This is a genomic window from Enterococcus sp. E5-37 (genome assembly GCF_035726925.1).
In the GTDB taxonomy this organism is placed as follows: domain Bacteria; phylum Bacillota; class Bacilli; order Lactobacillales; family Enterococcaceae; genus Enterococcus_B; species Enterococcus_B faecium.
Genome location: NZ_JAPMLG010000014.1, coordinates 1 through 49,401, shown reverse-complemented (window position 1 = coordinate 49,401; position 49,401 = coordinate 1). Strand labels below are relative to the sequence as shown.

The following is a 49,401-nucleotide window of genomic DNA, read 5'->3' as shown; positions in this document are numbered from 1 at the left end:
AACACCACAGTGTGGTGGCGATAGCGAGAAGGATACACCTGTAACCATGCCGAACACAGAAGTTAAGCTTCTTAGCGCCGATTGTAGTGAGGGGTTGCCCCTTGTGAGAGTAGGACGTCGCCACGCTGATGTTATTCCGGCATAGCTCAGTTGGTAGTAGCGCATGACTGTTAATCATGATGTCGTAGGTTCGAGTCCTACTGCCGGAGTAAAAGTAGATGTAAGAAATATCATAAGATATTTCTTACATCTTTTTGTTTTGAGCAGGACTTTAGATAATTTTATTAATATATGCTAGCATGCTTTTGTAAGAAAAAGAAAGAGGGCGTATTAGTTATGTATCTTAAAATTACGGAACAAGCACAAGAAAGATTACAAAAATATATTGATGAAGGCGCAACAGTTATATTGGATTTAGATGATGGCGTTGGGGAATATTCTAAAATGGGTGTTTGCTCTTTAGATACTAGTTTTCGTTTACTTCTTCTTGATAAAGAACAGAGAAAAAATGATTATAAACTCCAATTAGATAGTGATATTGGGGATGTTTATATAAAAGATTATTCAAAAATGTACATGGATGAACATATGACCCTTTCTTTAGATCCACGTCTAGGTGTATTTACTCTTGAAAGCCCAAGTGGTTCTTTAGACAGTCATGTTCAATTAGTAGATCTACGACCAGAAAAATTCTCTGGCATGAAACAATAATTTTCTCTTCATTGATCCATGATCCATAAAACTAGTCTCAATCAAGCTGTATTGAAAAAACAAGACAACATTCTTACCATGGTAAATAAAAAAGACGACACATTTTGTCGTCTTTTTTTAAATTAACTATTTTCGATAAATACTAACATATATTGTACTATTGTCTCTGGTTTTTCTTTATTCAATTCATGTTTTCCGTTTTTAATAAAGAGTAGCCGGCTATTCGTTGAAAGTTTATATAAACGTTTTGCTGCTGGTTTATTCGCATGATCTTTGGTACCACATAAAATCAATTTAGGAAGTCGTGATGTACGAATCTGTTTTTTGCAGTCTAATGTTTCAAGTGAACGAAGTAGGGTAAGGGTTTGTTTTTTAGATAGACCTAATTTTTCAAATATCTTAGAAGGTATGCAGTAAAAATAAATATTCTGGAAAGTAAGCAATAAGCGATTAGGAGACTCAAATTGTGGAGCGACTAAAACAACCTTTTTTAAATATGGAGAAGGAGTTGCAAGATAGTTTAAAGCAATAACAGCGCCTAAAGATAATCCACATAAAATAAAAGGTTCCTTTATCTGATTCAATTGTACTTCGATGTACTTGGTTAAGTCGTCTAAAGTAGCAGTGTCTGTGCTGTTTAAATGATTGAACAATGAAAGACTTTTGCAAGAATAACTATTGGGTAGATAAGAGATTACATCTTTCCATGATTGTTCGTCTTGGCCTAGACCATGCAAAAAAACAATTTTCATATTGCTCTCCTTTTTATAGTTATCATATAGACTTTCTTTGTACTATTAAAATATAAACATTCATTTCTTATGTCATAAAATAAAAAAACAGCGCAGACACATTGTTAAACCAACATGCTGCACTGTTTAAGGAAGCCACTTGCCGGGCTTGAACCGGCGACCTCTTCCTTACCATGGAAGCGCTCTACCAGCTGAGCTAAAGCGGCATTATCATTAATACAAATAATAGGATAACGAATATTAATGTATTTGTCAACAGAATTTTTTCGAAAAAATGTGTTTCTCTAATAGGAAAACAGATTTTAGAAAAAATAAAAATAACAAAAAATGCGAACGGTTTCTTTGATAATATAATAAAAAAATTCAAAAAAAGTATTGCGTTATTTAGAAGAAATTGATATTATATTCATGTACTTGATTCCGGCATAGCTCAGTTGGTAGTAGCGCATGACTGTTAATCATGATGTCGTAGGTTCGAGTCCTACTGCCGGAGTAAATAAAGCTTATGCAAAGAAAAAGAAATCCAATCACTTGGATTTCTTTTTCTTTTATTATTATGATGAATCAAGCTTTCTGTTTTTGTCACGTATGTTGTAATCTTTACGAAAGAGTAGAGTTGGCTACTCATAATCAACCATACTTCCCATCATCGCTAAATACGAAATAAATCAGCATTCCTACACCAATCAAAGCACAAGCTGCACCAAGAAAAGGGATGACATTCTCAAAGTTATCTGTATTCATAAGTATGCCACCACCCACAAACAAAAAGCCGCCAGCAATCAGGTTTTTCATTTTATTCATCTCCTTTCTTACGTTATAGTATTTCCTTCTTTCAATGAGTATTTTGAAAGCTATCTTATTGTATGATGTTCTTCTAGGCCTCTTCTTTATTATACAGGCCATTTTCGTTATCTCATAGAAATATTCCTTTTTATCTGAAAACTATTGTATACCGTATGACATTTTTCTTCATGAAGTTGTAAGTATATTCTCATTCAAGTGAAATTTTCATCATAGAAGAGATTGTATTTCTAAATTCTTAAGAGTAAAATACGAAGTATAACTTGGATTTGGAAGGATGATTGGATGAAAGCTATTACGCCTGATATGACAACAAAATTTAACAAACAGTTTCAAGCAAATATCAAACAGCAGGCATTGCAGCGGGCAGTTGTGAAGAACGGAATTACCGCTTCTGCTGAAAATGTTTCAGCACATGTGGAGAATACACCGGTATTTTCTATAGATTTGGCTACGGGGAAAGTGGCTAATCAAATGCAATCGGGGCGTTGCTGGATGTTTGCTGCACTGAACACATTCCGTCATAAGATGCTGAATCAATTCCATTTAAAAGAGTTTGAATTATCACAAAATTACACTTTTTTCTGGGATAAATATGAAAAGGCAAATTATTTCTATGAAAACATCATTGCAACAGGAAAAGAGGCAATCGATAGCCGGAAAGTAGCTTTCTTACTCGCTACTCCTCAACAAGATGGCGGCCAATGGGATATGATCGTTTCATTATTCCAAAAATATGGCGTTGTGCCTAAATCGGTGATGCCGGAAAGTGCGAATAGTTCAAATTCTCGAGATTTGAATAACTATTTGAACAAATTACTGCGTAAAGATGCAGTAGTGTTACGGAAAATGGTTGCTCAAGGAGAAACATTAGACGCTATTGAAGAAAAGAAAGAAGAAATGCTAGAAAGCATTTATAACTTCTTATCTATCTCATTAGGAACACCTCCAAAAGAATTCGATTTTGAGTACCGCGATGAAGAAAAGAACTATCATCTTGACCGAGGACTGACACCACAAATTTTTTATGATAAATACATCGGTGTAAAATTAGATGATTATGTTAGCGTGATCAATGCACCAACAAAAGACAAACCATTCAATCGTTCTTATACAGTAGAGATGCTAGGAAATGTCGTTGGCGGGAAAGAAGTCAAATATCTGAATGTTGATATGGAAACTTTCAAAAAATTAGCGATTGCTCAGCTTGAAGAAGGAGAATCTGTTTGGTTTGGTTGTGATGTAGGTCAATCTTCTACTAGAACTAGTGGCATCATGGCCTTAGATGCTTATTCAATGGATGATCTATTTGATACGGATTTTACAATGACTAAAGCTGAACGTTTAGATTTTGGAGAAAGTCTGATGACCCATGCGATGGTATTGACCGGTGTTGACTTAGTAGACGGGCAATCAACAAAATGGAAAGTCGAAAATAGCTGGGGCGAAAAAGTTGGAAAGAATGGCTTCTTCGTTATGAGTGATGCCTGGATGGACGAATATACGTACCAAATCGTTGTAAGAAAAGATTTATTGACGAAAGAGCAATTAAATGCGTTCAATGAAGAACCAATTGTTCTATCTCCGTGGGATCCAATGGGCGCTTTAGCATAGACGAGTATTTCAATGAAGAGTATGTAGTAAAGATAAAAAGAGCTGGCTTAAGCCAGCTCTTTTTATCTTTAAAGTCCATTCCCTGTTTTTTATGGTCCCTGTGCTATAATTCTAAATAAAGGATAAGGATTGGAAATAATCTTTTTATCATTAAAAAATATGATGACGAAGTAGAATAAAATTGGGAGTAGGGGGGAAAGTCATGGATATCCAAACTGTTTTATCTGATCTGAAATTAAATGGTAAAGTGATTCCAGTTGTTGGTGGCGATGTTAATCAGACCTATCGTATAAAAACCGAACATCGTGCTTATTTTTTAAAAATCCATCCGAATGTAAAAAAAGGATTTTTTGAAGCAGAAGTAGACGGATTAAAAGAACTGTCAGCATTCGTACGTGTACCGGATACGTATATGCTAGGTGAAACAAGTGAAGGCGCTTATTTGTTAATGGAATGGATCGAGCCGGGAAAAGGGGATCAACGAGATCTTGCTGCAGCTTTAGCTAATCTCCATCAGCAAACAGCGCCACAATTTGGTTTTCGTAAAGATAACTATTTGGGTACACTTGTTCAGAAAAATTCTTTTGAAGAAGATTGGTGGACTTTTTTCTTTAAAGATCGGCTTGAATCCCAGATTTCTTTGGCAGAAGAAACGAATCGATGGAATGTACAGCGTCAAGAAAAGTATCTGCGATTTAAAGAACGTGTATTGAAATCGGTTGAACCAAAAAAGATCACTCCACGCCTCTTGCACGGAGACCTGTGGAGTGGTAATGTGTTCTTTGACCAGCAAGGGCATCCAGTTTTTGTCGACCCAGCTGTTTCTTATGGGAATCGGGAACAAGATATTGCAATGAGCCAGTTATTCGGTGGTTTCCGACCGGAATTTTTAGATGCTTATCAAACTATATTTCCATTAGAAAAGGGATGGAAAGACCGACTGCCGATTTACCAGTTATATTATCTTTTGGCACATTTGAATATGTTTGGAGAAAGTTACGGTTCCCAAGTAGATCAATTACTAGAAAATTTTTAAGAGGAGGGCGTGTTTTTGGCAAAAAAATATACCAAAAAGCATGAAGTTTCATATTATGAGTGTGACATCAACCAAACGATGACATTTCCTTCGATGTTAGGAGTAGTTATCAAAACGTCTGAAGATCAAAGCGACCAGTTGGGAAGAGGCAGTGAATTCGTCAATAGCTTTGGACTTACTTGGGTCATCACGAATTATTCCATGGAGATTAATCGTCTCCCTAGAGTCGGTGAAGTAATCTCAGTAACGACTCAAGCCATGGAGTACAATAAGTTTTTCTGTTATCGGAACTTCTGGATCCATGATGAAGATGGGAAAGAATTAGTCAAAATAGAATCTGTTTTCGTATTGATGGATTTTGTGAATCGAAAAATGAGCAGTGTTAATGAAGAGATCATTGCTCCTTTTGAGAGTGAGAAGATCAAGAAAATCAAGCGTCAGGAAAAAATTGAAAAGATTGATTCGGGCTTCATGTTGCCATATCGTGTTCGTTTTTATGATATCGATAGTAATCAGCATGTTAATAATGCGATGTATTTTAATTGGATCATTGACGTATTAGGATATGACTTTTTGACTACGCATGTTCCAGAAAAAGTAATTATTCGATTTGATAAAGAAGTAGAGTACGGGAATGAGATCGAAAGCCATTTTGAACAAATCCCTATCGAAAATGGTGTCAAAACAAAACATGAAATCCGAATGCAGGAACAGCTGTATTGTGAAGCAAATATTATATGGAAAAATAAATAAAAAAGAGGTTGTGACAGAAGGGGTCAGCTTCAAGAAATAAGAAGAAATTTACGAAAATTGTTTCTCAAATTTTTGTAAATTTTCGACTTAGTTTTCGAAGAAGCTATTTTTGTCACAGCCTCTCTTTTTAAGTTTAGCTATTAGATATTGTTTAGTTTTGGATAAACGAAATCAATTCTTCACCCGACAAACCATAGTTTACAGCAATCAATAGTTTTAAACGTGCTTTTTGACTATTAATACTGTTACAGAAAATAATCCCCATTTTTTCTAGTTCTTTTCCCCCGCCTTCATAATCATAAACAGGCTCAGCTATTCCATTGAAACAACGAGAAACAAGTACTACAGGGATTTTTTGGACAAGAAGCTTTTCCAAAGCAGCTAAGGCTTGTGGAGGGAGATTCCCCGCACCTAAAGCTTCGATTACCAAACCGTCTACTTTCGTATGGGCGATGGCTTCCAATAAGTCCCCTTGCATCCCAGCATATGCTTTAACGATCGGGATAGTCCCATCTACAGCGGAAATGTCCAGTCGCTTTGTTTCTAAAAGTTCCTGCAAGAATAAAATTCGATTCTTAGTTACTAAGCCGATGGGACCCAATGTAGGTGTTCGGAAAGTAGCAACATTTGTGGTATGGGTCTTTGTCACGTAGCGTGCAGAATGGATCTCATCGTTCATGACCACCAAAACCCCCTTATCTAGCGCTTCTTCACAACTTGCGACACGAATCGCACTTTCAAAATTATAAAGGCCGTCACTTCCAAGTTCATTACTTGAACGCATTGCCCCAGTCAAAACAATTGGTAATTTGTCGCCAATCGTTGTATCAAGAAAAAAAGCAGTTTCTTCTAATGTATCTGTACCGTGTGTGATCACCACTCCGGATATACCTGATGCATAAGCGGATAAGATACGTTCTTTTAATACCAACATGTGAGAAGGCATGATGTGTGGTGAGGGAAGATTGAAGATATCTTCAACTAATAATTCTACATGCTTGGGGATTGTGATTTCTGCATCTAATAATGGGTTTGCCACATCAGGACTAACACCGCCCGTGAGCATGTTTTCTTTCATGGCGATCGTTCCGCCGGTGTGTAGTACAAGTATTTTTTTCATTTTACAGACTTCCTTACGAATAATTTTGCATAGCCGTTAAATCTTATTGTATACTATATAAAAGAGTTTTGCTATCAGTGAAGAATAACGAATAGCCTAACTTATCATAAAAAAGCTGACCTTATTAAAATGGAAAAGACTCAACCTTGACCTCCTAATACAATGGAGTATCTGGTTGAGTTTCTTTTACAAGAAAGCAGCCAAGGAAATCAATCACGAAGGTGGCCGGAAATGATCAGAATCGGATTAACATCGTTTAAAGAACATGACAAATTAACTGGTAAAAAGAATAACACTCTTTATGAATATGCAGGGTTTCTACCCTTAGTGGAATTAGATACTGCCTATTATGGAATTCCCCGAAAGTCCTCAGTTGAGAATTGGATAAGTGAAGTACCTAAATCATTTCGCTTTGTAGTCAAAGTCTATCAAGGAATCAGCGGTCAAGGAGACTGGAAGCCTTATTATCAGACCGAAGAAGAGATGATTGCGCATTTTTTAGATGTTATGTCGCCAATGGTAGATGCTGGAAAGATGTTTTGCTTTTTAGTCCAATTCCCCTCATCATTCAAATGTACGAAAGAAAATGTCCAGTACTTGCGCAAACTTAGAAAGTGGTTTGAGGGTTATCCTGTTTCTATAGAATTGCGGGATTATTCTTGGTACAGCGATGAATTTCTTGAACGTACAAGAAACTTTATGTCTAAAGCCGCTTTTTCTTTAGCCATCATCGATGAGCCACAGTTGCTGAATACAACGATTCCTTTTGATCCATTTGTCACCAATCCGAACTTTGCTCTTTTTCGATTCCATGGTAGGAATGCGCAAGGATGGCAAGCAAATGATAAAGAGTGGCGTAAAAAAAGAACGTTATATCGTTATTCAGAAAAAGAACTGCAAGAACTAGCACATGAAGTCAAAGTAGTTGATTCTAAGACAAAAGAGGTAGGTGTGATTTTTAATAACAATTCTGGTGGTGATGCGGCTGAAAATGCATTAGCACTGCAAAAAATATTAAATATCAAGCCAGATGGACTCAATCCAACCCAAATGGATCTGTTTTAAGGGCTTATTTTATTCAAGAAAGGGGCGAAGTCTATGATCAAAGCTATTTTTTTTGATATTGACGGAACATTGGTCACCAATCGTTCAAAAGCGTTGGAATCAACAAAACAAGCAATTGAATATGCTCGGAAAAACGGCATTTTATGCGGTGTAGCAACGGGGCGCAGCCCAGTAAAAATCAAAGAAATCATTGATGAATTGGAATTAGATATGTATGTCGTGTATAATGGTCAACTGGTTTTTACTGCAGATCGCACGATTATCGACCACCCTTTTGAACAAAAAGTATTGGAACATATTGTTGAATTTGCAGATGAGAACCATCGACAAATCGTTTTTGGTGCGAGAAATCGGTTAGATGGATCAACGACGATGCTATTAGGACAATCGATTTTTATCAAGCGACTAGTCAGCTTTTTACCGCGTAAATTCCCGGTACGTCTGATGAAAAAAATCCTCCAGGTTTTTAGCCCTCACCGACAAAAGGATCGTTATGAAACGTTAGAGATATTAAAAGAACCAATTTATCAATGTATATTGCTCAGTCCGGAGTCAGAACAGAAAAAGTTAGAACATCGCTTTCCCGAGTGTACGTTTCAGCGTTCAAATACGTATACTGTAGATATCATCCCAAAAGGTGGTTCAAAATTACTAGGCATCCAAGCTTTCGCAAATGCTGTCGGAATTGAAATGGAAGAAATTATGGCATTTGGCGATCATTACAATGATATCGAGATGCTGAAAGGTGTAGGAATTGGAGTGGCCATGGGGAATGCTCAGATCGAAGTAAAACATGCTGCAGACTTTGTGACTCAATCAAATGAAGAAGATGGGATATACGAAGGACTGAAACACTTCGGTCTGATTTATTAGTCAATGAAAGAAGGAAAAAATCAGTATGGAAGCAGAGACACCTTTTCAAAAAGTAGAAACATTCCACAAAACTTTTGATCCAAGAAGACCAGAGATACCCACGGCTTTTACAGAAAATGAAACTCATACACGTGCTGCGTTCAAAATAGAAGAACTTGTTGAATTTGTTGCAGCTACTTCACCTAATAAAGAACAACTGCATGAAGCTGTTATGCTGCTGCACGAAGCATTAGATAAAGCAGAAGAAAAAATACTTGGTAAAACACAGTGGGGAAGTGATCCGCTGATTGAACAAGTAGATGCACTGACAGATATCCTTTACTTTACTTATGGTTCTTTTTCATTACTAGGAATAGTGCCTGATCGAATATTCGAAATCGTCCATCAGGCAAATATGGGGAAATTATTTCCAGATGGAAAACCTCATTATGACCCTGTAACAAATAAAGTGTTGAAACCTGAAAACTGGCAGATGGAATATGCTCCAGAACCTAAAATCGCGGCAGAAATCCAACGTCAGATTCAAGAAGCGATTGCTAAGAAAAAATCCGCTGATATAGGCATGTGCACAAATGAAAAAGAGTGATCAGAGTTTCACTATTTTTGTTATCTTTATACGATGGAAAAACAAAAGATTTTCGTTTAAGTTAGTGAATGCATGAAAATAGTATGCTATAATCTAGAATAGATGTCTTTTGCACGAGAGACGTATTATTTGGATTTATGCCAAGCAGAACGCCATCTGTTGCATAAAAGATGCATACTGAAAACGGAGGAACCATAAATGGGAAATAATGTTATCATCGGAATCGTCATTGCAATCATTATAGTCGCCATTGTCGTCTTTTTGGTTAGTTACTTGATGAAGAAAAAAAACCAAGATCGATTGGATGCCTTAGAAAAACGCAAGGAAGAATTATTTGACTTGCCAGTGATTGAAGAAGTCGATGATGTTAAAAAAATGCATCTGGTTGGGCAAAGCCAAAATACCTTTCGTGAATGGAGTCAAAAATGGAATGACATATCTACTTCCTCGTTCGCTGAACTAGAAAGTCAAATTTTCGAAGTGGAAAACCTCAATGAAAGTTTTCGGTTCTTAAAAGGAAAAAAAGCAGTTGTTGAAGCAGAAGCTACAATGGACCAAATGGAGAAACAAGTGACGGAAATCCGTGAAGGTCTAAAGGAATTGCGGGAAACGGAAGAACGCAACTCACTAGCTGTTCAGCAGGCACTTGACGTCTATGAAGAACTGAAAGAAAAAGTCAGAGAAGACGAGCATGAATACGGACCAGCTCTTTTTGAATTGCAAAAACAGATCAAAGTGATCGAAAAAGAATTTACGCAGTTTGTGACTTTAAACACTTCTGGAGACCCTGTTGAAGCCCGCGAGGTTTTGGATAAAGCAGAAAAACATACGTATGAAGTGGAAGCTCTGATGAAAAAAATTCCACCGCTGTATGAGGAGCTCCATACCACTTTCCCTGAACAACTTGAAGAAATCAGTGATACTTACGAGAAATTGATGGAAGAACAATATGTATTCCCAGAAGAAGATCTTGCTGAAGATATCGCAAAAGTAAGTCGAAGAATTGAAAATTCATTAGCCAATCTTGAAAAAACAGAAGTTGAAACGGTCGAATTTGAAAACCGTGAAACAGCTGATTTGATTGATTCGTTATATGATATCTTAGAACGGGAAATGGAAGCTCAGAGATATGTAAAAACTAACCAATCAACGATTGCAGAGTATATCAAACATACAACAAAGAATAACCGTCAATTATTGATTGAGCTGGATCACACATCTCAAAGCTATACATTGAACCACAATGAAATTGGCCGTGTACGAGGTTTCCAAACCGAAGTGGAAGAAATGGAACGTCAAAATGAACAGATGATTCCACAGATCCGTCAACACGAAATTCCTTATTCAGAAGTGCGCACGTTCTATAAAACAGTCTTCAAAGTCTTAGAAGATATCGAAAAGCAACAAGTAGAGATCGACGACTCATTACATGAATTGAGAAAAGGCGAAAAAGAAGCGCAAGAAAAGATCGATACATTCGAATTCAAATTGCGCAGTTTGAAACGTTTTGTAGAAAAACAACGTTTGCCTGGCTTGCCGAATGATTACCTAGAATTCTTTTTTGTTGCTACTGACCGTATTGAAGAACTAAGTGTTGTCTTGAATAAAATTCGAGTAAACATGGAAGAGGTCAATCGTTTAGTTGCTCTATGTGAAGAAGATCTAGAATTATTAGATAAGAAGACACATGATTTAGTAGATGCAGCAGCATTAACGGAGCAAATGCTCCAATATGCAAATCGTTATCGTCATACACACGAAGAAGTGAGAGAAGCAATTGATAAAAGCTACTATTTATTCAATAAAGAATATCACTATCAAGAAGCATTAGACGAAATCGGTACAGCATTAGAGCGAGTAGAACCAGGTGCTTTCAAACGCATCGAAGATTTTTATTTTAATCATCCAGACTTAGTATAAAGCAAAAAAAGTTAGTAAACCAGCAAGAGCAAGACGGATTATTGTCTTGTTCTTGTCTTTTTTTGTATATTTGAAAATTGAAACAAGTGAAAATTTCACCTGCTCTTGAAAGCACCTTGGACAACCGTTATAATAGAAAAGAATTTCAAAAAAGAGGGGTTTCTTATGATATATTTTGATAACAGTGCAACAACCCCAATCTTTCCGCAAAGCTTAGATGCATATGTAAAAACCAGTCAGCGGATTATTGGGAATCCATCAAGCTTGCATGATTTAGGCAATCAAGCTAACCGGTTGTTGCAGCAAGCAAGAAAGCAGATCGCTGATTTGATCCATGTAGAACCAGAAGAAATCTATTTTACTTCAGGCGGAACAGAAGGAGATAACTGGGTATTAAAAGGAACGATGATCGAAAAAAGAGAATATGGGAATCATATGATCATTTCAGGAGTCGAACATCCGGCCGTCAGCGAGACAGCAGAACAATTAAAAGAATTAGGAATCGAAGTAAGTATCGCCCCAGTGGATAAACGCGGATTTGTACGTGTCGACGAATTGAAAGAATTAATAAGAAAAGAGACAGTATTAGTCTCTGTTATGGCTGTGAATAATGAAGTAGGATCGATTCAGCCCATCCAGGAAATCAGTGATCTTTTGGATGATTTTCCTAAAATTCATTTCCATGTAGATGCTGTTCAGGCGATTGGAAAAGTACCATTCTCGCAATGGTTGACAGAAAGAGTTGATTTTGCAACATTTTCAGCTCACAAATTCCATGGCCCACGGGGAACTGGTTTCATTTATTGGAAAAAGGGTCGTCGTTTAGCACCATTACTGACAGGTGGAGGACAGGAAAGGAATCAGCGAAGTGGGACAGAAAATGTTCCAGGGATTGTGGCTATGGCTAAAGCTTTACGTTTATCATTAGAGATAAAGGAACAAAAACCTGAGCAGACACAACGCTTAAAAGTAGCTCTAATCAATGCGTTGAAGACGTATGAGAAAGTGACGATTTTTTCAGAAGGAACTGACTATGCACCGCATATTTTATGTTTTGCTCTAAAAGGAATTCGCGGCGAAGTTCTCGTCCATGCCTTAGAAGAAAAACAAATATTTGTTTCTACTACTAGTGCCTGCTCCTCACGTAAACATATGGCAAGCAGTACATTGCACGCAATGCATGTACCAAATGATCTGGCTACATCTGCTGTTCGAATCAGCTTAGATGAAAACAATTCGCTTGCAGAAGTCGAGCAATTTATGATTATTTTCAAGCAGCTTTATAAGAAATTTTCTGCAATCAATTAAAAGAGGAGTGTTCTTGTGAAATACAGTGAAATTATGGTCCGTTATGGGGAACTTTCGACAAAAGGAAAGAATCGAAAAAGCTTTATCATGCAACTAGCACAAAATGTCAGACAAGCTTTGAAAGACTTTCCAGAAATCAAAATCCATGCTGATCGGGACCGGATGCATCTTTTATTGAATGGCGCAGACGGGCAGCTAGTTATTCCAAAACTAGCAAAAATATTTGGGATCCAAAATTTTTCTCCAAGTATTCGTGTAGAAAAAGATGTCGAAGTTTTAAAACAAGCTGTTCAAGACATCATGAAAGAAATTTATACTGGGAAAGAAACATTTAAAATTATCGCTAAAAGAAGCGATCACCAATTTGAATTGACAAGTAATGAATTGAATCAAACATTAGGTAATGCTGTTTTTGATATTTTCCCGCATATCCAAGTTCAAATGCGTCAACCAGATATTCCATTACGTGTAGAGATTCGGCGTGATGGCGCTTATCTATCGTATGAAACGATCAAGGGAGCTGGAGGATTGCCCGTAGGAACAAGCGGAAAAGGAATGCTTATGCTTTCTGGGGGGATTGATTCTCCTGTAGCAGGGTACTTTGCCATGAAGCGGGGAGTGGAAATTGAAGCTGTTCATTTTGCTAGTCCGCCGTATACAAGTGAACAAGCACTGCAAAAAGCAAAAGATCTAACAGCCAAACTAGCACCTTATGTGGGAACGATCCATTTTATCGAAGTGCCATTTACCGAGATTCAAGAAGAAATCAAAAAGTCAGTGCCACAAGGATATTGGATGACAATTACTCGTCGAATGATGTTGCGTTTGACCGATGAAATTCGCCGTATTCGTCATGGTTTAGTCATTTTGAATGGTGAATCATTAGGTCAAGTGGCTTCGCAAACTTTGCAAAGTATGGTAGCTATCAATGAAGTAACGAATACGCCAATCATTCGGCCTGTAGCGACAATGGATAAACTTGAAATCATTGAAGTAGCAGAACAGATCGATACATTTAATCTTTCTATCCAGCCTTTTGAAGACTGCTGTACGATTTTTGCTCCTCCACAGCCAAAAACACGCCCTCAACTGGAAAAGGTCCATCAATATGAAGAGCGTTTAGCAATAGATGAAATGATCCAACGAGCACTAGCTGGCTTGAAGATGGAAGAGATACAAGCAGAATCGTCTAATGAAAAAACTGAAGAATTTTCAGAATTGCTATAAGAGGTTATGAAAATAGTGTTTTGACCAGAGTATTAGAGAAACAAAACGAAAAAATAGCTCCATGTATTTTACCGTTTTTGAACTAATGTCAAAGATTAGCTGATTGAATACCATTTATCAAGAAGTTATGGAAAAGCCGGTTCTTTTTTACTAACTGAAAAATAAAATTTTATTTAGAGATCAAGCTACAGTTGATAAATGATATAAAAAAGAGAATTTCCCATGAAATAGCGAGGTTGTGAGAGAAGTGGGTAGCTTCAAGAAATAAGAAGGAATTTACGAAAATTGCTTTTCAAATTTTTGTGAAATTTCGGCTTATTTCCGAAGAAGTTACTTCTGGAACACCGTGTATCAGAGGTTGTGAAAAAGCTGCCCTGCATCAAGTAATAAGAACAGCCAAACAAAAATAGTTCCTCATATTTTACGTTTGGTTGAGCTTATTACCGCAGATGCAAGCTTTTGAACACCGTTTTATTTGTCTCACACCCTTTTCCTTCCTACTTGTAACCTTGCTCCCGGGTTAGAAACATGTTACACTAAATATGTGAAATTATTAACAAGGAGCGTCGTTATGCGAGAAAAAACAGATACACTGCCAAAAGCAACTGCGAAAAGATTACCTTTATATTTACGCTACTTGAAGATGCTGGATGACTCAGGCATAAGTAGAATCAAATCAAATGAGTTTAGCGAAATCACCCAAATTCCTTCTGCAACGATCCGCAGAGACTTCTCGCAATTAGGCGAGCTAGGCAGAAGCGGATATGGCTATGATGTCCCTTTCCTTATCGATGTATTCAATAATATCCTTAATACTAAAGAAGAAAAACGAATCGCATTAGTAGGATATGGAAATCTTGGCAAAGCATTGAAACACAACAATTTTAGAAGAAATGAAAATCTAAATATCGTGTGCGTCTTTGATAATGATCCAGCACTGATCAATCGAGTAATTGATGGAGAAATGATCTATCCGATTGATCGTTTCGCGGAGATAGCCAAAGCAAAAAATGTGACAGTAGCAATCTCTACGGTACCAAGTAAATATTCACAATCTGCTATTGATGAAATTGTCAAAGGAAATGTAACCGCTATACTTAATTTTGCGCCTGACAGAGTAACTGTCCCAGCTTATGTCAATGTTCAATACATTGATTTGACAACCGAGTTGCAGACGCTTATTTACTTTGATGAGAATTACTCAGAAGTTTTTTCTTAGGAAAATTTGAGTAGGCTTATTGATCTTGCGAGAACTCGTCGTAATTCTTTCAAAAATTTTTTAGTACTAAATGAAGTGGTTTTTCACGACCACTTGTTGACTAAAAAAAAAAACCATTGTAGAATGAAGCATAACGCTGAACAAGAGGAGTAACTGGCACATTCATTCTTAGAGAGAGAACTATCTGCTGAAAGGTTCTCAATGACAACCAGTGAAGGTAGCTTGGGAGTTTCTGTCTTGAATGGAGTAGAGATAGACGAGTCGTGATCGTTAACTCACTTGAGAGGCAATAATGATTGATTATTGCAATTTAGGTGGTACCGCGTAAATCATACGTCCTAGAATACGAAAGTATTTTAGGACGTTTTTTAGTTTAAAGGAGGAAAACAGCATGACGGAAGAAAATAACCTATCAACAAAATATAATCCGCAAGAAGTTGAAGCTGGACGTTATCAGCATTGGTTAGAACAAGATTTGTTTAAACCGAGCGGAAATAAAAAAGCAAAACCTTATTCAATCGTGATCCCGCCCCCAAATGTTACTGGAAAACTTCATTTAGGGCATGCTTGGGATACGACCTTGCAAGATATGCTGATTCGTCAAAAGAGAATGCAAGGATATGATACTTTATGGCTGCCTGGTATGGACCATGCAGGAATCGCGACACAAGCAAAAGTAGAAGCGAAGCTTAGAGAGCAAGGGATTTCTCGTTATGATCTAGGTCGTGAAAAGTTCATCGATCAAGTGTGGGAATGGAAAGAAGAGTATGCGAGCCACATCCGCGAACAGTGGGCTAAAATGGGCTTATCTTTAGATTACAGTAGGGAACGTTTTACATTAGATGATGGATTATCTGAAGCAGTACGTAAAGTTTTTGTTACCTTATACGAAAAAGGTTTGATTTATCGTGGTGAATATATCATCAACTGGGATCCTCAAGCACGAACAGCTCTATCTGATATCGAAGTTATTCATAAAGATATCGAAGGCGCCTTTTATCATATGAGCTATGAACTAGCAGATGGATCAGGCGTAGTAGAAATTGCGACAACCCGTCCAGAAACGATGTTGGGAGATACGGCGATTGCTGTTCATCCAGAAGACGAGCGTTATCAAGCGCTCATCGGCAAAAAAGTGATTCTACCTTTAGTCAATAAAGAAATCCCAATCATTGCAGATGAATATGTAGATATGGAATTCGGGACAGGTGTAGTAAAAATCACTCCAGCACATGATCCAAACGACTTTGAGGTAGGTAATCGTCATGATCTTCCACGCGTAAATGTTATGGATGATGATGGTACGATGAATGAACTAGCAGGAAAATATGCTGGAATGGATCGTTTTGCTGCTCGTAAAGCAATCGTGCAAGATCTGAAAGAAATCGGTCGATTGATTAAAATCGATACGATGATCCACAGTGTGGGTCATTCCGAGCGGACAGGTGTCGTTGTTGAACCTCGGCTGTCTACTCAATGGTTTGTAAAAATGGCGCCGTTAGCGAAAAAAGCCATTGATAACCAAGAAACAGATCAAGCAGTGGAATTCTTCCCTCCAAGATTCAATCAAACGTTTTTACGTTGGATGGAAAATGTCCATGATTGGGTAATCTCACGACAATTATGGTGGGGACATCAAATTCCTGCATGGTATCACAAAGAAACAGGTGAAATGTATGTAGGGATGGAAGCACCAGCGGATAGTGAAAACTGGGTACAAGATCCTGATGTTTTAGACACTTGGTTTAGTTCAGCTTTGTGGCCTTTCTCAACAATGGGCTGGCCAGATACGGAAAGCGAAGATTATAAGCGATACTTCCCTACTAGCACTTTAGTAACCGGTTATGACATCATTTTCTTCTGGGTAAGCAGAATGATTTTCCAAAGCTTGGAATTTACTGGCGAACGTCCATTTGAGAATGTCTTGATTCATGGATTGATTCGTGACGAACAAGGGCGGAAGATGAGTAAATCATTAGGTAATGGAATCGATCCGATGGAAGTAATCGAAAAGTATGGAGCAGATGCTCTCCGCTGGTTCTTATCGAATGGTTCTGCACCAGGACAAGATGTCCGCTTCAGCTATGAAAAAATGGATGCTTCTTGGAACTTTATCAACAAAATCTGGAATGCTTCACGTTTCGTTATCATGAATATCGAAGGAATGACCGTAGAAGAGATCGATTTATCTGGAGAAAAATCAGTGGCTGACCGGTGGATCCTTACTCGTTTGAATGAAACGATCGAACGAGTAACTGAGCTATTTGATCGTTTTGAATTTGGTGAAGCAGGTCGACAACTGTATAACTTTATCTGGGATGATTTTTGTGACTGGTACATCGAAATGAGTAAAGAAGTACTTTATGGAGATGATGCTGTTTCAAAACAAACCACCCGTAGCATCTTAGTCCATACACTTGATCAGATCCTACGTTTATTGCATCCAATCATGCCATTCGTTACAGAAGAAATATGGGAACATATTCCTCATCAGGGAAATTCTCTAGTAGTGGCAGAATATCCTGTTGTACGTCCAGAGTTTGATGATGAAACAGCTTCTAAAGGGATGGAAGTATTGAAAGAATTGATTCGAGCCGTTCGAAATATTCGTTCAGAAGTGAATACACCATTGTCTAAACCAATTACGTTGCTAATTAAAACAAACGATGCTAAAATCGATCAATTTTTAGTTGAAAATACAAGCTATATCGAACGCTTCTGTAATCCCGAAGAGTTGACGATATCAAGTGAGATCACTGCGCCAGATCTAGCGATGTCAGCTGTTCTGACAGGTGCAGAAATCTTCTTGCCGTTAGCAGGATTGATCAATATTGAAGAAGAAATCAAACGATTAGAAAAAGAACTGGAAAAGTGGACAAGCGAAGTAAAACGTGTCCAAGGAAAACTTTCTAATGAACGTTTTGTTTCTAACGCGCCGGAAGAAGTAGTAGAGGCAGAGCGTGCAAAAGAAAAAGATTATTTAGAGAAGCAAACGGCTGTCAAAGAACGAATCGAAAGTTTGCGTACTATTCAATAAGAATAGAAAAAGAGAGTGTTCAATCAGCTAGCTATTACTAAAAGCTAGCTGATTGAACATCGTTACAGGAAAGAGTTTGAGCCTCACTCTTAGCTTCGATTCATAAGGAGATGTGACATAAATTTTGTCACATCTCTTTTTTAGTCTACTCTTATTATGTAGGAGAAGGAGGGAGATGGATCATGTATCAAGAGTCAATAAAGTAGTTGATAAAATCGTTCCTCTCTCTGTTTCTTTTCTCTTTGTCATACTTTTATTTTTCTTATGTGTTCTATTTGTTATAATAAAAGAGAAATGGGGGAATTGTTGATGACGATTGAAGAAGCAATAGAATGGATCCATAGTCGATTACCATTTGGTTCACGTCCTGGCCTTGACCGAGTCGAAGCTTTATTAGAAGTGGTAGGGCATCCAGAGAGAAAAGTAAAAACGATCCATATCGCTGGAACAAACGGAAAAGGTTCTACTGTAGCTTATTTGAGAAGCCTATTAGAAGAGGCTGGGCTGACAGTAGGTACATTTACTTCACCTTATATCGAAACGTTCAATGAACGGATCGCAATCAATGGCAAAAGCATCCCAGACAATGATTTGATCCAGCTTGTAAAAAAATATCAGCCACTGATCAAACAACTTGATCAATTTGAAGCAGTAGCTGGTATTACTGAATTCGAGACATTAACAGCAATGGCATTTGATTATTTTTTGATGAAGAAAGTGGACGTAGCGATTATCGAAGTTGGCTTAGGCGGCTTATTGGATTCTACCAATGTAGCTGTACCAATGCTGACGGGAATAACAACGATTGGACTTGATCATACCGAAATACTTGGAGATACAATTGAAGAAATCGCTGCACAAAAAGCTGGAATCATCAAACAAGGCGTTCCAGTAGTAACAGGAAATATTGCCCCAGAAGCTTTTACTGTCATCCAACAAACAGCTAAAGCAAAAAATGCACCGCTTTATGTATACGGGGAAAATTATAAAATAAACTATCTGCATCCTGATGAGATGTGGGGAGAAGTATTTGAATTTTTTAATGAAATAGGAAAGATCCCTCAATTAACCACTCCGCTTTTAGGGCAACATCAAGTTGAAAATGCAGGAGTAGCCATCGAATTGTATTTTGTTTACTGTCAATTGGAAAAGCTGCCTTTCCGAGAAAAAGATGTTTTGAAGGGATTGAAGAAATCTCGATGGCCAGGAAGAATGGAGCGTTTGAGTAACGAGCCATTAGTTGTTTTAGATGGTGCCCATAATACGCATGCAATGAACCGGCTTGTTGAGAATTTGAAAAAAGAATTCAAAGGATATCAAATCAACATTTTGTTTTCCGCCTTACGAACTAAAAATGTTAGAGAAATGCTAGAACGATTGCAGCAAGTACCAAATGTCCATATTTATTTGACGACCTTTGAACATCCAAAAGCCATCGAATTAAGTGAAGTATCAGATTTAGCAAGTGAGAGAGTATCAATCGTTTCATTGTGGCAATTCGGATTAGCAGATATATTGGAAAAGATGACAAATGAAGACGTATTAGTTGTGACCGGTTCACTTTATTTCATTTCAGAAGTTCGCCATTTATTAATACAATTAGGAGGAGATCATGAAGTATAATGCAGTGATTTTTGACATGGATGGTTTGCTGTTCGACACAGAGTTAGTGTATTACGAAGCCACACAAGTAGTAGCAGACAAGATGGGTTTTCCTTATGATAAAGACCTGTATTTAAAATTCTTAGGTGTTTCAGATGAAGAAGTATGGGCGAATTATCATATGATTTTCTCGGAATTTGGCAAAACAAGTGTACAAAGATTCATAGATGATTCATACCAGGAAACGCTTGAACGTTTTTCGCAAGGAGCGGTACAAATGAAGCCCGGTGTGTTGGAACTCCTCTCTTTTTTAGAAGAACATCAGATTCCCAAAGTTGTCGCTTCCAGTAACCAACGAGCAGTCATTGAACTTTTATTGAAGAAGAACAATCTGTTTGAACGATTTGAGGCGATTGTTTCTGCAGAAAATGTTCAACGAGCAAAACCAGACCCAGAAATTTTCTTGTTAGCTAATCAGAAGCTAGGTACAGCGAAGAAAGAAACATTGATTTTAGAAGATTCACAAAATGGTATTTTAGCAGCTTCTGCGGCTGAGATCCCGGTAGTCATGGTACCAGATCTGCTTCCACCATCCCAAGAATTGATCAAAAAAACAGCTGGGGTTGTTTCTTCTTTACATGAAATCCCTGCATTGTTAAAATAAAAATCCATCTCTTTTCGTATCTTATTTTAGATAAGATAGAAAGGAGATGTTTTTTTGGGAAAACGATTGATCAAAGAAGTACCTACTAGCTCTTTACCAAGGGAACGTATGGAAATTTATGGCGCTGAAGCTTTATCGGATCAGGAGCTTTTGGCAATCTTACTGCGTACCGGTCAACACCCTTATAGTGTGATGTCGATTGCTGGAAATCTGTTAAAAACGTTTGGAGGACTGGCCTCTTTACGACAGGCTACTTTGCATGAGTTAGAAGAGATTCGAGGGATAGGACGCGTGAAAGCAATCGAAATCAAAGCCTTGATCGAATTAGGTCGACGAATTCAGACGGATCATGAAAGAGCGGCTCCACCGGTTCGTACCAGCTACGAATTGGCCCAGCAATTGATTCTGGAAATGAAAGATCACAAACAAGAACATTTGGTTTGTATTTATTTGGACACGAAGAATCAAGTGATCTTAAAAAAAACAGTGTTCATCGGTTCGCTGAATCAGTCAGTCGCTCATCCTAGAGAAATTTTCCATTATGCTGTACGTTATTGTGCAGCAAGGATCGTTTTAGCGCATAATCATCCTTCTGGTAATGTTATTCCATCGCAGCAGGATATGAATTTTACCAAAAGGATACAAAAGTGTGGAGAAATGATGGGGATCACTGTACTGGACCACTTGATCATCGGACGCAAACGATATTTTAGTTTGAGAGAAGAAGGAATGATGGAAGAGAAGTAAGTTGCTTTCTTGCAAAAAAAATGAAGCAAGTGTACAATTATATTGTAATTTTGTTTGGGAATAGAAGTTGAAACATCTGTTGCACCTCTATCGTACACGAGCAATGTTACAATTTAAATTAGTGCTTTTGGCACGAGGAGGATATTATTATGGAAAACGGAACAGTAAAATGGTTCAACGCTGAAAAAGGATTTGGATTTATCTCACGTGAAGATGGAAGCGACGTATTCGTTCACTTCTCAGCTATCCAAGGTGACGGATTCAAAACATTAGAAGAAGGTCAAGCAGTGACTTTCGACGTTGAAGAATCAGACCGCGGCCCACAAGCTGCAAACGTTGTAAAAGCTTAATTTTATCTGTAAATCAAATTGATGGTAGACATCAATTTTTACGAGAGAACAAAGCGAGTAACAAAAATACCTGCCACAAGAGACAATTTCTCTTGTGGCAGGTATTTTTTTGTATGAAAAAGTAAATAAATTTAAGAGGCTATGAAAGAGCCACCTTGTATCAAGGAATAAGAACAAACAAAAATGGCTTCTCATGTTTTTCATTTGTTTTCTCTCATATTCAGGACAAGGTGCTGATTTCATAACCTCTTATTTATTCTTCATCTGGTGTCATTACCATTGGCAAAATCATTGGATGTCTTTCTGTACGTTCGAATAAGAAAGGCTGAAGCGCGCCAGTCATCGCTTCTTTCAATTTATATTCTGAACAGTCAGGTCCATTCAAACATTCTCTTAAAGCGTGGAATAAGATTCGCTGAGCTTCATTGATCATTTCTCCTGATTCTCGCATGTAGACAAATCCACGAGAGAGAATATCTGGACCAGCCAAGATTTCTTTTTTCTTGATATCCACTGTCGCGACAGCTAATACAAGACCTTCTTCTGAAAGAAGGTGACGGTCACGTAAAACGACATTACCAATATCACCAATCCCGCTACCATCGATATACACATCTCCAGCCACAAAATGCCCAGCAGGACGCGCAGAATCGCTAGTTAACGCTAAAACATCGCCATTTTCCATGATGAAGCAGTTTTCTGCAGGAACACCTACATCTTGTGCTAGAGAAGCATGTACTTTCAACATGCGGAATTCTCCGTGGACAGGAATAAAATATTTTGGCTTCATCAAACGAAGCATTAATTTTTGTTCTTCTTGTCCACCGTGACCGGAAGTATGGATGTTATTGATTTTTCCGTGAATCACTTCTGCACCAGCTTCAGACAGCAAATTGATCAAATGATTGACACTTGTTGTATTACCAGGAATAGGTGAACTTGAAAAGATCACTGTATCGTCTGGCTGGATTTGGATTTGACGGTGAGTACCATTCGCGATGCGGCTCAACGCGGCCATCGCTTCTCCTTGAGAACCTGTACATAGGATCATCGTTTCATTGGCAGGCAAGCGATTGATTTCGTGTGCATCTACAAATGTGCCGTCTGGAACTTTGATATATCCTAAACGTTGACCGTTGACGATGGCATTTTCCATGCTTCGTCCGAAAACAGCGATTTTACGACCAGTTGCCACAGCGGCATCTGCTGCTTGCTGCAAACGGAAGATGTTAGAAGCAAAGCTGGCAAAAATGATACGTCCTTCGATTTTTGAAAAGATCTTCAAAATAGAATGCCCAATCGTTTTTTCTGATTTAGTAAATGTTGGAATCTCAGCATTTGTACTATCAGATAAAAGGCACAAGACTCCTTCTTCCCCGATACGAGCCATTTTATGCAAGTTTGCTGGTTCGCCAACAGGAGTGAAATCGAATTTGAAGTCTCCAGTCGCTACGATATTTCCAGAAGGTGTTTTCACCACGATCCCTAATGCATCTGGGATACTATGGGTCGTTCTGAAAAAGCTGACAGAAGTCTTTCTAAAACGGATGATCGTATCTTCATTGATCTCATGGAGCTCTGCATCTCGAAGCAAGCCATGCTCATCTAATTTGTTTGTGATCAACGCTAATGCGAGAGGACCAGCATAGATAGGAATATTTGCTTGTTTCAGCAAGTAGGGTATTCCGCCGATGTGGTCTTCGTGCCCGTGAGTAATCACCAAGGCTTTTACTTTGTGTAAGTTTTGTATGATGTAGCTGTAGTCGGGAATGACATAGTCAATTCCAAGTAAATCGTCTTCCGGGAATTTGATCCCGGCATCAATCAAAATGATTTCATCTTGGAATTGTACCCCATACGTATTTTTCCCGATTTCACCTAATCCACCAATAGCAAAGACGCCTGTCTCGTTATTTTTGATGGAAAGTTTCATATTAAAACTCCACTAATGAGAAATCAGCATTTTCTTTTTCGTACTCTAGATGACTTCCTTCTAGAAGTTGAACGAATTCAATATTGTATGGGGTATTTTCTTCCACACGTTGGCGAGCGTCTACATCGCTTTTTGCCTCAATGTAAAGAGATTTTGTTTCTTCCCGTTTAGGGTTGCGTACTTTTGTTTCTTGATAATAAACTTTATAGATCATTGTTTTGTCTCCTTTATCTGCGTAAAGCAGTGATTTAGCTAGTTGATTTTTTTAGACAACACAAAACGAGGGGACAAGCCACCTGGTTTTTCATATACTTTGACTAGAATACTGGATTCGAGTCAAAGAGACAAGCCTCGTTTTTGCTTATCTGTTCGGATATTTTTTCAACCGTACCTTCTGTATAAAAAATATACAACAATTAATTGTTATTCTAGCATAAAACAGCAAATAAGTATAGAAATCAACTAGATTGAAAGAAAAAATCAATGTTTATCATCCCGCTATAATCATAATGACTTTTTTATGAGAGAAGTGTTCTATTAATAGGCTCGTTGTGCTATCATTTTTAGTAATGAAAATGTAACAAAAGATTAAAAGGAGATGAGAAAGTGAAACTAATGTGGCATTATACCATGCGTCATAAGAAATTCTTGTTTTTCAATTTCATATGCGTATTTGGTTTTATTTTGATTGAATTAGGACTTCCTACGATTTTAGCACGTATGATCGATGTAGGAATCCGCAATGATGATTTTGATTATGTGAAGCAACAAGGGATATTTATGATCGTTATTACTGTAATCGGTATTATTTTGAATATCTTGTTAGGTTATTTTGGTTCGAGGATTACGACTAATATCGTAGCAGATATTCGAGATGATTTGTTCGAAAAGATCCAAAGTTATTCGCATCAGGAATACGAAAATCTAGGCGTATCTTCATTGATCACTCGTACAACAAACGATGCTTATCAGATCATGTTGTTCCTGCAAAATATTTTACGTATCGGTTTTATGGCACCAATGATGTTCATTGTCAGTTTGTACATGGTCATGCGTACAAGTGTGACACTCAGTTTGTATGTAGTAGGTGCATTACCTTTACTATTATTGGCAGTCGTAGCGATTGCTAAGGTGTCTGAACCGTTATCTAAAAAGCAACAAAAAAACTTAGATAAAATCAACAGTATCTTGCGGGAAAATCTTTCAGGATTGCGTGTGATTCGTGCATTCGTCAATGAAAAGTTTGAAGAAAAACGTTTTGCTGTAGTCAATGAGAATTATGCTTCTAGTTCAAAAAGCTTATTCCGTTTGATGGCTGTTGCACAACCGGGTTTTTATTTCTTATTTAATATCGTAATGGTATTGATCATCTGGAGCGGGGCAGTGCAAATCGATGCAGGCGAGCTTCGTGTAGGAGATTTGATTGCGTTTATCGAGTATATATTCCATGCCTTGTTCTCATTCATGTTATTTGCCAGTGTGTTCATGATGTATCCAAGAGCAGCTGTTTCAGCTGGACGTATCCAAGAAGCCCTAGATGCCAAACCTTCGATTGTAGAAGATCCAAAGGGTATATCTGATACAAAAACTAAAGGGTATATCGAATTTCAAAATGTAACATTTGCTTATCCAGGCCATTCGCAAGAACCAGTGATTCGAAATGTCAGTTTTACAGCCTCTCCAGGAGAAACCGTTGCTTTTATTGGAAGTACCGGTAGCGGAAAATCTACGTTGATCCAATTGATTCCTCGCTTTTATGATGTGAGTGAAGGAAAGATCTTGATCGATGGAGTAGACGTGAGAGATTATCGGCTAAGCAAGTTGCGAGATAAGATTGGGTTTATTCCGCAAAAAGCGTTGCTATTTACTGGAACGATTGCAGATAATTTGCGATACGGGAAAGAAGATGCTACGCAAGAAGAAATGGAACGTGCAGCTGAGATTGCTCAAGCTTCAGAATTCATTTCTCGAAAACCAGATGGATTTAATGAACATTTATCAGAAGGTGGTTCCAATTTTTCAGGTGGGCAAAAACAACGATTGGCAATAGCCAGAGCCATCATACGCCGTCCGGAAATCTATATTTTTGATGACAGCTTTTCTGCATTAGATTATCAAACGGATGCGAAGTTACGTGCTCGTCTGAAAAAAGAAACGACAGAATCTACTGTGTTGATCGTAGCACAACGTGTGGGAACGATCATGCATGCAGATAAGATCATCGTATTAAATGAAGGAGAAGTCGTCGGTATGGGGACGCATCGGGAGTTGTTGGAAAAATGCCCGATTTATTATGATATTGCCGCTTCTCAATTATCAAAGGAGGAATTAGCATGAAAAAAACCTTTTCTTCCTTAAAACGTTTAGCTCGATATATCAGACCGTATCGTGGGACTTTTCTTTTAGTGATCCTATTTACAGTTCTGACAGTGGCTTTCAACGTGGCTTTGCCATATGTTACAGGACTTCCTACTACAGAAATCAGCCGTAATATTGCCAATAGCGAATCAATCAATTTTTCTTATATATTCAAATGTCTCATTTGGATCACAGTTGTTGGAATAGGGTATTGTATTTCGCAATTACTTTCTGGTGTTTTGATGACAAATGTCGTTCAAAGTGCCATGCATGATTTGAGAAGAGACATAGAAGAAAAAATCAATCGTCTTCCGGTTTCATATTTCGATAAAAACCAGCAAGGAAATATTTTGTCTCGTGTGACGAATGATGTAGATGCAGTCAGCGGTGCTTTACAACAAGCTTTTATTGGTATCGTAAATGCGATATTGGGAATTACGTTGGCTGCAGCAATGATGTTTTATATCCAGCCGATGATGGCGTTGATCTCTATGATCATGATTCCAACATCGATCTGGATCTCAAAACGAGTGATCAATGCTTCGCAGAAATATTTTCAAAGCATGCAGAATTCTCTTGGTGAGCTAAACGGCTACGTCCAAGAAAATATGACAGGTTTTAGTGTATTGAAAGTATATGGACGCGAAAAAGAAACATTGGAAGGATTCAAAAAAGTTAATCACAGCTTGAAATACTTTGGGTTTCGTGCAGCATTCATTTCTGGCTTGATGATGCCTCTAGTTCAATTAACTGCCTATGCTACTTATATTGGTATGGCTGTTCTAGGAAGCTTTTATGTTATTACTGGGGCGATCGTTGTCGGTCAACTACAAGCATTCATCCAATATATTTGGCAAATCAGTCAGCCAATGGGGAACGTGACACAATTGTCTTCAGTTTTGCAAAGTGCATCAGCGGCAACGAAACGTGTATTCGAGATTTTAGATGAGCCAGAAGAAAAAGAAAACAAAGTAGATGCTTCACTGCCAGAAACGATTTTAGGAGATGTGACATTCGATCATGTCGATTTTGCATATGATCCGAAGAAACCATTAATCCAAGATTTGAATTTTGAAGTGAAAGCTGGTCAAACCGTAGCTGTGGTCGGTCCGACCGGTGCCGGCAAGACGACATTGATCAATCTATTGATGCGTTTTTATGACGTAGACAAAGGAGCAATAAGGATTGATGGAATTGACACCAAATCAATGAGTCGCAGTGATGTGCGTTCGCTATTTGGTATGGTCTTGCAAGATGCATGGCTTTATCAAGGAACGATTGCAGATAATATCCGCTTCGGAAAGCTTGATGCGACAGATTATGAAGTAGTTGATGCTGCGAAAACAGCAAACGTAGATCATTTTATCCGAACAATGCCAGATGGATATGATATGGCCATCAATTCTGAGGGAGACAATGTGTCTTTAGGACAAAAACAGTTGCTGACGATTGCCCGAGCAGTGGTCTCCGATCCTAAAATCTTGATTTTAGATGAAGCAACAAGTTCAGTAGACACCCGTTTAGAAGCGTTGATTCAAAAAGCAATGGATCGCGTGATGGAGGGACGGACAAGTTTCGTCATCGCTCACCGTTTATCGACAATCCGTGATGCAGATCTGATTCTAGTGATGGATCAAGGTCAGATCATTGAAAAAGGAACGCATGAGAGTTTATTGGCACAAGGTGGATTTTATGAAAAACTGTATAACAGCCAATTTGCTGAGGAAGCAGAATAAGTCATATAAGAATAAAACAGTTTAAAACTTATTTTTTGTTCTCTATTCTTGATAATGGTAAAGTAAAGTTATCAAGAAAAGTGAGGACACGGAGATGGAACAGTTTTTAAATGAAAAAATTACTGAAGCCAAAAGAGAAGTTGATCGTTTAACGCACGTCTGTCAGACGAAGCCTTTTGATTCAGCTGATTTTTTTGAAAATGAGTTTCAAATCGAACGCTTGGCAGCACAAATAGAAGTGTACGAATTAATTTTAAAAAAAGTAATAGAAGAAAATATAGATGTACAATAAAAACAGGTAAAACGTCAGTTACCAGATACTGTAAATAGACATCTGGCCTGAGCAGGTTTTACCTGTTTTTTTCTTATGAAATAAATATATGCTATGATACCTTTATTCAATAGGATTAGTTTCTACAAAAAATGAAAGGAGAAAAATAAATATGGAACGGTTTATAGCATCAAATGCCACAGTGATTGGTGACGTGACATTGTCAGAAGATGTGACGATCTGGTATCAAGCTGTTTTACGTGGGGACAGTAATTGGATAAAAGTAGGACAAAGAACGAATATCCAAGATGGTACAATCATCCATGTCGATCATGATGCACCTGTAGATATTGCGGAGAATGTGACGGTAGGACATCAGTGCATGCTACATGGCTGTACAATCGAAAAAGGGGCGCTGATCGGGATGGGGACCACGATATTGAATCATGCGGTTATTGGTGAGAATAGTTTGATTGGTGCTGGATCATTAGTAACAGAAGGAAAAGTTATTCCTCCTAATGTCTTGGCTTTTGGTCGCCCAGCTAAAGTGATCCGTCCTTTGACAAAAGAAGAAATACAAAAAAACAAAGAAAACATCCAGCATTATGTCGAGATAGGTCGGATGCATGCGCAAGGAAAATTCAAGGAGCAAAGATAGGCAGTAGCATCCATAAAATAAAAAAGGATGGTCAGTTTGAGTTGACCATCCTTTTTTATTTGGTTTAGATAAGAGAGCTTAAAAAAGCTTCCTTTGAAACAGATTAATTTAATGAAGAACTGTTTTCCATGACTTCATCGATCAATCCATATGCTTTTGCTTGTTCAGCTGTCATATAGTTGTCACGATCTGTATCTTTTTCAATCACTTCAAGCGGTTGTCCAGTGCGTTCAGCTAAAATTTTGTTTAAGCGTTCGCGTGTTTGCAAAATATGGCGTGCCGCAATTTCGATTTCAGTTGCTTGCCCTTGAGCGCCGCCAAGAGGTTGATGGATCATGATCTCAGCATTTGGTAAAGCAAATCGTTTACCTTTTGTACCAGCTGTCAGCAAGAAGCTTCCCATTGAAGCAGCCATACCCATAACAATTGTTTGGACATCTGCTTTGACAAAGTTCATTGTGTCGTAAATAGCCATACCTGCTGTAACTGAACCACCAGGAGAATTGATATAAAGATAGATATCTTTTTCAGAATCTTGAGCGTCTAAGAAAAGCAATTGGGCGATGATCGAATTAGCAAGATCATCTGTTACTTGGCCGCTTAACATGATGATACGGTCTTTCAATAAACGTGAGTAGATATCGTAAGCTCTTTCACCTCGTGAAGATTGTTCAATGACTGTAGGAATTAAATTCATAATAGAGTTCCTCCTTGATTTCGTTTAGAAATAGTGTACCATAATTTAGTTTCTAATACCTAAAATGTAGTATACATTTTTGGTCAAAAAAGGTCAAATAAAAAACTTAGGCAAATTAGTCGCATAAACCCGCTTTATGGTATGATAAGCAGAGAAACAAAACAAGGAGGAACAACAGATTGATAGTTGGTATTACTGGTCTTATCGGAGTGCTGACAGGTGCTGTAGTTGTCTATATCGGCATGATACTGCAAATGCGTCACTTGGAAAATAAAGAACAGCGTAGACGTGAATTGGAATTGAAAGTCAAAGAAATCGAGACGCTGAATCAATTAAATAAAAAGATCAACGAGATCTTGCAAAAACGGACAACGCTGATGGAAGAATATGTCAGCTTTGATGCATTTGATGATTGTTATATCACGATTGACGATTTTGCGTATCTCCAATCATTTTCAGCGCAAAATAGTTTTTATCTGCCAAATTATATTTTAGACGAGCTATTTAAGAATATCTCCCATCGAAAAGTGATTTTATCTCCAGATGAAACAATGAAGATTGGTGGATATGCTTATAAAGGCGGACGCGTGATTTTAGAGAATTTTACGGATAGTCTGACTGAAATGATCAATGAAAAAAAAGCTCAGTTGAAGACTATGACGCGCCAGCCGATTGGTTTCTTCTCGAAAGATGATGTTTGGAGCTGATATTTTGAAGCATTGCCGTTGCACATGAGAGCGTGGTAATGCTTTCTTTTTTTCTTAATGATACAATAGAACTGAACGGAGTGAAGAAAGATGTTACAAATCTATGCCCATCGCGGAAGCAGTGGCACCCACCCAGAAAATACGCTTCCTGCATTTGCAGAAGCTGTACGAGTAGGTGCAGATGGTATCGAACTAGATGTCCATCTAAGCAAAGATGGTTATTTGATCGTTATGCACGACGAAGAAGTGGACCGGACGACTAACGGTAAAGGGCTGATTCGAGAAAAAACATTGGAAGAACTCAAAAAATTGAATGCAGGAGGAAAATTCAGCAAAGAATTTCCAGCAGCTAAAGTTCCTGAATTGAGAGAAGTGTTAGGACTGCTTCTCCAAAAAAATTACCGAGGGATGCTAATGATTGAAATTAAAACTGATCAGTATGAATATCCCGGTATCGAAGAAAAATTAGCCGAAACATTAAAAAGTAGAGATTGGCCTTTTCAACATGCATATTGCAGCTTTCATTTGGATTCTTTGGAAAAAATCGCATTACTGGAACCGGAGATACAGCTGGACTTATTGATGAGTACTTCTGATAAAAAGGTCCAACTAGCAGCAGAAACCCCTTATATAGAAGGAGTACATCCAAAAAATACTTGGTTGTTCGAACATCCAGTCCAGGCAGCTGATTTTCCAAAAGCAATTCGTGCATGGACGATTAACGATGAAGAAGAAATGGCCAAATGTCAAGAACTCAAAATAGATGGAATAATAACTGATTTTCCGGAGAAAGCTCTTCGGTGGAAACAATCAACGAAAAGTAGGTAAAATATGGAAAAAGTATTAGTGATCGTCGGTCCGACAGCAGTCGGTAAAACAGCGCTAAGTGTGGAACTCGCACAACTATTTGGAGGAGAGATCATCAGCGGTGATTCATTGCAAATCTATAAAAATCTGGATATCGGTACAGCAAAAATCAAAGAAGAAGAGATGAATAATGTTCCGCATCATTTGATTGATGTGATCGAACCTACTCAACGTTACTCAGCCGCTGATTTTCAGCATTCAGGTCGACAATTGATTACCGAGATTGCGAACCGAGAGCATCTACCTATCATCGCTGGTGGCACGGGTCTGTATATCCAATCCCTTCTATACGATTACCAGTTAGGGGCGACAGAAGAAGCGAATCCTGAGATTAGAAAAAAATACGAAACGTTAGCTGAAACAATTGGTTCCCAAGCATTATGGAATCAGTTGAAAGAAAAAGACCCGGCAGCTGCTGAGAAAATCCACTGGAACAATCAACGAAAGGTGATAAGAGCTCTGGAAGTTTTAGAGACGACAGGACATAGTATCACGGCACCTAAAGAAGAGCCAAAGCAATTGTATGATTACCTCATGATTGGATTAGATACGAAGCGTAGTATTCTTTATGAACGAATCAATCAAAGAGTCGATTTGATGCTAGCAGAAGGTTTAGTAGCAGAAGCGCGTAAGGTGTATGAGCTTGGAGAAGTCCAGGCCAGTCAAGGTATTGGATATAAAGAATTTTTCCCTTATTTTGAAGGGAAAGAAACATTGGAAGAAGCAACAGAACAAGTCAAACTACATTCGAGAAGATACGCGAAACGTCAGTTGACGTGGTTTCGTAACCGTTTGGATGCACAGTGGTTTGATCTTATAAGTGAGCCAAATCAAAAAAGTCAGATTGAGCAAACAATCAAAAAATGGCTGGAGGCGGAATAAAATGGAAGAAAAAGTGATCATCGTAGGGGTAGAAACCGAAGCAAACCAGCGTTACTTTTCAGAGTCAATGGAAGAGCTAGTTCAGCTGACGAATACCGCATCAGGAGAAGTCGTATTCACAATTACACAAAAGAGACCACAAGTGGATCGGCAAACGATTATCGGTAAAGGGAAATTACAAGAATTAGTTCAACAAGCGGATGCGCATGAAGCGGATTTGATCATCTTTAATCATGAGCTAACTCCGAGACAGAGCCAACTGATTACCGATGCTGTTGGTCTTCCGGTAATTGATCGCGTGCAGCTGATCTTAGATATTTTTGCGATGCGTGCTCGTTCGAAAGAAGGGAAGCTGCAGGTTGAACTTGCTCAGTTAGAATACCTGCTGCCTCGTTTAGTAGGGCAAGGGAAAACATTATCTCGTCTTGGCGGTGGGATCGGAACAAGAGGGCCAGGTGAAACAAAGTTAGAAACAGACCGCCGACATATACGGAATAAAATTTTTGCTGTTAAGAAAGAATTGAAAGAAGTAGAAGCTCATCGAGAGCGCAATCGCCAAAAAAGAAAAAATAGCGAGATTTTTCAGATTGGACTTATTGGCTACACGAATGCCGGGAAGTCAACTATCTTGAATCTATTGACACAAGCGGATACTTATTCGAAAGATCAATTGTTTGCAACGTTAGATCCATTGACTAAGAGATGGCGTTTTGCTGAAGGATTTGAGATTACTGTAACGGATACCGTCGGGTTCATCCAAGACCTGCCTACGCAACTGATCGATGCTTTCCATTCTACATTAGAAGAAAGTCAAAATATGGATCTTTTGCTACATGTAGTCGATGCTAGTTCTCCAGATCGTATTTTACAGGAGCAGACTGTCTTAAAATTGATGGATGAACTGAATATGAAAGAAATGCCGATACTGACTGTTTACAATAAGGCAGACCAGATCGACCCAGCAATGTTCACGCCTACGCTATTCCCAAATGTATTGATTTCTACTCAGACGAAAGAAGGTAAGATGGCGTTGATCGAAGCAATCAAACGTCAGCTGATGGAACTAATGACCCCTTATACACTTTCTGTGCCAAGCAACGAAGGACAGAAATTAAGCGAGTTGAGAAGACAAACAATGGTTTTGGACGAAGCGTACATGGAAGAAACAAACGAATATGAAGTTAAAGGGTTTGCAAAAACCAATTCAAAATGGTTAAGAAAAAACCAATAAAATTTTGTTTTTTTAACAATAAAAACACTAATAAAGGATAGTACAGTATAATAAAAAAATAAAAGGTATCTGGTACGAAAATCAACTAGATACCTTTTTTGTTTTCTTATTTTTTGTTATTTTATAAAAAAATAGAGATCTCATGTTAGAAAACCTAACATATGAAGTTGACAATATTTTTTTTAATTGGTACACTTTAGCCAACTTATAAAACGAAAGGGGACGTCTGATGGGAGAAAAGGAATTGCGCCGATCTATGTCCGTATTTCCAATTGGTACAGTTATGAAGCTGACTGATTTGTCTGCTCGGCAAATTCGCTATTATGAAGAACAAGATTTAGTTCATCCGGAACGAAGCGAAGGAAACCGACGTATGTATTCGCTGAATGATATTGATATGCTGCTTGAGATTAAAGACTATCTTTCAGATGGATTGAATATGGCTGGGATCAAACGTGTATACGAAATGGCACAGGCGAAAAAACAAGAAGCAAAAAACAAGAAGCCGTTGACAGATCATGACGTTCGACAAATTTTTCGTGATGAGATTTTGGCGCAAGGTGGGTTAAGCAAAACAGGTCATTATCAGTCGCAAGGATTGCAAAGACAATTCTTTGACTGAATAAATTAAAAAAGGAAGAGGGATACCATGGTAAAGAAACAGATAACAGGTGAAGAAATCAAACGAATCATTGAGGAAGAAAACGTACGATTTTTACGATTGATGTTCACAGACATCTTAGGTACGATCAAAAATGTAGAAGTTCCAGTGAGCCAGATCGACAAAGTATTAGAAAACAAAATGATGTTTGACGGTTCTTCGATTGAAGGATTTGTTCGAATTGAAGAAAGCGATATGTATTTGTATCCAGATCTCTCCACTTGGATGATCTTCCCATGGGAAAGTGCTCATGGAAAAGTTGCTCGTTTAATTTGTGATATCTATAATCCGGATGGGACACCATTTGCCGGCGATCCTCGCGGGAATTTGAAACGAGCATTGAAAGATATGCGCGACCTTGGTTTTACCTCTTTCAATTTAGGACCTGAACCAGAATTCTTCTTATTTAAATTAGACGAAGACGGTGGGATCACAACGACCTTGAATGATAAAGGTGGTTATTTTGATTTTGCGCCAACAGATTTAGGTGAAAATTGCCGCCGTGACATCGTGTTGGAATTAGAAAGTCTAGGCTTTGAAGTGGAAGCTTCACATCATGAAGTAGCGCCAGGACAGCATGAAATTGACTTTAAATATGCAGATGTGGTAGATGCTTGTGATAATATCCAAACCTTCAAGCTCGTTGTCAAAACGATTGCACGCAAGCATGGACTTCACGCGACTTTCATGCCGAAACCGTTATTTGGGATCAATGGTTCTGGTATGCATTGCAATATGTCTTTGTTCAATGATGAAGGAAATGTTTTCTATGATAAAGACGGTGAATTGGAACTAAGTGAAACAGCTTATCATTTCTTAGGTGGTTTGCTGAAACATGCTCGTGCCTACACAGCCGTTTGCAATCCAACAGTCAATTCTTATAAACGTCTCGTTCCAGGTTATGAAGCGCCTGTTTATGTCGCATGGAGTGGCCGTAATCGTTCGCCATTAGTACGTGTACCAGAATCTCGCGGTTTATCCACACGTTTGGAATTGCGGTCAGTTGATCCATCTGCAAACCCATACTTGGCAATGGCAGTATTGTTGCAAGCAGGACTAGACGGTATCCGTAATCAGATCACACCGCCAGCAGCTGTTGACCGTAACATTTATGTAATGGATGAGGAAGAAAGAGAAGCTGCACATATCCAGGACTTACCTTCAACTATCCATAATGCTATCAAAGAATTGCGTAAGGATAATGTAATGATTGACGCATTAGGACAACATATCTTCTCAAATTTTGTTGAAGCAAAACGTCTCGAATGGGCGGCATTCAGACAAACTGTTTCCGAGTGGGAAAGAGAACAATATCTAGAACTTTATTAAAACAGGAATAACGTGAATTAGAGGCTGTGAAATCAGCGTTTTGACCTGAGTATTAGAGAAACAAACGGCAAAATAGTTCCTCATATTTTGCCGTTTTTTGAGCTAATACCGAGGGTCAGCTGATTGAACACCGTTTAGTGGAGAGGTTGTGAAAAAGCTGCCCTACAACAAGTAATAAGAATAGCCAAGCAAAAACAGCTTTTCTTATTTTTGAATTGGCTGAACTTATTACCGCAGATGCAAGCTTTTGAACACCGTTTACCAAGAGGTTTTGAAAAAGACGTTTAGTTTCGAGTATTAAGAAAAATTTTGTGAAAATGGCTTTCTACATTTTTGCATAAATTTGGCTTAATACCGAGAAACTGGCTTTTGAACACCGTTTATCAAGAGGTCGTAAGCCTGTCGTTTAACTCTGAGTCACAAGGAGCAATTTCAAAAACAGCGTCTCATGTTTGATGGATATTGTGACTTGTGACCGAGGAGTTGGCAGGAGAACACCGTTTATTTAGAAATAAGGAGGCACGACTTTTGTCGCATCTCCTTATTTTTTTATCTATTGTTTCACTTAAAATTTTTCAGTAACGATTTTCTGATTTGCTTAGGTTTAACGTTAGCTATGTTTATATCAAGCTTATTATGTGGGTTAAATTTTTTTTGCACTCATAAAGGACTTAAGAAATAATTTCTCAAAGGATATCGAAAAAGAAAAAATTGTAAGCGGATAGTATTCATTTGAGTACTTGACTTTCCCTTAGTCAGCTTGTATTATACACCTTGGGCACCCTTTTAGAGGGTCAGAAGTTTACAGAAATTTCGGCTCCCTATTCTTATTGAAGAATAGGGAGCTTTGTTTATTTTCTGAGACTTTTCCTGCACATAAATTAAAAAGGAGTTTTTGAACTTATGACAAAATATATTTTTGTGACCGGCGGTGTCGTTTCATCAATCGGAAAAGGGATTGTTGCAGCTTCTTTAGGACGCTTATTGAAAAACCGCGGCTTAAAAGTAACTATCCAAAAATTTGATCCATACATCAACGTGGATCCGGGGACGATGAGCCCATATCAGCACGGAGAAGTATTCGTAACAGATGATGGTGCTGAAACAGATTTGGATCTGGGCCACTACGAACGTTTTATTGACATCAATTTGAACAAATACTCCAACGTGACGACAGGAAAAATCTATTCTGAAGTTTTGCGTAAAGAACGTAAGGGCGAATACTTGGGAGCAACTGTTCAAGTTATTCCTCATATTACAAATGAGATCAAAGAAAAAATCATGCGAGCAGCTAAAATGACTGATTCAGATGTGATCATTACAGAAGTAGGGGGAACAGTAGGGGATATAGAATCTTTGCCATTCCTTGAAGCACTTCGTCAAATGAAAGCAGATGTCGGTACAGATAATGTTATGTATATCCATACAACATTGATTCCTTACTTGAAAGCTGCTGGAGAAATGAAAACTAAACCAACGCAGCACAGTGTAAAAGAGCTACGTGGTTTAGGTATCCAACCGAATATTTTGGTGGTACGTACAGAGCAACCTGTTTCTCAAAGCGTGAAAAATAAATTGGCACAATTTTGTGATGTCGAACCAGAAGCAGTTATCGAGTCGCCAGATGTAGATACACTTTACTCCATCCCATTAGTTTTACAAGCACAAGGAATGGATCAAATTGTTTGCGACCATTTAAAACTAGATACACCAGAAGCAGACATGACAGAATGGAAAGAATTAGAAGAACGTGTCTTGAACTTGAAGAAAAAAGTACGGATTGCGCTTGTCGGTAAATATGTCGAGTTACCAGATGCATATATCTCAGTAGTTGAAGCATTGAAACATTCTGGTTTCGCCTATAATTCAGACATCGAGATCGATTGGATCAAAGCACAAGAATTAACGAGAGAAAATATAGAAGAACGTTTGAAAGACGCAGATGGAATCTTGGTTCCTGGTGGATTTGGTGATCGCGGAGTAGAAGGGAAAATCGAAGCGATTCGTTATGCTCGCGAAAATGACGTTCCGTTTTTAGGTATTTGTCTTGGTATGCAGATGGCTTGTGTCGAATTTGCACGTAACGTCGTTGGATTAGAAGATGCGTCATCAGCTGAAACGAATCCAGATACAGCAAACAATATTATTGATTTAATGGCTGATCAGGAAAACATCGAGAATTTGGGTGGAACTTTACGCCTTGGATTATACCCATGTAAAATCAAAAAAGGAACGAAGACGGCTGAAGCATATGATGGAGCCGATGTTGTGCAAGAACGTCACCGTCACCGCTATGAGTTCAACAACAAATATCGTCAATTGTTTGAAGAACAAGGGCTAGTCTTTTCAGGTGTCTCACCAGATAACCGTTTAGTAGAAATCGTAGAGCTGCCAGAGAAAAAATTCTTTGTGGGATGCCAATTCCACCCAGAATTGATTTCTCGTCCAAATCGCCCGCAAAAATTAATCAAAGCATTTGTCGAAGCATCATTAGCAGATCACGAAACAAAATAATTTTTGAACTTGATAGAAAGAGAAAAGTAGCAAGAGAAGGGGATAAGCAATTTTCTTGTCACTTTTCTCTTTTTCTGATTTGTTATTATTTGTAGGAAAAAAGATAGAAAGCAAAAGACTTTTTTCGATTAAAGCGCTATTGGATATTTTATTTTTTGCAAAAAACTTCTTGAAAATTTTCATTTTCATTGATTTTAGTAGAAAACTACCGAAATGTTTGGTAAAATAGGGTCGTTGGTTAAGAATTGTCTTAACAAATTTAGTTTTACAAAACTTAGGAGGAATTTTATTATGCCAGTAGTATCAGGAGCTGAATTTTTAAAAGCTGCTCGTAAAGGCGGTTACGCTGTCGGCGGATTCAACACAAACAACTTGGAATGGACTCAAGCAATCCTTGAAGCGGCTGAAGCAAAACAAGCACCAGTACTTATCCAAACATCAATGGGTGCAGCTAAATACATGGGTGGTTACAAAATCTGTAAAGATTTAATCACTGATTTAGTTGAAGCAATGAACATCACTGTTCCAGTTGCTATCCACTTAGACCATGGTGATTACGAAGCTGCTTTGGAATGTATCGAATTAGGCTATACTTCAGTAATGTTCGATGGTTCACATCTACCATTTGAAGAAAACTTGAAATTAGCTAAAGACGTTGTTGAAAAAGCACATGCAAAAGGTATCTCAGTTGAATGTGAAGTTGGTTCAATCGGCGGAGAAGAAGACGGAATCATCGGTAACGGCGAATTAGCTGATATTGAAGAATGCAAACAAATGGTTGCTACAGGTATCGACTACTTAGCTTGCGGTATCGGTAACATCCATGGTCAATATCCAGAAAACTGGAAAGGATTAGCTTTTGACCACTTACAAGCAATTGCTGATGCTGTAGGTCCAGACATGCCTTTAGTATTACATGGCGGATCAGGTATTCCTCAAGATCAAATCGAAAAAGCTATCTCAATGGGTATCTCAAAAGTAAATGTTAACACTGAATTCCAATTATCATTTGCTGCAGCTACTCGTAAATATATCGAAGCTGGTAAAGATAAAGAAGGTAAAGGATTCGACCCTCGTAAATTATTAGCTCCAGGTAAAGCAGCAATCGTTGAAGATGCTAAATCTCATATCGACTGGTTCGGTTCAGCTAACAAAGCGTAAGCATCCACATAACAGATACGATATATAGGAATGGAGAACGACTTTTGAAGTCGTTCTCCATTCTTTTTTACTTAAAACGGCAGACCATGCTCGTTTCTTTTTTTTATCTATGATAAAATACAAGCATATCCATGAAAAAAGATTAATAAACAAGGTGGAAACAGATGAAAAAAATCGTAATCAAAGGAAACCGACCTTTAGCTGGTGAAGTAACGATCAGCGGTGCAAAAAATAGTGCAGTCGCATTGATTCCAGCTGCAATCTTAGCTGATTCCCCAGTGATCTTGGAAGGTGTGCCGGACATACAAGATGTTCAGTCATTAATTGAAATTTTAGAGATCATGGGCGCAACTGTCCATTTTTCCAACAACATACTAGAAATCGATCCTCGAGAAATCGTATCGATTCCGATGCCACACGGAAAAATCAATAGTTTGCGTGCTTCTTATTATTTTATGGGAACACTGCTTGGTAAATTTGGCGAAGCGGTAGTAGGCCTGCCAGGTGGCTGTTATTTAGGCCCTAGACCGATTGATCTACACGTCAAAGGATTTGAAGCTCTAGGTGCTGAAGTGACAAATGAACATGGTGCCATGTATTTACGGACAGAAAATAAAGGATTGCGTGGCAATCGGATTTTCATGGACGTGGTTTCAGTCGGAGCAACGATCAATGTGATGTTAGCTGCTGTAAAAGCAAAAGGACAGACAGTAATTGAAAACGCTGCACGAGAACCGGAAATCATAGATGTGGCAACTTTACTGAATAATATGGGGGCAAAAGTTCGAGGAGCGGGTACAGATGTGATCCGTATCGAAGGAGTCGAAACATTACATGGCTGTCGGCATTTCATGATTCCTGACCGCATCGAAGCAGGAACCTATCTAGCATTAGCAGCTGCAGTAGGAAATGGTATCAAAGTGAAAAATGTGATCTTTGAACATTTGGAAAGCTTTATAGCAAAATTGCAGGAAATTGGTGTCCATATGAAAATCAGCGAAGATGAAATCGAAGTTTACCCCTCGAAAGAATTAAAACCCGCAAACATCATGACCTATCCTTATCCAGGATTTGCCACAGATCTGCAGCAGCCACTTACTGCGTTACTATTGATGACTACAGGCACTTCAGAAATCATCGATACGATCTATGCGAAACGTGTGAATCATGTGCCGGAACTAGCACGAATGGGCGCTGATATTACCGTGGAAGGAAATATGATCATCGTGAATGGTCCAAATAAACTTCACGGCACAGAAGTCGTGGCTTCTGATCTTCGGGCAGGTGCTTGTTTAGTGATTGCTGGACTATTGGCAGAAGGGACAACGACGATTTACAATGTAGATTATATCTTACGCGGTTATGATCATATTATCGAGAAACTAACAGCCTTAGGGGCATCAATTGAAATGATAGAGGAAGTGGGAGCTGAATGAGCGATTATTTGACAATGGCAGAATTAGAGAACAAAACGTTAAAAGAAGTTTATAGTTATGCCAAAGAATTTAAAATTCCTTATTACAGTAAGATGAACAAAAAGGAATTATCTCTAGCTGTGATTCGTGCACAAGCAGAGAAACAAGGATTTTATTATATGGAAGGAATATTGGATATCGTTGGTCAAGATGGTTACGGTTTTTTACGGCCAATCAATTATGGACCAAGTGCAGAAGATATCTATATTTCTGCCTCACAAATCAGACGATTCAGTTTGAGAAATGGGGACAAAGTGGCAGGAAAAGCCCGTCCACCTAAAGAATCGGAACGTTATTATGGTTTGATGCACGTGGAAAGCGTTAATGGAAAAGATCCGGAAGAAGCAAAAGAACGTCCGCATTTTCCAGCCTTAACACCTCTTTATCCGCAAAGACAGCTTCAACTGGAAACAACACCGCAAAGACTATCTACCCGAATGATCGATATCTTTTCTCCAATCGGTTTTGGTCAGCGTGGATTGATCGTCGCACCGCCAAAAGCAGGGAAAACTTCTGTATTAAAAGAAATCGCAAATGGTATCACCGAAAACTATCCGGAAGTAGAATTAATCGTTCTACTGATTGATGAACGACCGGAAGAAGTAACGGATCTAGAACGAAGCGTGAAAGGCGACGTGGTATCTTCTACATTTGATCTACAACCGCAAAACCATACTCGAGTTTCTGAATTAGTATTGGAGCGTGCTATGCGTTTAGTCGAAGATAAACGAGATGTCGTTATCTTGATGGATAGCATTACTAGACTTGCTCGAGCTTATAACTTAGTTGTTCCACCAAGCGGACGTACATTGAGTGGCGGGATTGACCCAGCCGCATTGTATAAACCTAAGAAATTTTTCGGGGCAGCAAGAAACATCGAAGAAGGTGGCAGTTTGACGATTTTAGCGACCGCTTTAGTCGATACAGGAAGCCGTATGGATGACGTGATCTATGAAGAATTCAAGGGAACTGGAAATCTAGAATTACAACTTTCACGCGAGTTATCCGAGCGTCGGATCTTCCCAGCCATCGATATCAAAAAATCAGGTACCCGAAAAGAAGAATTATTGATGCCAAGTGAAGAATTAGAAGAAATTTGGAAACTTCGAAAAAATATGACTGGAGATTCATTAGAATATACGGAACAACTGATCCGCTTTTTGCGTAAAACAAAAAACAATCAGCAATTTTTCAAAGAATTTCAAGATGTCTCCTTTGGTAAAAAAAATCCGACCAGAAATCTGAAAAGATAATTGCAACCTTGACTGAAACATGTTAAGATGTTAATGTTGTAAATCGACAAATCAACTCTGGTTCAGCAAATGGAGCAGGGCAAAGGAGCGAAAAAATCATGAAAGAAAACATCCATCCAGATTACCACCCAGTAGTATTCATGGATTCAACAACTGGTTTCAAATTCTTGTCAGGTTCAACAAAAACTTCACAAGAAACAGTTGAATGGGAAGACGGTAATACATACCCAGTCATCCGTGTCGAAGTAACTTCTGACTCACATCCATTCTACACTGGACGTCAAAAATTCACACAAGCAGACGGACGTGTGGACCGTTTCAACAAAAAATACGGTCTCAAAGACGCAAACGCTGCGGAATAATAAAACGCTGATAACTCAACGTTTAGCAGACTATCTGATAGGGATAGTCTGTTTTTTTATGTTTTTTGCCAATTTAAAACTTCGTTTGATGCTGAAAAAGTCGTAGGATCATAATGCACAAAACAATGAAAAAAATAGTATATAGCTTTGACTATCGACATGATAAAGACACCTTTTATTAACGAAATGAAAGAAGGTTATTTCGAAGTAAAAAACCATTTACCTAAAATTAGAAGCTAAGCTTTCCTTTCAAGGAAGGCTTTTTGTTTTGTTATAGACTTGCGATTGTTTGTGAGCTAGATCGTTCATTTTAATGACTTATACACGCGGATGATGGGTCTTTTTCCTCTGTTCATTCATAATATTGAACGGTACAGCTAGCGATGCTATACTGACCTCAGTTCCAAGAAAACGTTAACATTTTTTGTGGGGGAGAGGTTTTTTATGAGGTTTGATCAATTGATCGCAGAAGAACTGATTGTTTTCGATCCATCGATAGATTCAAAAGGATCATTATTTGAGCGAATAGGGGATGTGTTAAAAAAAACAAATAAGGTAAGAAATGTTCAAAAAGTCGTTAAGGCACTATTCAAACGAGAGGAGGAGATCTCCACAGGAATAGAAGATGGATTTGGGATTCCCCATGCAAAAAGCAAATATGTGACAAAACCAGCACTGTGTTTTTTTCATACAGCCAAATTAACGGACTATAGCGGGATAGATGAAATGCCAATTGAATATATTTTTGCCATCGTAGTTCCTGAAAAATCAGCAGATATGCATCTAGAGATTCTCAGCACACTCTCCAGACGATTGATGAATGCAGATTTTAGAAAGGGAATAAAAGAAGCCACTACGCCAGCAGATATCATCAGACAGATTAGTCAAGAATGAAAATAGTAGAGTCTTTGTCCGAGTATCGATAGTGAAGAAAAAGGAGGAAAATAATCATGAAAATCGTTGGTGTAACTGCTTGCCCGACTGGAATTGCTCATACTTATATGTCGGCAGAAAAATTAGAAGTAACAGCAAGAAATCTAAACCATCAAGCAAAATTCGAAACACAAGGTGTAAAAACAGAAAATCAGTTATCTGAACAAGAAATCAAAGAGGCAGATGCAATCATTCTTGCAGTAGATAAAGAAATCGAATTGGACCGATTTGCCGGAAAAAAAGTAAAGCGTGTCTCTACAAGCCGAGCAATCAAAGAACCGCAAGTAGTAATAGACGAAGCATTGAGAGATATTGGCGTATTCGTTGTGTCTAATGAAAAAGAACCAGCTGCAAATGAGAAAAAGCCGACAATCTATAATCATTTCATGAATGGTGTGAATTACATGCTTCCATTTGTGATCGCAGGCGGAATCATCATCGCACTGAGTTTTGCCTTTGGGATTACAGCGGCTGATCCCAACTCAGCAGACTATAATGTGTTAGCAGCTGCATTTTCAAGGATCGGAGGAGATACAGCGTTTGCCATGATGGTTCCTGCGTTAGGCGCAGGGATTGCTACATCGATTGCTGGAAAAGCTGGTTTTGCCCCAGGAATTGTTGCCGGATTAATGGCATCTACAGGTGGTTCAGGTTTTCTTGGCGGTATGATTGGTGGCGTGCTAGCAGGGTATATCTGTGATTTTCTGGCAAATAAAATCAGCGTAAAAAAAGAATTTTCTGCTATTTATCAGCTGATTGTCGTCCCCCTTTTATCGATCTTAATTATTGGGCTTTTGATGGTATTTGTGATTGAACAACCGATCACATGGGTGTTGGATGCTTTGACAAATTGGCTGAATAGCTTGGGAAATACATCCGGGTTATTGTTCGGATTACTTATCGGGATCATGATGGCAGCTGATATGGGTGGGCCGATCAATAAATCGATTTCGACTTTCTCGATCGGTTTGATGTCAGCTGGAGTAAATGCACCGATTGCTGCTTGTATGGCTGCAGGAATGACACCTCCCCTAGGTATTGCTTTAGCCACTTTATTATTCAAACATAAATTTACCAAAGAAGAACGGACTTCAGGTCAATCATGCTGGATTTTAGGCGCTTCGTATATTACAGAAGGTGCTATACCGTTTGCGGTATCTGACCCGATCCGCGTGATACCTAGTTTGATGACAGGTTCAGCAGTCGCTGCAGGGATTTCCATGGCAGCAGGAGTTACTTCAATGGCACCTCATGGAGGGATTTGGGTGATGCTAATTCCAAATGTTATGAACAATTTACCTATGTATGTCTTGGCAATTGCATCAGGTACAGTCACTACAGCCTTTATGCTTGGACTATTGAAAAAAACAGTGAAAGAGAAAAAACAAGACAAGTGGACGAAAAATGAAAATCTAACAAATGAGGTGGAAGCGTAATGTTATATACAATGAAAGAGTTATTGAAAGTGGCTAAAGAGAATGAATTTGCAGTACCAGCCTTCAATATTTGCAGCTATGATATGATGAAAGCAATCATCGAAGAAGCAGAGAGATTAGAAGCACCAGTAATCTTAGAAATTCATCCTGATGAAATCGCCTATTTAAGTGATGAGTTTGTTGCGGCAGTAAGAGCCTATGCTTATACAAGTAAACTGCCGATCGTTATCCACTTGGATCATGGCGGTACGATAGAAGATGTCTTACGGGCGATTCGAAACGGCTATTCTTCCGTGATGATCGATGCGTCTTTGAAATCATTCGACGACAATGTACAGATTACGAAAAAAGTGGTTGCGTTAGCTCATGCGGTAAATGTCTCAGTGGAAGCTGAGCTTGGAACGATTGGGAATAATGGTTCTGCTGAAGGAGGTGCTGAAACAATCATTTATACAGATCCTGATCAAGCGAAGATTTTTGTGAAAGAAACAAGAATCGATACACTTGCTGTAGCAATTGGAACAGCGCATGGCTTGTATCCGAAAAACAGAACTCCAAAATTAAATATCGACTTACTAAAAGAATTGAACCAACAAATCGATCTTCCATTTGTTTTACATGGCGGTTCAGGTAATCCGGACGCAGAAGTCAGCGAAGCTGTAAAATACGGAGTTGCCAAAGTGAATTTGAGCTCAGATCTTAAAAGCGTCTTTTTCAATGCTTTGAGAGAAATATTGAGTGAAAATCCATCGATGTACGAGCCGAATGCAATTTATCCGGCAGCTAATAAAAAGGTACAAGAAGTAGTCAAACATAAAATGGAAATTTTGAACACAGTAGGCAAGGCTAGCTTATACTAAAAATAAAAATGTATGATCAAGAGGGTATGACAATAGTCTTGTCATACCCTCTTAACCACACACGATGTTCAGAAGTAGTTTTTTCGAAAAATTTCTTCTTATTTCTCGAAGCCAATCACTTCTGTCACAACCTCTTTTTTCCTGTTACTATATAAAGTAAATGGGGTGATTTTATGTTGAATGAAGTGGAGAATAGACAGCAGGAGATTGTGAATTATCTAAAAAACAACCAATTTGCAAGAGTCACCGATTTGATCGAGTTAGTAAATTATAGCGAAGCCACGATTAAACGTGACCTTGTTTGTCTGGAAAAAAGTGGATTGATCCGTAGAGTTCGCGGTGGCGCCATGCTTGTTGACAATCGAAAAATTGACGTGCCTTACCTGATGAAGATCACCAAATTAGAAGAAGAAACAGAAAAACGTAAGATTGCAGATACAGCTTCTTCTTTGATTCGAGATGATATGGTCTTATTCTTGGATTCCAGTACAACCTCTTTACACTTAGTCAGAAACCTAGCAAGATTTGATGGTTTGCAGATCATTACGAATGGCATCGTCACAGCTGCTATGTTGAGTGAATACACAACGGCAAAAGTATCTGTATTGGGAGGGGCAATTGTTCCGAAACGAGCAACAATCAACGGTTCAAAAGCCTATAACGATGCATTGTCATATTATGCGGATTTAGCGATAATGAGTTGTCGCGGGCTAGATTTCAGCCAAGGAGTAACAGAAACTCATGAAGGAGAGGCAATGGTCAAAAAAGCTTTTAGAAAACAATCAGACCGGCTTGCCGTTTTAGTTACACAGCAAAAAATTGCACATAAATTCATGCATCAAGCCATTGCTTTTCATGAAATCGATTATCTGGTGACAAGTAACGAACTGGCAAAAGAACAGTATGCGAAAGTAAAGGAACACCATATCGAATGTCTGTATGGATAAATTATTACGTGAATATTCTAAGGTGTTTTCCCATTTTTTCGTTTTCTTAGATAGGACCTTATCTTTGCTCGCTTCTCTTAGCCGATGGTATAATAATGAAAAGGTTATCTTGTTAGATAATCTTACTTTTTTATCCAGGAGAAAGGAGTGCAGAAAATGAAACATGTGAAGGCGTTGGTAGTGAAGGCAATCATGATCTGGGCGATTCTGTGGGTCGTGCTGACAGGTTTATACGGTGTTAGCTTTATGGATTCAACGATTGTTGGGGTAATTATTGTAGTCATGATCTATGTGCTAGGGGATCTGGTGATCTTACGTAAAGTAGGGAACATCGCAGCGACGATCGCAGATGCTGGTTCAGCTGCAGTTATCTTGTGGCTCTATCTATATTTTATGAATGATACAGTCGATATTTGGATGAAAGTATTGATTCCTGCTCTATTGATCGGTGTGGCAGAATGGTTCTTCCACAAGTGGTTGCTAAGTCAAGGCATCGTACCAGATGAACGGAAAATGGAATAAATCAACAGTTAAACTATTCTTATCGATAAATGAAAGCTTTAAAAATAAATAGATGTTTAATTAAGAATAATCATAAACTATTTTTACTCAAAAAACCGCTCAGATCATTTTCAGATCTGAACGGTTTTTTTTATCTATTCATCAAGATCAAATTTCATTTTTCAATGATTCAATCAATTCGCCCTCTGCTTCATGACTATGTTTTCGGCCATTAACAAGATAGAGTGCTGTACATATCAATGGAATGACTCCGGCAATCACATACAATCCTCTAAATGAAGTAAGAGATTTTAGCATCCCCATCAAATAAGGACCAACGCCTAAGCCTAGGTCTAAACCAATAAAGTAGGTAGATAAAGCAATACTGATTCGATGTTCGCGGACGATTTTTAAACAAACAGCCTGTCCATTTGACATAAACGTACCATAACCTAGGCCGACTAATGCTCCAGAGATAAGCAATGTCACACTATTCGTCGTTACACTCAGTAAAAATAATCCTGCTGTTAAGAATAAATAGCTAGGATACATCACGTATTGTTCTCCTTTGACATCGAAAATCCTTCCAGTCAATGGACGTGTAAATGTGATGACCAAAGCATATACGACGAAGAAAAAGGACCCAGCAGCAACTAAGTGGATTACTTTTGTATAAGAAGATAAAAATGATAAAACACTTGAATAAGAAAGACCCATCAAAAAGGCGATTCCTGTAATGAAAAGTGCTTTCTTTTCAATAAAACTATTGATATTCCATGAGCGAAGAGATATTTTTTGTTCTTCAGATAATGGAATATTTTTTACAGGAAAGACAAGGCAGGCAATCGTAACAAAGAAGACCAGTACAATTGAAAACCAGATAATGAAACGAAAATCAGTCATGTTCAGCAAAATCATTCCTAAAAATGGCCCAACAGCGGCAGCTAAACTAGTACTTAATCCATAATAATTGATGCCTTCCCCTTTTTTAGATGCAGGGATATATGCAGTAACGATAGCATTTGTAGCTGTAGAAACTGTACCGTAGCCGAATCCATTCAAGAATCGAACTAAATACAATGCCCCGATAGTTGGCGTATAAAGATATGCTAATGTTGAAAGGAGATAGAAGATCGCGCCGCCTCTTAAGGTAAACTTCCGACCAAATAGTTCTAACTGTTTCCCCATGAATAAGCGTGCCAGCAATGTTCCGATGATATAGATCCCAGAAGCAAAACCTGCTTGGCTCAAGCTGGCGTGTAAGGTGTCTTGCGCAATGACTGCCATGATGACCATCAACAGATAATAAATCAGGTAGACAATAAAATTGATCAATGTGATTCCAATAAAATATTTATTAAATAATTTCTTTTCCATGTATGTTATACATTCCCCTTAAGCTGAATATGCTTTTAATTTTTGTATTTGAACTTCTACATCGTGATAATTGGATGGATAGCGATCAACAAGTTGGCGAATAAATAAATCTCTTGTAGACATAAACAGATTTAAAAATTCTTCGCATTCGTTTGTTGGATTCTCATCCACTGCTTTGATCAATTCGATCGAGTTTTGATACGCATCATTTAAAAAGACTAAAGAAGCTTTCATATCAAATCTTGTTTGATATGCTGTTTCTAATCGATTAATGATTGTGTTCATCCAGTAATTCATGTTTTTTCCCTCTATTCTTAAAAAATTTTACTTCTGCAGTATAACGAATAAAAAAAAGGAAAAAAATCGCATAAGTGATGGAAAAAGGTACTTAACAAATGTTAATATCATTAGTAAAATACCTTTGGACTTTAAAAAGTTTTAAAGTACTGTATGATCTTTTTAGATGAAAGTTTGGATGGGGGAGCATCATTGGATAGTAGAGTCTTAAAGGAATATTTGGATAAAAATGATTTTCCGATTATACGCAAAGGATATCATAAATATTTGACATTCGAAGGGATGGAAGATTCCCATACGTATATCTTGAAAGAGGGAACGGTAAAAGCAAGTGTTATTTCAAATGATGGGAGAGAATTTAACCTTCGCTATATCAAAGATCTTGAAATCGTCTCTCTTTTAAAAGACGAATATTCACAATTCATCGATTCGCCGTATAATATTCGAGTTGAATCAGAATATGCAGAGTTTTATCGAATCAATCGTGTGCGCTTTTGGCAAAATATCAACCAAGACCCAAAGCTACAACACTATGTAAAAGAGTACTACCGCTATCGTCTGCTTTATTCGATGAAAAAAATGCAGCAAATGCTATTAAACGGAAAGCTGGGAGCTGTTTGTACGCAACTTTACGAATTATATGATTTATTCGGTGTGCGGACAGAAGAAGGGATGCTGATCGATTTTTCGATCACGAATGAAGAAATCGCCAAATTTTGTGGCATCTCAACTGCTAGCAGTGTGAACAGAATTTTAAAGCAGTTGAAAAAAGATGGTATTATCACAGTGAAAGATCATCATATCGTTATTTTGAATATGGACTTGTTAGAAGACAATATTATCTTTTGATGAACAAAGAGGTTGTGAAATCAGCGTTTTGACCTGAGTATTAGAGAAACAAACGGAAAAATAGTTCCTCATATTTTGCCGTTTTTTGAGCTAATACTGAGGGTCAGCTGATTGAACACCGTTTACCAAGAGGTTGTGAGCCTGCCGTTTAACTCTGAGTCACAAGGAACAATTTCAAAAAACAGCTTTTCATGTTTGATGAATATTGTGACTTGTGACCGAGGAGTTGGTAGGAGAACACCGTTTAAGGAAGAGGTTGTGAAAAAGCTGTTCTGCATCAAGTAATAAGAAGAGCCAAGTAAAAACAGTCTCTTATGTTTTTAACTTGGCTGGACTTATCACCGTAGATGTAAGCTTTTGAACGCCGTTTATTTGCAACAAAAGGGGCTGTGACACTGTAGTGACCCCCAAAAGTTAGACTTTTTTGGAGTGGAGAAATCCACTCCTTTTTTCATGCTCTAAAATGATATTTTTACACAACCGTTGCGGTTGTTTTACGAAATTGGACGGGACTTTGCCAGTTTAATTTCTGTTTTATCCGTTCATTATTGTAGTAATAGATATAGCTATCGATGGCTGATTTTAATTCCTCGAAACAGTTATAAACTTTCCCGTGAAAAATCTCTTGTTTTAATAAGCCAAAAAAATTCTCCATAAGTGAATTATCTAAGCAGTTCCCTTTCCGAGACATGCTTTGAAAGATTTTGTACTCCTTCAA

At 38.2% G+C, this 49,401-nt stretch carries 47 protein-coding genes, 3 tRNA genes, 1 rRNA gene and 1 other annotated feature; of the genes, 40 read left to right on the top strand and 11 right to left on the bottom strand.

The genetic code is table 11. The features are described from left to right. Nucleotides 1–10 precede the first annotated feature (10 nt). The 3 genes from rrf to OS138_RS11090 all read left to right on the top strand — a co-directional run bounded on the left by rrf (nucleotide 11) and on the right by OS138_RS11090 (nucleotide 711). Nucleotides 11–126, top strand: a 5S ribosomal RNA gene (gene rrf, locus OS138_RS11100). 9 nt (nucleotides 127–135) lie between these two features. Continuing rightward, nucleotides 136–209, top strand: a tRNA-Asn gene (locus OS138_RS11095). A 127-nt stretch (nucleotides 210–336) separates the two neighbouring features. After that, on the top strand, nucleotides 337–711 hold the full coding sequence (locus OS138_RS11090) for an iron-sulfur cluster biosynthesis family protein (RefSeq protein ID WP_002298848.1): 375 nt from the start codon (nucleotides 337–339) through the stop codon (nucleotides 709–711). A gap of 122 nt (nucleotides 712–833) precedes the next feature. Here the strand turns inward: OS138_RS11090 and OS138_RS11085 are convergent, their stop codons facing one another. Further along, entirely contained in the window at nucleotides 834–1,463 is a 630-nt protein-coding gene (locus tag OS138_RS11085) for an alpha/beta fold hydrolase (protein WP_325070116.1), read from the bottom strand. Between the two features lie 133 nt (nucleotides 1,464–1,596). Then, nucleotides 1,597–1,669 (bottom strand) — tRNA-Thr (locus OS138_RS11080). A 213-nt stretch (nucleotides 1,670–1,882) separates the two neighbouring features. On the opposite strand from OS138_RS11080, the gene OS138_RS11075 reads away from it, so the two are divergent. Further along, nucleotides 1,883–1,956, top strand: a tRNA-Asn gene (locus OS138_RS11075). A 137-nt stretch (nucleotides 1,957–2,093) separates the two neighbouring features. On the opposite strand, the gene OS138_RS11070 is transcribed toward OS138_RS11075, so the two are convergent. After that, the gene (locus tag OS138_RS11070; RefSeq protein WP_325070115.1) at nucleotides 2,094–2,258 is read right to left on the bottom strand and encodes a hypothetical protein; all 165 of its coding nucleotides are present in this window, start codon (nucleotides 2,256–2,258) and stop codon (nucleotides 2,094–2,096) included. Nucleotides 2,259–2,552: 294 nt separating this feature from the next. Here OS138_RS11070 and OS138_RS11065 point away from each other — a divergent pair, with 294 nt between their 5' ends. The 3 genes from OS138_RS11065 (at nucleotide 2,553) to OS138_RS11055 (ending at nucleotide 5,670) form a co-directional block, all read left to right on the top strand. Continuing rightward, nucleotides 2,553–3,881, top strand: a complete 1,329-nt coding sequence (locus tag OS138_RS11065) for a C1 family peptidase (protein ID WP_002327205.1) — start codon at nucleotides 2,553–2,555, stop codon at nucleotides 3,879–3,881. Between the two features lie 202 nt (nucleotides 3,882–4,083). Continuing rightward, nucleotides 4,084–4,917, top strand: a complete 834-nt coding sequence (locus tag OS138_RS11060) for a fructosamine kinase family protein (RefSeq protein WP_002287963.1) — start codon at nucleotides 4,084–4,086, stop codon at nucleotides 4,915–4,917. A gap of 15 nt (nucleotides 4,918–4,932) precedes the next feature. Further along, complete coding sequence (locus OS138_RS11055; RefSeq protein WP_002287962.1) at nucleotides 4,933–5,670, top strand: acyl-ACP thioesterase domain-containing protein; 738 nt, start codon at nucleotides 4,933–4,935, stop codon at nucleotides 5,668–5,670. A 151-nt stretch (nucleotides 5,671–5,821) separates the two neighbouring features. Here the strand turns inward: OS138_RS11055 and OS138_RS11050 are convergent, their stop codons facing one another. Beyond that, complete coding sequence (locus OS138_RS11050) at nucleotides 5,822–6,790, bottom strand: asparaginase (RefSeq protein WP_002298855.1); 969 nt, start codon at nucleotides 6,788–6,790, stop codon at nucleotides 5,822–5,824. 231 nt (nucleotides 6,791–7,021) lie between these two features. Between OS138_RS11050 and OS138_RS11045 the strand changes: the two genes are divergently transcribed. The 12 genes from OS138_RS11045 to OS138_RS10990 all read left to right on the top strand — a co-directional run bounded on the left by OS138_RS11045 (nucleotide 7,022) and on the right by OS138_RS10990 (nucleotide 21,388). Continuing rightward, nucleotides 7,022–7,855 (top strand): DUF72 domain-containing protein, encoded by an 834-nt coding sequence (locus OS138_RS11045; RefSeq protein WP_087626473.1) that lies wholly within the window; start codon nucleotides 7,022–7,024, stop codon nucleotides 7,853–7,855. A 33-nt stretch (nucleotides 7,856–7,888) separates the two neighbouring features. Beyond that, complete coding sequence (locus OS138_RS11040; protein WP_002294078.1) at nucleotides 7,889–8,728, top strand: Cof-type HAD-IIB family hydrolase; 840 nt, start codon at nucleotides 7,889–7,891, stop codon at nucleotides 8,726–8,728. Between the two features lie 25 nt (nucleotides 8,729–8,753). Continuing rightward, nucleotides 8,754–9,314, top strand: a complete 561-nt coding sequence (locus tag OS138_RS11035; protein ID WP_142652323.1) for an HAD family hydrolase — start codon at nucleotides 8,754–8,756, stop codon at nucleotides 9,312–9,314. Between the two features lie 198 nt (nucleotides 9,315–9,512). Continuing rightward, nucleotides 9,513–11,234 (top strand): septation ring formation regulator EzrA, encoded by a 1,722-nt coding sequence (locus OS138_RS11030; RefSeq protein ID WP_002287957.1) that lies wholly within the window; start codon nucleotides 9,513–9,515, stop codon nucleotides 11,232–11,234. A gap of 165 nt (nucleotides 11,235–11,399) precedes the next feature. After that, entirely contained in the window at nucleotides 11,400–12,542 is a 1,143-nt protein-coding gene (locus tag OS138_RS11025; protein WP_002294077.1) for a cysteine desulfurase family protein, read from the top strand. A gap of 15 nt (nucleotides 12,543–12,557) precedes the next feature. Next, nucleotides 12,558–13,769, top strand: coding sequence for a tRNA uracil 4-sulfurtransferase ThiI (gene thiI / locus OS138_RS11020; RefSeq protein ID WP_002287955.1), 1,212 nt, complete (start codon nucleotides 12,558–12,560; stop codon nucleotides 13,767–13,769). Between the two features lie 571 nt (nucleotides 13,770–14,340). Further along, nucleotides 14,341–14,988, top strand: coding sequence for a redox-sensing transcriptional repressor Rex (locus OS138_RS11015; RefSeq protein WP_002287954.1), 648 nt, complete (start codon nucleotides 14,341–14,343; stop codon nucleotides 14,986–14,988). Nucleotides 14,989–15,115: 127 nt separating this feature from the next. Further along, nucleotides 15,116–15,332, top strand: a binding site (T-box leader). 47 nt (nucleotides 15,333–15,379) lie between these two features. Then, on the top strand, nucleotides 15,380–18,025 hold the full coding sequence (locus OS138_RS11010; protein ID WP_002332120.1) for a valine--tRNA ligase: 2,646 nt from the start codon (nucleotides 15,380–15,382) through the stop codon (nucleotides 18,023–18,025). Between the two features lie 309 nt (nucleotides 18,026–18,334). Next, nucleotides 18,335–19,648 carry a bifunctional folylpolyglutamate synthase/dihydrofolate synthase gene (locus OS138_RS11005; protein ID WP_142652325.1) on the top strand — a complete coding sequence of 438 codons (1,314 nt, stop codon included), beginning with the start codon at nucleotides 18,335–18,337 and terminating at the stop codon, nucleotides 19,646–19,648. Next, the gene (locus OS138_RS11000) at nucleotides 19,638–20,291 is read left to right on the top strand and encodes an HAD family hydrolase (protein WP_087626477.1); all 654 of its coding nucleotides are present in this window, start codon (nucleotides 19,638–19,640) and stop codon (nucleotides 20,289–20,291) included. The genes OS138_RS11005 and OS138_RS11000 overlap by 11 nt, the downstream gene beginning before the upstream one ends. 54 nt (nucleotides 20,292–20,345) lie before the next feature. Next, nucleotides 20,346–21,038 carry a RadC family protein gene (gene radC, locus OS138_RS10995; protein WP_002294069.1) on the top strand — a complete coding sequence of 231 codons (693 nt, stop codon included), beginning with the start codon at nucleotides 20,346–20,348 and terminating at the stop codon, nucleotides 21,036–21,038. Nucleotides 21,039–21,187: 149 nt separating this feature from the next. After that, nucleotides 21,188–21,388, top strand: coding sequence for a cold-shock protein (locus tag OS138_RS10990; RefSeq protein WP_002294067.1), 201 nt, complete (start codon nucleotides 21,188–21,190; stop codon nucleotides 21,386–21,388). 253 nt (nucleotides 21,389–21,641) lie between these two features. On the opposite strand, the gene rnjA is transcribed toward OS138_RS10990, so the two are convergent. Together rnjA and OS138_RS10980 are read right to left on the bottom strand one after the other, a co-directional pair. After that, nucleotides 21,642–23,321 carry a ribonuclease J1 gene (rnjA, locus tag OS138_RS10985; RefSeq protein WP_002287948.1) on the bottom strand — a complete coding sequence of 560 codons (1,680 nt, stop codon included), beginning with the start codon at nucleotides 23,319–23,321 and terminating at the stop codon, nucleotides 21,642–21,644. A 1-nt stretch (nucleotide 23,322) separates the two neighbouring features. Then, a complete protein-coding gene (locus OS138_RS10980; protein ID WP_002287947.1) occupies nucleotides 23,323–23,535 on the bottom strand; it encodes a DNA-directed RNA polymerase subunit epsilon in 213 nt (70 codons plus the stop codon). 392 nt (nucleotides 23,536–23,927) lie between these two features. On the opposite strand from OS138_RS10980, the gene efrA reads away from it, so the two are divergent. From efrA to OS138_RS10960, 4 genes are all read left to right on the top strand, one after another. Further along, nucleotides 23,928–25,658 carry a multidrug efflux ABC transporter subunit EfrA gene (gene efrA, locus OS138_RS10975; RefSeq protein ID WP_087626480.1) on the top strand — a complete coding sequence of 577 codons (1,731 nt, stop codon included), beginning with the start codon at nucleotides 23,928–23,930 and terminating at the stop codon, nucleotides 25,656–25,658. After that, a complete protein-coding gene (gene efrB, locus OS138_RS10970) occupies nucleotides 25,655–27,415 on the top strand; it encodes a multidrug efflux ABC transporter subunit EfrB (protein ID WP_038810905.1) in 1,761 nt (586 codons plus the stop codon). The genes efrA and efrB overlap by 4 nt, the downstream gene beginning before the upstream one ends. A 94-nt stretch (nucleotides 27,416–27,509) precedes the next feature. Next, complete coding sequence (locus OS138_RS10965; protein ID WP_002296291.1) at nucleotides 27,510–27,707, top strand: hypothetical protein; 198 nt, start codon at nucleotides 27,510–27,512, stop codon at nucleotides 27,705–27,707. A 151-nt stretch (nucleotides 27,708–27,858) separates the two neighbouring features. After that, on the top strand, nucleotides 27,859–28,344 hold the full coding sequence (locus OS138_RS10960; RefSeq protein WP_002319637.1) for a gamma carbonic anhydrase family protein: 486 nt from the start codon (nucleotides 27,859–27,861) through the stop codon (nucleotides 28,342–28,344). Between the two features lie 103 nt (nucleotides 28,345–28,447). Here OS138_RS10960 and clpP read toward each other — a convergent pair whose 3' ends face one another. Continuing rightward, nucleotides 28,448–29,041, bottom strand: a complete 594-nt coding sequence (clpP, locus tag OS138_RS10955; RefSeq protein ID WP_002289402.1) for an ATP-dependent Clp endopeptidase proteolytic subunit ClpP — start codon at nucleotides 29,039–29,041, stop codon at nucleotides 28,448–28,450. 179 nt (nucleotides 29,042–29,220) lie between these two features. Between clpP and OS138_RS10950 the strand changes: the two genes are divergently transcribed. The 7 genes from OS138_RS10950 to OS138_RS10920 all read left to right on the top strand — a co-directional run bounded on the left by OS138_RS10950 (nucleotide 29,221) and on the right by OS138_RS10920 (nucleotide 37,232). Then, nucleotides 29,221–29,748: a hypothetical protein gene (locus tag OS138_RS10950; RefSeq protein ID WP_002289403.1), complete on the top strand. Its 528-nt coding sequence runs from the start codon at nucleotides 29,221–29,223 to the stop codon at nucleotides 29,746–29,748. Between the two features lie 90 nt (nucleotides 29,749–29,838). Continuing rightward, nucleotides 29,839–30,576 carry a glycerophosphodiester phosphodiesterase gene (locus OS138_RS10945; protein WP_002377530.1) on the top strand — a complete coding sequence of 246 codons (738 nt, stop codon included), beginning with the start codon at nucleotides 29,839–29,841 and terminating at the stop codon, nucleotides 30,574–30,576. Nucleotides 30,577–30,579: 3 nt separating this feature from the next. Beyond that, on the top strand, nucleotides 30,580–31,497 hold the full coding sequence (miaA, locus tag OS138_RS10940; protein ID WP_002339593.1) for a tRNA (adenosine(37)-N6)-dimethylallyltransferase MiaA: 918 nt from the start codon (nucleotides 30,580–30,582) through the stop codon (nucleotides 31,495–31,497). Between the two features lies 1 nt (nucleotide 31,498). Continuing rightward, a complete protein-coding gene (hflX, locus tag OS138_RS10935) occupies nucleotides 31,499–32,728 on the top strand; it encodes a GTPase HflX (RefSeq protein ID WP_002289406.1) in 1,230 nt (409 codons plus the stop codon). Nucleotides 32,729–32,957: 229 nt separating this feature from the next. Then, nucleotides 32,958–33,350, top strand: coding sequence for a MerR family transcriptional regulator (locus tag OS138_RS10930; protein WP_002299672.1), 393 nt, complete (start codon nucleotides 32,958–32,960; stop codon nucleotides 33,348–33,350). A 27-nt stretch (nucleotides 33,351–33,377) separates the two neighbouring features. After that, nucleotides 33,378–34,718: a type I glutamate--ammonia ligase gene (gene glnA, locus OS138_RS10925; RefSeq protein WP_002287001.1), complete on the top strand. Its 1,341-nt coding sequence runs from the start codon at nucleotides 33,378–33,380 to the stop codon at nucleotides 34,716–34,718. A gap of 903 nt (nucleotides 34,719–35,621) precedes the next feature. Further along, on the top strand, nucleotides 35,622–37,232 hold the full coding sequence (locus OS138_RS10920) for a CTP synthase (RefSeq protein WP_087626481.1): 1,611 nt from the start codon (nucleotides 35,622–35,624) through the stop codon (nucleotides 37,230–37,232). Here OS138_RS10920 and OS138_RS10915 read toward each other — a convergent pair. Beyond that, nucleotides 37,209–37,421, bottom strand: coding sequence for a hypothetical protein (locus OS138_RS10915; protein WP_002294058.1), 213 nt, complete (start codon nucleotides 37,419–37,421; stop codon nucleotides 37,209–37,211). The genes OS138_RS10920 and OS138_RS10915 overlap by 24 nt on opposite strands. A 102-nt stretch (nucleotides 37,422–37,523) precedes the next feature. On the opposite strand from OS138_RS10915, the gene OS138_RS10910 reads away from it, so the two are divergent. The 9 genes from OS138_RS10910 to OS138_RS10870 all read left to right on the top strand — a co-directional run bounded on the left by OS138_RS10910 (nucleotide 37,524) and on the right by OS138_RS10870 (nucleotide 46,181). Beyond that, nucleotides 37,524–38,393: a class II fructose-bisphosphate aldolase gene (locus OS138_RS10910; protein WP_002294057.1), complete on the top strand. Its 870-nt coding sequence runs from the start codon at nucleotides 37,524–37,526 to the stop codon at nucleotides 38,391–38,393. Between the two features lie 164 nt (nucleotides 38,394–38,557). Further along, complete coding sequence (locus tag OS138_RS10905; protein ID WP_142652377.1) at nucleotides 38,558–39,829, top strand: UDP-N-acetylglucosamine 1-carboxyvinyltransferase; 1,272 nt, start codon at nucleotides 38,558–38,560, stop codon at nucleotides 39,827–39,829. Then, nucleotides 39,826–41,121: a transcription termination factor Rho gene (gene rho / locus OS138_RS10900; protein WP_002290332.1), complete on the top strand. Its 1,296-nt coding sequence runs from the start codon at nucleotides 39,826–39,828 to the stop codon at nucleotides 41,119–41,121. The genes OS138_RS10905 and rho overlap by 4 nt, the downstream gene beginning before the upstream one ends. Before the next feature lie 98 nt (nucleotides 41,122–41,219). Continuing rightward, on the top strand, nucleotides 41,220–41,483 hold the full coding sequence (locus tag OS138_RS10895; RefSeq protein ID WP_002290330.1) for a type B 50S ribosomal protein L31: 264 nt from the start codon (nucleotides 41,220–41,222) through the stop codon (nucleotides 41,481–41,483). Nucleotides 41,484–41,927: 444 nt separating this feature from the next. Next, nucleotides 41,928–42,377 (top strand): PTS sugar transporter subunit IIA, encoded by a 450-nt coding sequence (locus OS138_RS10890; protein WP_002296225.1) that lies wholly within the window; start codon nucleotides 41,928–41,930, stop codon nucleotides 42,375–42,377. 56 nt (nucleotides 42,378–42,433) lie between these two features. Continuing rightward, the gene (locus tag OS138_RS10885) at nucleotides 42,434–43,852 is read left to right on the top strand and encodes a PTS fructose transporter subunit IIC (protein WP_325070114.1); all 1,419 of its coding nucleotides are present in this window, start codon (nucleotides 42,434–42,436) and stop codon (nucleotides 43,850–43,852) included. Continuing rightward, the gene (locus OS138_RS10880; protein ID WP_087626484.1) at nucleotides 43,852–44,712 is read left to right on the top strand and encodes a ketose-bisphosphate aldolase; all 861 of its coding nucleotides are present in this window, start codon (nucleotides 43,852–43,854) and stop codon (nucleotides 44,710–44,712) included. The genes OS138_RS10885 and OS138_RS10880 overlap by 1 nt, the downstream gene beginning before the upstream one ends. 173 nt (nucleotides 44,713–44,885) lie before the next feature. After that, complete coding sequence (locus OS138_RS10875) at nucleotides 44,886–45,659, top strand: DeoR/GlpR family DNA-binding transcription regulator (protein WP_087626485.1); 774 nt, start codon at nucleotides 44,886–44,888, stop codon at nucleotides 45,657–45,659. 156 nt (nucleotides 45,660–45,815) lie between these two features. Next, nucleotides 45,816–46,181, top strand: coding sequence for a DUF2512 family protein (locus tag OS138_RS10870; protein ID WP_087626486.1), 366 nt, complete (start codon nucleotides 45,816–45,818; stop codon nucleotides 46,179–46,181). Nucleotides 46,182–46,328: 147 nt separating this feature from the next. Here the strand turns inward: OS138_RS10870 and OS138_RS10865 are convergent, their stop codons facing one another. Together OS138_RS10865 and OS138_RS10860 are read right to left on the bottom strand one after the other, a co-directional pair. Next, nucleotides 46,329–47,537 (bottom strand): MFS transporter, encoded by a 1,209-nt coding sequence (locus OS138_RS10865; protein WP_002294047.1) that lies wholly within the window; start codon nucleotides 47,535–47,537, stop codon nucleotides 46,329–46,331. A gap of 18 nt (nucleotides 47,538–47,555) precedes the next feature. After that, a complete protein-coding gene (locus OS138_RS10860) occupies nucleotides 47,556–47,834 on the bottom strand; it encodes a hypothetical protein (protein WP_002289230.1) in 279 nt (92 codons plus the stop codon). Between the two features lie 192 nt (nucleotides 47,835–48,026). Here OS138_RS10860 and OS138_RS10855 point away from each other — a divergent pair, with 192 nt between their 5' ends. Then, entirely contained in the window at nucleotides 48,027–48,683 is a 657-nt protein-coding gene (locus tag OS138_RS10855) for a Crp/Fnr family transcriptional regulator (RefSeq protein ID WP_002289231.1), read from the top strand. A gap of 472 nt (nucleotides 48,684–49,155) precedes the next feature. Here the strand turns inward: OS138_RS10855 and OS138_RS10850 are convergent. Continuing rightward, on the bottom strand, nucleotides 49,156–49,401 hold a 246-nt coding region (locus OS138_RS10850), incomplete at its 5' end, for an IS3 family transposase (RefSeq protein ID WP_143162149.1).

Bases quoted from the DNA above. Each gene is read 5' to 3' on its own strand.
- OS138_RS11085 (WP_325070116.1), bottom strand. From the start codon at position 1,463: ATGAAAATTGTTTTTTTGCATGGTCTAGGCCAAGACGAACAATCATGG.
- OS138_RS11065 (WP_002327205.1), top strand. From the start codon at position 2,553: ATGAAAGCTATTACGCCTGATATGACAACAAAATTTAACAAACAGTTT.
- OS138_RS10965 (WP_002296291.1), top strand. From the start codon at position 27,510: ATGGAACAGTTTTTAAATGAAAAAATTACTGAAGCCAAAAGAGAAGTT.
- OS138_RS10860 (WP_002289230.1), bottom strand. From the start codon at position 47,834: ATGAATTACTGGATGAACACAATCATTAATCGATTAGAAACAGCATAT.
- OS138_RS10880 (WP_087626484.1), top strand. From the start codon at position 43,852: ATGTTATATACAATGAAAGAGTTATTGAAAGTGGCTAAAGAGAATGAA.
- OS138_RS11070 (WP_325070115.1), bottom strand. From the start codon at position 2,258: ATGAAAAACCTGATTGCTGGCGGCTTTTTGTTTGTGGGTGGTGGCATA.
- OS138_RS11000 (WP_087626477.1), top strand. From the start codon at position 19,638: ATGAAGTATAATGCAGTGATTTTTGACATGGATGGTTTGCTGTTCGAC.
- OS138_RS10980 (WP_002287947.1), bottom strand. From the start codon at position 23,535: ATGATCTATAAAGTTTATTATCAAGAAACAAAAGTACGCAACCCTAAA.
- OS138_RS10890 (WP_002296225.1), top strand. From the start codon at position 41,928: ATGAGGTTTGATCAATTGATCGCAGAAGAACTGATTGTTTTCGATCCA.
- OS138_RS10920 (WP_087626481.1), top strand. From the start codon at position 35,622: ATGACAAAATATATTTTTGTGACCGGCGGTGTCGTTTCATCAATCGGA.
- OS138_RS11030 (WP_002287957.1), top strand. From the start codon at position 9,513: ATGGGAAATAATGTTATCATCGGAATCGTCATTGCAATCATTATAGTC.
- OS138_RS10885 (WP_325070114.1), top strand. From the start codon at position 42,434: ATGAAAATCGTTGGTGTAACTGCTTGCCCGACTGGAATTGCTCATACT.
- glnA (WP_002287001.1), top strand. From the start codon at position 33,378: ATGGTAAAGAAACAGATAACAGGTGAAGAAATCAAACGAATCATTGAG.
- OS138_RS11040 (WP_002294078.1), top strand. From the start codon at position 7,889: ATGATCAAAGCTATTTTTTTTGATATTGACGGAACATTGGTCACCAAT.
- OS138_RS10905 (WP_142652377.1), top strand. From the start codon at position 38,558: ATGAAAAAAATCGTAATCAAAGGAAACCGACCTTTAGCTGGTGAAGTA.
- OS138_RS10875 (WP_087626485.1), top strand. From the start codon at position 44,886: ATGTTGAATGAAGTGGAGAATAGACAGCAGGAGATTGTGAATTATCTA.
- OS138_RS11005 (WP_142652325.1), top strand. From the start codon at position 18,335: ATGACGATTGAAGAAGCAATAGAATGGATCCATAGTCGATTACCATTT.
- rho (WP_002290332.1), top strand. From the start codon at position 39,826: ATGAGCGATTATTTGACAATGGCAGAATTAGAGAACAAAACGTTAAAA.
- clpP (WP_002289402.1), bottom strand. From the start codon at position 29,041: ATGAATTTAATTCCTACAGTCATTGAACAATCTTCACGAGGTGAAAGA.
- OS138_RS10910 (WP_002294057.1), top strand. From the start codon at position 37,524: ATGCCAGTAGTATCAGGAGCTGAATTTTTAAAAGCTGCTCGTAAAGGC.
- OS138_RS10895 (WP_002290330.1), top strand. From the start codon at position 41,220: ATGAAAGAAAACATCCATCCAGATTACCACCCAGTAGTATTCATGGAT.
- hflX (WP_002289406.1), top strand. From the start codon at position 31,499: ATGGAAGAAAAAGTGATCATCGTAGGGGTAGAAACCGAAGCAAACCAG.
- OS138_RS11010 (WP_002332120.1), top strand. From the start codon at position 15,380: ATGACGGAAGAAAATAACCTATCAACAAAATATAATCCGCAAGAAGTT.
- OS138_RS11025 (WP_002294077.1), top strand. From the start codon at position 11,400: ATGATATATTTTGATAACAGTGCAACAACCCCAATCTTTCCGCAAAGC.
- OS138_RS10870 (WP_087626486.1), top strand. From the start codon at position 45,816: ATGAAACATGTGAAGGCGTTGGTAGTGAAGGCAATCATGATCTGGGCG.
- OS138_RS10990 (WP_002294067.1), top strand. From the start codon at position 21,188: ATGGAAAACGGAACAGTAAAATGGTTCAACGCTGAAAAAGGATTTGGA.
- rnjA (WP_002287948.1), bottom strand. From the start codon at position 23,321: ATGAAACTTTCCATCAAAAATAACGAGACAGGCGTCTTTGCTATTGGT.
- OS138_RS10915 (WP_002294058.1), bottom strand. From the start codon at position 37,421: ATGAAAATGAAAATTTTCAAGAAGTTTTTTGCAAAAAATAAAATATCC.
- OS138_RS11060 (WP_002287963.1), top strand. From the start codon at position 4,084: ATGGATATCCAAACTGTTTTATCTGATCTGAAATTAAATGGTAAAGTG.
- OS138_RS11035 (WP_142652323.1), top strand. From the start codon at position 8,754: ATGGAAGCAGAGACACCTTTTCAAAAAGTAGAAACATTCCACAAAACT.
- efrB (WP_038810905.1), top strand. From the start codon at position 25,655: ATGAAAAAAACCTTTTCTTCCTTAAAACGTTTAGCTCGATATATCAGA.
- OS138_RS11050 (WP_002298855.1), bottom strand. From the start codon at position 6,790: ATGAAAAAAATACTTGTACTACACACCGGCGGAACGATCGCCATGAAA.
- OS138_RS11090 (WP_002298848.1), top strand. From the start codon at position 337: ATGTATCTTAAAATTACGGAACAAGCACAAGAAAGATTACAAAAATAT.
- OS138_RS10865 (WP_002294047.1), bottom strand. From the start codon at position 47,537: ATGGAAAAGAAATTATTTAATAAATATTTTATTGGAATCACATTGATC.
- OS138_RS10960 (WP_002319637.1), top strand. From the start codon at position 27,859: ATGGAACGGTTTATAGCATCAAATGCCACAGTGATTGGTGACGTGACA.
- OS138_RS10945 (WP_002377530.1), top strand. From the start codon at position 29,839: ATGTTACAAATCTATGCCCATCGCGGAAGCAGTGGCACCCACCCAGAA.
- miaA (WP_002339593.1), top strand. From the start codon at position 30,580: ATGGAAAAAGTATTAGTGATCGTCGGTCCGACAGCAGTCGGTAAAACA.
- OS138_RS11045 (WP_087626473.1), top strand. From the start codon at position 7,022: ATGATCAGAATCGGATTAACATCGTTTAAAGAACATGACAAATTAACT.
- OS138_RS11015 (WP_002287954.1), top strand. From the start codon at position 14,341: ATGCGAGAAAAAACAGATACACTGCCAAAAGCAACTGCGAAAAGATTA.
- OS138_RS10930 (WP_002299672.1), top strand. From the start codon at position 32,958: ATGGGAGAAAAGGAATTGCGCCGATCTATGTCCGTATTTCCAATTGGT.